Source organism: Streptomyces sp. NPDC020965, from assembly GCF_044333555.1.
Taxonomy (GTDB): Bacteria; Actinomycetota; Actinomycetes; order Streptomycetales; family Streptomycetaceae; genus Streptomyces.
Genome location: NZ_JBIRRE010000020.1, coordinates 1 through 57671, shown reverse-complemented (window position 1 = coordinate 57671; position 57671 = coordinate 1). Strand labels below are relative to the sequence as shown.

The following is a 57671-nucleotide window of genomic DNA, read 5'->3' as shown; positions in this document are numbered from 1 at the left end:
GGCACCCCGACACCGGTCGGCGGCTGCCAGTTCCGGCTGAACGCCGGCGACCAGGTCGCGTTCACCTGGACCGCGTTCTAGACCTCGCCCCCTGGGAACGGCCCGGCGCGGGTCCCGGCTCCCCGGCAAGGGACGCCGGGACCCGCGCCGGGGTGGTTCAGCTACCCCAGCGCAGCGCGACGGTGTCGCCGAGGTTGATCACCTTGCCGCGGGTGGCCGCGGTGAAGGCGGCGCCGTCCACGCTGGCCTTCCAGGTCGAAGAGCCGCTGTTGGCCTTGCCGTTCACGGCCGTGATGGTGCCGGTGCCGTACGACGGGGTGACGGCCGTGACACAGCCGGCCGGGGTGGCCGCGGTCGTGGCGGCGGCGAGCACCTCGCCCAGGGTGGTCGTGGTGCCGGTCGGGGTGAAGGCCACCGAGCAGACCTTCAGGTTCCCCGCGCCGTCGTCGACCGTCAGCGCCAGCCGGGTGGCCGTACCCGCGGTGAAGGCGGCCTGGGCGACCCACTGGGGCGCGCCCACCGTGGTCGGCACCGGAGGAGTCGCGGTGAACCCGGCCCCGGCGACGGCGCGCAGACCGTCGGCGGAGGCGTACGTGGACGGCGTGGTCTGGCTGGGCAGGTACTTGAAGCCGCCACCGGGGTTGAACTGCTGGGCGATGAGGAAGTCCACCGGGGTCTTGCCCAGCGGGGTGAGGAAGTCACCGGTCTGCGGGTTGATGCCACAGGCGTTGAGACCGGAGACGGCCCAGCCGTTGGAGTTGGTGTTCACCCCGTACATGGCGTTGAACGCACCGGAGTTGCTGATGATCTTGCTCTTGAGGAACGCCTTGGCCTGGGTGATGTCCGGGTCGGTGTTCGGCACGCCCGAGGCGCAGAGGGCGGCCATGGAGGCACCGGTCATATCGATGTCGCCCGGCTTGGCCAGCTCGGTCGGGCTGCCCTCGGCCTTGCTGTAGTTCCAGCCGCCGTCGTTGTGCTGGTTGGCCCGGATCCGGTTGACCATCGAGGTCAGCAGCGACTGCGGCACCCGCTGCGCGCCCGCCTGCGTCTTGGCCCCGGCGAGGGCGAGCGCGGCGAAGACCGTGCCGTTGTAGTTGGCGGAGGGACCGAAGTAACCGGTCTCCGCGGTCTGCCAGTAGCCGTAGATGTCGGCGATGAGGTTGCGGGAGGCAGAGACGCGCGCCGGGTCGATGCCCGCCGCGTACGCATTGAGGGTGGCGCGCTGGTAGTCGGTGACCACCGGGGTCGCGGAGGGCCAGCCGGAGGTGGCGAGCAGGTCTCGGTAGACCTTGCGGGCGTTCTTGGTGGCGTCGCCGCCGGGCGTGACGTCCACGGCCGCCGTGCCGGCCGCGGCCAGCGCGCTCAGCGCCCACTCGTTGGACAGGCCGGAGCCCGCGTACGAACCATCGGCGGCCTGGAGGGACTTGAGGTAGGCGACGCCGTTGGTCTTCGAGGTGGCGATCTGCGCCGGGGAGGTGGTCGCGGCGGCGGGCAGCACCGTCAGGGCGAAGGCACCGAGAACGGCGGGCACCGTCAGAGCGATGCGGCGGGAGGTACGAGAACGGGACATGGCCTGCTCCTGTGATGAGGGACGCCGGCCGGACACACCTACTCCGCGACCGAGGCGCGGGGGTCGGGCGGCCGCCGTCCAAACGCGTGGGTACGGCTTCCTGTTGGAAAGCTGCCGGATGGGCATTCGGGCTCGGGACGGCCCCCTGCCGTCCCACACCGCTGCGCGTCAGCCCCGGATTCGCACCAGGTTCCCCCATGTGGCAGCCCTGGACGCTACCTGAGGGATCATGCCTCCGCCAGCCTCGGCCGACACCGACGGGGCGGCGACCGGGCGATGAGATTCAGGCCACCTTGACGCTGTCTTCGGCCGCGTGTTCCAATCCGCCTGATAAGCACTCAACCCCAGGGGAAGCCGGTCTGAATCCGGCGCTGACCCGCAACCGTAGGTCCGCAACACGCGGACGAGCCGGACTGCCTGGGGCCAGTCGCAGAGCGAGAAGCGCCGTCGCGGACTACGGCGTGGTACCGGATCGGCTTCCCCGCGAACAGGGGGAACATCGCCGACTCCACGGCCACGCGCGTACCGCCCGGCTGATTCGAGGGGCCGTGGTGGGGACCGCACAGCAAGCAGGCCGGCGCGGACGGACGGGGTTCGTGGCCTTGGTGTTGGCGGTGTTCCTCACCGTCGGCGCGGGAGTCGCCCTCGTCACCGGAACACCCGTCGCGGCGGACCCGGTCGAGAAGTGCACCGCCACCAAGGGCGCGCTCGTGGTCGTCGACTTCGGCCCCTTCGGCGGCACGATCGAGAAGGGCTGCGACACCACTCCCGGCACGGGCTTCGAACTGCTCGAAGAGGGCGGATTCGACACCACCGGCACCGAGCACGACGGCCCCGGCTTCATCTGCCGGATCGGCCACGGCGCCTTCAACTCCGGTACCCCGTACCCCACGCCGGAGAAGGAGGACTGCGTGCTGACCCCGCAGGCCACCGCCTACTGGTCGTACTGGATCGCCTCCCCGGGCGATGAGAAGTGGACCTACAGCCCGTTGGGCGCCATGGAACGGCAGCCCAAGGCCGGTGACGTCGACGCCTGGGTGTTCGGGGGGACCAGCGTCACGGGCAGCACCGGCCGGCCGACCTTCACGCCCGCCGATGTACGACCCGGCGGCGACGGTTCGCCCGATCCCGGCGACCCGCCGACGCCCCCGCCCGGCGAGGTCGCCGTCCCGGTCGCCGCCCGGTGGGTGACGAGCCGGCTGACCGACGGCGAGCGCGTCGTGGACGAGGGCGCCGAGACGCCCAACCACCTGCTGACCACCGAGGCCGCCTACGCCCTGGCCGCCGCCGACGGCAAGAGCAAGACGCTCGACAAGGTCACGGACTTCGCCGCCGCGTCGGCCACCGCGTACGCCTATCCGACGGGCAAGGACGCGGCGCCCGACCCGAACGCCGCCGCCCGTCTTGCGCTGCTCGCCACGATCACCGAGCGGGACCCGCGCGCCTTCGGCGGCCACGACCTCCTCGGCGACCTCAGGAAGAACGTCTGCACGACCGCCCCCGGCCCCGGCTGCACGGCCAAGGGCGACTTCCTGAACGCCGGTTACGGCGACGCCCAGGCGCTGGCGGTGCTGGCCCTGCTGCGTGGCGGGGTCACTCCCCCGGCCGACTCGGTGACCCGGCTGACCGGACTCCAGTGCCAGGACGGCGGGTTCACGAGCATCCTGATCGGGCCCGACGAGCACTGCGAGGCGGACCCGGCGACCACCGGCCTCATCACCCTCGTCCTCAAGAAGGCCGGCGGCCACGACGCCGCCGTCGCCAGGGCGCGCACCTATCTGAAGAAGGTCCAGCTCCGCGACGGCTCCTTCCTCGGCTCCGCGCACGCCACCGTCAGCAGTGTGATGGCCACCGCGTTCGGCTCCCAGGCACTGCGCGCGCTGGGCGACCGGGCCCACGCCGACGCGGCCGTCTTCTGGCTCTCCCACCAGCAGCTCGAAGGCGGCGGCTTCGGCTTCGAGGAGGGGGCCACGGACCCGGCCCTCTACGCGACCTCGCCCGCCGTGCTCGCCGCCCAGGACACCAGTCTGGTCACGCTGACCACGAAGAAGCCCAACCCCAAGCCCACGCATCCCCCCACCAAGCCCACCGACCCGCCGACCGGCCCGCCCGGCGACGGCCCCGACCTGCGCAAGGGCGTCACCTTCCTGACCCGCCAGGACCGGCTGGTGCAGGGTCACTACTACGGAGCCGGGGGCGGCACGGGCCGGGCCGACTACGGCCTCACCATCGACGGCGCCTACGCCCTCGCGGCGACGGGTCTCGACAACAACGCCCTGCGCGGCATCGTCGACTTCCTCGACGGCGGGGGCCAGGACGCCAGCGGTCGCACCCTGCACCACTGGACCGGCGTGGGCACCAAGCACGCGGGAGGCGGCTCCATGGGCAAGGCCGCACTCCTCGCCCAGGCGGTCGGCCGCGATCCGCGCGCCTTCGGCGGCCAGGATCTGATCGCCGGGATCGGCAAGGCGGTCTGCCGGGCGCCCAGCAAGGCGCCGGACCGCAGTTGCGCGGCCACCGGCGCCTACACCTACGCACCGTCCGTCTTCGCCCACTCCCTCGCGGTCATCGCCCAGGTACGGGCCGGGGAGAAGACGGCGGCGACGGGCCCCGTCAACTACCTCAAGAGCCTGCAACACACCAAGAGCGACCAGCAGAAGAAGGAAGCCGGTGCCTGGCCGAGCCTGGTGCCGCCCACCGGCGACTCCGATGTGGACTCCACCGCGATGGCGGCGATGACCCTGGACTTCGCGGCGGGCGCGGAGTCAGCGGGCGCCGTGGACAAGGCGCTCGCCTGGATCGCCTCGAAGCAGTTGCCCGACGGCGGCTTCCCGGGCGCGTCGGGCAATTCGGTGAACTCCGCCGCCCTCGCCGTCCAGAGCCTCTCGCTGGACTCGGTGAAGTACCGCGCGCAGATCGTCAAGGCCCGTAAGTTCCTCGCTTCCCAGCAGAACGCGGACGGCGGCTTCAATGTCACCAAGGGGGGCCAGCCCGGTTCCGACGTACGCGCCTCCACCCAGGCCATCGGCGGCTCCACCGGTATCTCGTTCGCCCTCCTCACCCGTGATCTGAAGGGCACCACCCCGCAGCCGCCCGGTCCGGGCCCGGTCACACCCCCGCCCGTCATCGTCACACCCGGCGACCCCTCCGGAGGAATAGTCGGGAACCCCGGAACCGCCGGTACCGCGGGCACGGGTGGCACGGCCGGCTCAGCCGATGGCGGCCGGCTGGCGTCGACCGGCGTCCAGGTGGGCGCGCTCGCCGCTGCCGCCGCAGTGCTGGGGCTGGCGGGCTGGGGCACCGTCGTCGTGGCCCGCAACCGCCGTGCGGGGATCGGCGGTACCCGATGAACCGCCGCCACCCGCGCGCTGTCGCGCACCCACCCCGTACCGTCGTCCGGTTCGTCACCGCCCTCGGACTCACGGCGGCGGCGCTCGGCGCGACCACCGGGCCGGCCGCCGCCGCACCGCAGCCGATCGGCCGGTGCACCACCTCCTCCGGAGTGGTCCTGGCGGTGGACTTCAGCCGCTGGGGCGGCCCGGTCTACCGCTCCTGCGGTACGACGCCGACCACCGGCTACGAGCTCCTCAACCAGGGCGGCTGGCGCACCACCGGCACCGGTCATGACGGCCCGGCCTTCATCTGCCGGATCGGCTACAGCGGGCATCAGGGCGGCAAGCAGTATCCGCCGCCGCAGCAGGAGGACTGCGTGCTGACGCCACCGGCCTCCGCCTACTGGTCGTACTGGCACGCCGATCCGGGCGCGAACACCTGGCAGTACAGCCAGCTCGGGGCCATGACCTACAAGCCGAAGCCCGGCAGCGTCGATCTGTGGATCTTCGGTGGCACCGATATCGAAGGCACCAAGGGCCGGCCGACCATCACCCCGGACCAGCTCCGGGCCCGCAACACCCGGCCCGTCGGCGGGGGGTCCACGACCCGGCCCACACCCGACCGGCCGACCGCGCGGCCGGAGACACCGCGCACTCCCGTGCCGCCGCCGAGGTCGCAGGCGCCCACGGCCGCCGCGCCACCCGGTGCCACCCCGAGCCCGTCCGCCAGCGCCCCAGCGTCCGCACCGGCGTCGCCCTCGCCGTCACCGTCAGCCCCGTCGTCGGCTCCGGCCGCCGCCGTGGCGGCGCCGAGTGCCGCCGCCAAGGTGGTCGACGCGGCGCCGGCCGCCGACGCCGAGCACGACTCCGGCTCCGTCCTGCCCGTCGCGGCCACCGCCGCTCTGGTGCTGCTCATCGGCGGCGCGGCGGTGTTCGCCGCGAAACGCCGCCGACGTGCGGAGTAGCGCCGTGCCGAACGACCCGGCGCCCGTGCCGCGCACCGCGGCCGGGCGGCGCGGCCCCCTGCCCGGCGCCCCGAGGGGTACGGGCTCCGGGCGCCGCGTCGGCGCTCCCGCCCCGGATTCCGGCGGCCGCCGACTGCCGCGCACCCTGCACCCGGTGGCCTGGTGGATCTGGGCGCTCGCCCTGGCCACCGCCGTCAGCCGCACCAACAATCCACTCCTGCTCTTCCTCGTCCTCGCGGTGCTCGGATACGTCATCACCATGCGGCGCACCGAGGCCCCGTGGGCCCGGGGGTTCAAGTACTACCTGTATCTGGCGCTCACCGTGGTCGCCATCCGCGTGGTCTTCCGCGCGGTCTTCGCCACCGGTATCACCCCGCACGACCACTTCCTCTTCTCACTGCCGCGCATTCCGACGCCGGACTGGTACGCCGGTATCCAGATCGGCGGGCCGGTCTCCCTCGAAGCCCTGCTCTCGGCCGCCACCGACGGGCTCCGGCTGGCCTGCATGCTCTGCTGCATCGGTGCCGCCAACACCCTCGCCAACCCGAAGCGGGCGCTGCGGATCCTGCCGGGCGCGCTGTACGAACTGGGCGTCGCGGTCACCGTCTCCATCAGCGTCGCGCCGCAACTGGTGCAGAGCGTGCAGCGGGTCGCGCGGGCGCGGCGGCTGCGGGCCGGGCGCAACAAGGGGATGCGCGCGCTGCGCGGCATCGTGGTCCCCGTCCTGGAGGACGCCCTGGAGCGCTCCCTGCGGCTCGCCGCCGCCATGGACTCGCGCGGCTACGGCCGCGCGGGCTCGGCGACCCCCCGCTCCCGCCGGCTCACCGGTACGTTCATGCTGCTGGGCATGTGCGGGCTGTGCGCCGGGGCCTACGGGCTCCTCGACGCCACCGCGCCGAAACTGCTCGGACTGCCCGCGCTGGCGGCCGGTTCGCTGCTGTGTGTCGCGGGACTTCGCCTCGGCGGTCGGCGGATCACCCGGACGACCTACCGGCCCGACCCCTGGCGCTTCGCCGAATGGGCCGTGGCCGGCTGCGGTGTGCTGTCCGCCGTGCTGTTGTTCAGCAATGTCGGCTACCACCCCGCCGAGCTGAACCCCTCCATCTATCCGCTCAGTTGGCCGACGCTGCCGCTGGTCCCGGCGGCCGCGATCCTGCTGGCCGGCGCCGCGGGATTTCTCGCCCCGCCCCCGAGCCCGCCCACGCCACGCGTTCAGCCGCAGCGCACCGAGGAAGCCAAGTGATCATCTTCGACCAGGTCAGCGTCGTCTACGACGACGCCGCCGAACCGGTGCTCCGCGAGGTGGACCTGGCCGTCGACGAGGGCGAACTCTGCCTCGTCGTCGGCCACACCGGCGTAGGCAAGTCCACCCTGCTGGGCGCCGTCAACGGACTCGTACCGCATTTCACCGGCGGCACCCTCTACGGCAGGGTCACCGTCGACGGCCGGAACACCGCCGACCATCCGCCCCGCGAACTCGCCGACGTCGTCGGCGTGGTGGGACAGGACCCGCTGGACGGTTTCGTCACCGACACCGTCGAGGAGGAGCTCGCCTATGCGATGGAGCAGTTGGCCATCGCGCCGACCGTGATGCGCAAGCGGGTGGAAGAGACGCTCGATCTGCTGGGCCTGGCCGATCTGCGCCACCGCGCTCTGCATGAGCTGTCCGGCGGCCAGCAGCAGCGGGTCGCCATCGGGTCCGTCCTCACCGCGCACCCCCGGGTGCTGGTGTTGGACGAGCCGACCTCCGCACTCGACCCGACCGCGGCCGAGGAGGTGCTGGCCGCCGTGACCCGGCTGGTCCATGACCTCGGGGTGACCGTGCTCCTCGCCGAGCACCGGCTGGAGCGCGTCGTCCAGTACGCCGACCGGGTCATCCATCTGCCGGGCGACGGCCGGGTGGTGTCCGGTCCGCTGACGGAGATCTTCCGTACGTCGTCCATCGCGCCGCCCATCGTGGAACTCGGCAGGACGGCGGGGTGGGATCCGCTGCCGCTCTCCGTCCGGGACGCCCGGCGGGCGGCGGCGCCGCTGCGCGCCCGGCTGGCCGACACTCCACCGCCGCCCGTCCGCCCCGTCCCGGGGGCCGGCCGGGCCGGACTCCTCACGGCGCGCGGCATCACGGTCGCGTACCACGGTGTCCCGGCGGTGCGGGAGGTCGACCTCGAACTCGGCGGCGGCGAGATCACGGCCCTGATGGGCCGCAACGGCTCGGGGAAGTCCTCCCTGCTGTGGGCGCTCCAGGGGTCCGGGCCGCGCAAGGCCGGCACCGTACGCGTCGACACGGGTGCCGGCGAGCGGTCCAGGGATCCGCGCGACCTGTCCGCCGCCGATGCGCGGCGGCTCGTCGGGCTCGTCCCGCAGACCCCCACCGACCTGCTCTATCTGGAGAGTGTGCGGCAGGAGTTGGACCAGGCCGATCTGGAGTCGGCGGGCGGCGGAGGCGGTCCGTCCGCCCGGGAACTGCTCGACCGGCTGGCGCCCGGGATCGACGACAGGACCCATCCGCGCGATCTGTCGGAGGGGCAGAAGCTGGCGCTGGTCCTCGCCATCCAACTGACCGCCGCCCCCGAGGTGATGCTGTTGGACGAGCCGACCCGGGGGCTCGACTACCGGGCCAAGACCCAGTTGATCGGGATCGTCGGCGGCCTCGCGGCCGAGGGGCGGGCCGTGGTGATCTCGACGCATGATGTCGAGTTCGTCGCCCGCGCCGCCGACCGGGTGGTCGTCATGGCCGAGGGGGACATCGTCGCCGACGGGCCGACCACCGAGGTCATCGTCGCCTCACCGGTCTTCGCCCCGCAGGCCGCGAAGATCCTCGCCCCACTGCCGTACCTCACCGTCGACCAGGTGACCACCGCGCTCGCCCCCGACGAGCGGGGAGAGCACGGCGGGCACGGCGGAGACGGCGCGGGTGACGGACACCGTACGCGCGACGGGCACAGGGGGTACGGCGGGCACAGGGGGTACGGCGGGCCGAGCGGGCACGGCGAACGCGACGGAGCGGGCTCATGATCGAGCGTGGCGCCACCGCCATCGGGGTCAGCCGGCGCGCCGGACTGGTCATCGCCATGGCGGCCTTCATCGGACTGGTCGCCTTCTTCTGGCCGTTCGTGGTCGCGCCCGGGAAGTTCGGCTCGAACTACGCGCCGCCGCTGATCTTCGGAGTGCTTCTCGTTCTCGTCCTGTGCGTGGTGATGTCGGAGATCGCCGAAGGGGGCATCAACTCCAAGGCGCTGGCGATGCTCGGCGTCCTCTCCGCCGTCAACGCGGCCCTGCGCCCGCTCGGCGCGGGCACCGCGGGCATCGAGACCGTCTTCTTCATCCTGGTGCTGGCCGGCCGGGTGTACGGGGCCGGTTTCGGCTTCACCCTCGGCTGCACATCGCTGTTCGCCTCGGCGCTGATCACCGGCGGGGTGGGGCCCTGGATGCCGTACCAGATGTTCGGCTGCGCCTTCGTCGGTATGCTCGCCGGTCTCCTCCCGAAGGCGACCGGCCGCCGCGAGGTCCTGATGCTCGCGGTCTACGGTTCGGTCTCCGGCTACGTCTTCGGGTTCCTCCTCAATCTGTCGTTCTGGCCGTTCTCGCTCGATCCGGGCAGTTCCATCGCCTACCTCCCGGGGCTGCCCTTCACCGAGCAGTGGCAGCGCTATCTCGCCTTCGACATCGCCACCTCGCTGGGCTGGGACACCGGCCGCGCGGTCACGAACTTCGTCTGTATCTCCCTGGCCGGGCCGGCGGTGCTGACGACCTTCCGCCGGGCCGCCCGCAAGGCACGGTTCCAGGCACCGGTCCGCTTCACGGCACCCGGGGTGCCGCCCTCCGCCGTGCCGAAGGCGTCCGGGCGTGAGGCTGGTCCATCCGCCCCCGCCGCGCCCACCACCCCTGCCACGCCCACCACCAAGAAGCCTGACCAGCCGCACGGTTGAGGGCCGGGACGGTGACCCCGGCCGAATGTCAGTGGGGTGGTGCAGGATGGTGTGCACGGCTCTTCGACGGCGAGAGGGGATCGGGATGCCGATCGACAATCAGCGGGTGACCGAGTACCCGTTCCTGCACGGCCTCTACGCCGACGAATACTTCCCCGATCATGTGGTCGACAAGGGGCGGGCGATCCTGCTGCGGCTCTGCGAGCGGATCGAGGCCGAGCGGCCGCCGGACGTGACCGCGCTGTACGCACTCACGGCGGCGGCGACGGAGGAGTTCAATGCCCTGGAGGCGGAGTTCGACGCGGCCGGCAGCGAGATCGAGACCGTCGCCCGTGAAGAGATAGGCGAGGACTTCTGGTTCGTGGCCCAGGCGTACGGCTTCCCGGAAGCGGACGCGGAGAAGCTGATCGCCGCTCGGGACTGGTGATGTCCGGTATCCATATGAACCCATTCCCGACGGGAAAGGCGCGCGCGGTAACAGAATGCGCGCGCCGGATTCCGGTTCCGCTTCCATGACTGCCACAGTCAGGATTCCGTCTGCCGGCACCCCGGTGCTCCGCAGGCCCTGATCGCCTTTCCCGCTCCGCGCAGCGGGGACGATTCCCGCCATCGGGCCAGCGACCGTTCCCCGGATGCACCCGGACCGTCGCCGGGAGCCGTGCCCGCTGGCCCGCAGCGGGCGGCGGGCGGCGAGCGGCGAGCGACACATCAACGCAGTGGCCCACGGTTCGAACGGGCCGCCGTGTAGCGTGCGTTCGATGGATGCACACGAACTCCTGGGCAGCCGTCGAACGCTGTCGGACATTGATTTCAGTGATATGGATCTGGGCCGCCTGCTGCGCGCGGATGACGAACCGTACACATTTCAGCGGTGCACCTTCGACGGGTCGGATCTCAGCGGTGCCGATCTGCGCGGCGCCTCCTTCATCGGTTGTTCCCTGAATCACAGCGTCATACGGCGGGCCGATTTGGAGCGGACCATCTGGCGCGGCGGGACCGCGCCGTTCTGCGACTTCACCGACGCCGACGTCACGGATGCGGAATTCGACGGAATGGACCTGTCGAACACCTGTTGGCGCGGCACACTGCTCGCCGCGACCGTCTTCACCGGGTGCCGTCTGGTCGGAGCCAGGCTCCAGCACTCGCGGGGCGTCGGATACGGGTTCTCACGCTGCAATCTGATGCTCGCCGATCTCTCCGGCCTCTCCCTGCGGCGGCGGGAGTTGGTGGGCCTCCGGATGACCGAGGCGAACCTGGCCGGTGTCGACTTCACGGAAGCCACCTTCACGGAGTGCCAGTTGCTCGGCGCGGAGCTGCGGGCGGCCACGTTCACCGACGCCGATCTACGCGGCGCGGATCTCGGGAAGCTGTCGCTGCGCGAGTGCGTGAACCTCAGGGGCGCGTTCATCTCGGTGGACCAGGCGAGCGGACTGCTGGCGGGGCTCGGCCTCCGGATCATGGACGGCTGAGGTCGTCACGGACCCCGGGCCCCGGGGCGGGGGCCGAGGGCGGAGTTCCGGGGCGGCGGACACCGAGACCTCAGCCGCGCGTACCGTGCTCGCGCACCACTCGGCCCCACGCCCTGGACGCCTCGGACCAGACCGCGCGCAGCGCCGGCTCCGCGGCGCGGACCGCGGCGACGGCCGCGTCGGGATCGCCCCCGGCCCCGGCGACCGCCGGCCCGTCCGAGCGGGACCAGTCGGCCACCGCGTCGCCCAGCACCTCGGGGTGGAACTGCACCCCCCACGCGCGCTCCCCGACCCGGAACGCCTGGTACCGGCAGTCGTCCCCGGTCAGCAACGGGACCGCGTGCGGGGGCAGTTCGGCTATCTCGTCCCAGTGCCACTGGGCGCCGGGCGCGCCGTCCGGCACCGCGCCGAAGACGGGGTCGCCGTCCGCCCCGGGCAGCCGCCGCAGCGGGACGGCGCCCACCTCCGGGCCCTGGGTGCGGGCGGCGACGGAACCGCCCAGCGCGGAGGCGATGATCTGGCCGCCCAGACATATGCCCAGGAGGGGGAGGCCCGTGTCGACGGCCTCCCGGACGAGGGCCCGCACGGCCGGCAGCCAAGGGGCCGCCGCGTCGTCGTCGCAGTTGGGCGCGCCTCCCAGGACGAGCAGCCCGGCGCAGCCCCGCAGCGAGTCGGGTATCCGGTCGCCGTTCCAGGGGTGGACCACCCGGAGGCTCAGTCCGGACCGGATGAGCTCGTCGCCCACCAGTCCGGGACCAGTGCCATCCTCGTGCTGCACCACGAGGATCCGCCGTACCGCTTCCGTGTCAGACGCCGTCACGGCCGTCCCGCCTCTCTCTGCCCGGGGGCGCTGTGGCACTCCCCCGCCGTGGGCCCACCGGGGATCCGATGGGCGTTCTTGGCGGAATACTGCCTGGTCCGTGCGGAGTACCGGTCAGCCGCCTCCCCATCCGCCAGTCGCACGGCCCCCGGCCCGGCCCGCGCCCAGGACGCCGTCGCACGGCCCGGCCGGAAGCGCGTCAGCCGATCGGTCGACCCGTGGGTCCCCCGTCCCGCTCGCGGACACCGACCGGTGCGGCTACGGAGCGCCCTGGGCGGCGGTGGAGGATGGAGGGGCACATTCCGCACCGTCTCCGAGTCCCCAGGGAGTGCCCGTGAAGGCCATGGACCGCAGGTTGCTGGAGGCCGCCCGGCGCGGGCGGGCCGCCGAGGTGAGCGCGGCGCTGGACGCCGGCGCGCGGGTCGAGGCCCGCGACGAGGATCTCCGCACGGCGCTACTGCTGGCGGCGCTGGGCGACCATGTCGAAGCCGCCGCTGTGCTCGTCGCGGCGGGCGCCGACCCCAACGCCCAGGACAGTCGGCAGGACAGTGCCTGGCTGGTCACGGGGGTGACCGGCAGTGTGGCGATGATGCGTGTCCTGCTGCCGGCCGGGCCCGATATGACACTGCGGAATCGTTTCGGCGGTATCTCGCTGATCCCGGCGAGCGAGCGGGGCCATGTCGCCTACGTCCGGGCCGTGCTGCGGGAGACCGATAGCGATGTCGACCACATCAACGATCTGGGCTGGACGGCGCTGCTGGAAGCGGTGATCCTCGGCGACGGCGGCCGGCGCCACGAGGAGACCGTGGAACTACTGCTGGCGGCGGGAGCCGGGCCCGACATCGGCGACGCGGACGGGGTCACCCCGCTCCAGCACGCCGAGCGCCGCGGCTTCCAGCGGATCGCCGACCTGCTGCGCGCCGCCCGATGACGGCCACGGAGCGGGAGACCGCCACACCGCACCCCCGTCATCGCCGGACCAGCGATGCGACCCCGACCGACGGCAGGGCGCGGCTCCGGCGCCCCCGCGCCCTCCTGACCCCCGTACTCGCCTCCGTGCTCGCCGGGGTGCTGGCCGGCTGCGCCCCGGGGGACGGTGCCGGTGGCGCCGCCGCGGATGGCGGAGGGCCGTCGGCCGCCCCGTCCCGTACCGCGGGCGCGGCCCCGCCCGCCACGACGCCCGCGGACCGCTCCCCGGGCACCACCACACCGGAGGGGACGCTGCTGGTCGCCGATTTCGGCGGTGACACCGTCACCTTCCTGCACCCCGAGCGCGGCCCGTTCGCCTCCGTGCGGGTCGGCACCGCCCCGTACGGTCTGGTCGTCGGCGCCGACGGCCGCGCGTGGATCGCCACGGCCGAGGGGGTGGCGATCGTCGACACCCACACCCGTAAGAGCCTCGGCCGGGTCCCGTACCGCACCGGAACGGGACCCGTGACCGACGGCGAGTACCGCGGCGGCGGTATGGGTATCGCCCTCGCGCCCGACGGCCGTCGCCTCTACGTCGGTGTCAATGTGCCCGACGGACCCGGGGCGCTGGAGGTGGTGGACACCGCCACCCGCGCGGTCACCGATGTCGTGCCGGTCGGCCGGCGCCCGTTCGACGTCGATGTGTCCCCCGACGGCGCCGAGGTGTACGCCACCAACCACGACTCCTTCGACGTCACGGCGGTACGGGCGGACACGCTCGCCACCCGGCGCTTCGAGGTCGCCCCGTACGGAACCGAGGGCGGTCTCGGCTCCTGGCTGAAACCGCACTATGCCGCGGTACGCCCTGACGGGCGGCTGCTGCTGCCGTTCGAGGGCGAGCGGCTGGCCGTGCTCGACCCCCGTACCGGCCGGGTCACCATTGAGCGGATGACCGCCAACACCCATCAGCACGGCACCACCCTCACCCCCGACGGCACCCTGCTCGCCGTCGGCACCGGACCGATCGGCTCCGGCGACCGCGAGGCTTCGCTCACCATCCGGGCCGAGGACGGCACGGAACGCGTCGTCCCGCTCGACGGACCGCACGAGGACGTCGCCGTGTCGGCGGACGGCCGTACGGCCTATGTGACCGGAGGTTTCACCCGGGAGGGTCACTGGGACGGCGTCACCGTCGTGGACCTCGGCGAGGGGACCACCCGCCGGCTGCCGGGCGGGGAGCGCCCGCTGGGCATCGCGGTGCTGTGACCGGCCACCCGCCGGGGGGCCGCCATCGGACCCCTCTGGGTGGGCCATTGGTACAGTCGATACACAGATAGCCCGACCAGTTCGACCAGTTCGACCAGTTCGACCAGTTCGACCGACCCGACCGGTGAAAGGGATTCCCCATGGCGGTGGACGGGCTCGACACCCGCATCCTGCGGCTGATGATCGAAGAGCCGCGCACCAGCGTGCGGGAGTACGCCCGGATGCTCGGCGTCGCGCGCGGCACCCTCCAGGCCAGGATCGACCGTCTGGAGCGGACCGGCGTGATCACCGGGACGGGCCCGCGGCTCTCCCCCGCGGCCCTCGGTCACCCCGTGCTCGCCTTCGTCCACATCGAGGTCACCCAGGGGTATCTCGACGAGGTCGGCGACGAACTCGCGGCCGTGCCGGAGATCGTCGAGGCGTTCTCGATCACGGGCGGCGGGGATCTGCTCGCCCGGGTGGTCGCCCGGGACAACGGTCATCTGGAAGACGTGGTCCAGCGGTTGATCCGGCTGCCCGGCGTGGTGCGCACCCGGACCGAGATGGTGCTGCGGGAGCGGGTGCCGCACCGGCTGCTGCCGCTGGTGGAGTCGGTGGGCCGATCAGTGGGTGTACCACGCTGAGCAATGGCTTGACATGCTGTGTACATGAGCATTTCGCGGAGCACTTCGGTCATCTTCGATCTCGACGGCACGCTCGTGGACAGTGAACCGAATTACTACCAGGCCGGACGCAGAGTGCTGGCCGAGCACGGCGTGATGGATTTCAGCTGGGAGCGCCACACCGACTTCATCGGCATCGGAACCCGCGAGACCCTCGCGGCGCTCCGCGCGGAGCACGGCATCGAGGCTCCGGTGGACGAGTTGCTGGCGGCCAAGAACAGGCACTATCTGGAGCTGGCGGGGACCTCGACCGAGGTGTTCCCGGAGATGCGCGCCTTCGTGGAACTGCTCCACGAAGGCGGCGTGCCCATGGCCGTGGCCTCCGGCTCCTCCCTCGCCTCGATCAAGGCGGTGCTGACGGTCACGGGCCTGGACGCCTTCATCCCGACGACCGTCTCGGCCGAAGAGGTCGACCGGGGCAAGCCGGAGCCTGACGTCTTCCTGGAGACCGCCCGCCGACTCGGGGTGTCCCCCGCCGACTGCGTGGTCCTGGAGGACGCACCGCCCGGTGCGGCGGCGGCACACGCGGCCGGGATGCGGTGCATCGCGATCCCTTACGTCCCCTCGACCGCCACCGATCCGTCGTTCGAGACGGCGGATCTGCTGTTCAAGGGCGGTCAGAGCGAGTTCTCGGCGCGGGCGGCGTACGACTGGATCGGGACGCTGGAGGGGCGGCGTTAGCCGGTATGCGTGAGAGGGGCGCCACCGCCGTTCCCTCGGCGGTGGCGCCCCTTTGCCGGGGACGTCTCAGGGGTGGAGTTGGGCCGACGCCTGCGAACCGCGGAAGACCACCGGCCCGTAGCCCTTCGACTGGGCGAGCGCGCTGATGGCCTGGGCGATTTCGAGCTGCGACACCTTCGGCGCCGGGTTCTCGCCCGTCGTGGTGTTGCGGATGGAGAACTCGACCTCGAAGAATCCCCGGTCGCCGGTGGTGCTGGGGAAGTCCGCGATCGCGCGGAATGTCGTTCCTTCGTCGAACACTGCCATGTGCGGCTACCTCCGAAGACTGCGTGCGGATGGAGCGGACGTTCTTCCGGGGAGCCCGTATCGAATCAAGCGGGGCCCGTCGCGACAAGGCATCGATCTTGTGGGAACCGTCACCGATCACGTGCCCCGAATAGCTGGGCATCCTGCCCCGCGTCCGCTACGCGCGCGGCCGGCACGTCCGGCTGGGCCGGGCAGGGGGCCGCCCGGCCCGGTCAGCGCCTTCTGTATCGTCGGGCGCGGAGGCCGGAGAGTGGTGAGCGTGGACCAGCGGAGTCGAGCAGTCAGCATCTGGGGGCAACTCCTGCTGGTTGTGCTCGCGCTGGGCGTCTTTGCGATGCATACGACGGGTCACCAGGACCACGGCTCCGCCACCACGACGCGGCCCGCCACGGCGACAGCCGCCTCGGCACCGGTCACCACGGTGGGCCCGACCGTCCCCGCCCCGGAGACACGGGACGGCGCGGACGACGGGGGCGCGGCACACGGCACGGGCCTGGCGATGGATCTGGCCTCCCTCTGTGTGGCGGTGCTCGCCGGCTGGGTGCTGCTCGCCCTGCCGGGCACGGCGCTCGGCCGCCGGACCGGCCGGCCCGGATCCCCGCGTGCCGCGGCCCCGCCCCGGCTCCGCACCCGTCCCCCGCCCCGCGCCCCCGACCTCGCCGAACTGTCGATCCTGCGGATCTAGGACCCGGTAGGGAAGGAACGCTCGCGCCGCCCGCGCGCCCGTTCCCCTGCCTTTCGCTCCCCATCCCTTACGGGGATCGCCCCGCGCGGCGCACCGGACATCGGCTGTCCCTCGCCGCGCCGGCATCCGCGTTCCGCAGCTCTGAACAGCATGAGGTCTCGACATGCCCAGCACCACGACAACACTCCGCTGCCGGTCGGCCCGCCGCCGTACCGCCGTGGCCGCCGCCGTGATCACCACCGGCCTGCTCCTCACCGCCTGCTCCGGCGACGACGGTGACGACAGCGGCCGGGACGGCTCGGACGCCTCGTCGGGCACCACGATCAGTCATATCCACGGCGTCGACATCGGCCCCTCCGACGGCCTTCTCTACGTCGCGACGCATGACGGGATCTACACCCCGGGCCCGAAGGGCGAGCCCCGGCTCGTCGGCGACCGCAAGGACGACTTCATGGGCTTCACCATCGCCGCGAACGGCACGTTCCTGGCCAGTGGGCATCCGGCCCCCGGCCGTGACGCGCCCGCCAACCTCGGTCTGATCGAGAGCACCGACGCCGGCAAGACCTGGAAGGACAAGTCGCTCACCGGCGAGGTCGACTTCCACTCCCTCGACCACGCGCACGACAAGGTCTACGGGTACGACAGCACCAACGGCCTGCTGCGGGTCAGCGGGGACGGTGTGACCTGGGAGAAGCGCGGTCCGCTGAAGGCGCTCGACATCGCGGTCAGCCCCGCGGACCCCGATACGGTCCTCGCCACGACCGAGTCCGGTCTGACCCGCAGCACCGACGGCGGCCGGACCTTCGGCGGCGGCGACGCGAAGCCGCTCATGGCCTTCCTCGACTGGACCGGGCCGAACGCCCTCTACGGCATCGACCCCTCCGGGGCGGTGAGCCTCAGCGCGGACGGCGGCAAGAGCTGGCGGAAGACGGGCACCGTGCCCGGGGGCGGTCCCCAGGCCCTGACGGCGGTCGACGCCCGACGACTCGTCGCGGCGACACAGGACGGCGTCTACGAGTCGACGGACGGGGGCCGCACGTTCACCAAGCGGCTCGCCGTCACCTCCGGCGGCGATCACTGACCGACTCCGTCGGCGGGGGGAGCCACGGGCGGGGATCCGACGGTGCGGGCACTCAGTGGGTCATCGAGCCATGCCCCGGCACGGGGACTCCCCAGCCCTCTCCTGATCGGTCCTGGTGGTCCGCCGACGCGGTGATCGGCGGACCACCAGGGCCCCACCGATGTCTCCCGATGGGAGGCCCACCTCCACCTTGGTCCAGACCTATTGACGGATGGTCTGGACCAACTTACGGTGTGGCGCGTCACACCACGTACGCCTCCGGGGCCCCCACAGCCCGGGAGGCGAGCGTGCTGTCCGGAGCCTCCCCCCACCCATCGGCCCCCGGCTCACGGCCGCACCGCTCCGCCGCGTCCCCAACGCGTCCGGGCGGCATCCACGGCACGGCGACTCCGCTTCAACCACCCCACCCAGAGTCATGCCTCCATGGGCCTCGCGCCGACCCCGGTGCCGGCCGCCCAGGGCGGGCACGAAGGGAGTACAGCATGATCGGTCGGACGTTACGTCTGCTGGGCGTCGGCCTGGTGATGGCCCTCGCCGTACAGGTCCCGGTCTCCGCCGCGTCGAACCCGTCCCAGGCCGCGCCGCCGGAATCGCCGCGTGCGGAAACGGTGAGCACCAGGACGGGCACGGCCGCCGGGCCCCTCGTCGAGACCTGTGCGGTCAAGTCGAGGCCGGCCGGCAAGGTGCTGCACGGCTACTGGGAGAACTGGGACGGCGCGGTGAACGGCGTCCATCCCCCGCTCGGCTGGATCCCGATCACCGACCCCCGGATCCGCGCCAACGGCTACAACGTGATCAACGCGGCCTTCCCGGTGATCCGGTCGGACGGCACGGTCCTGTGGGAGAACGGGATGGACTCGACCGTGAAGGTCGCGACCCCGGCCGAGATGTGCCAGGCCAAGCAGGACGGCCTCACGATCCTGATGTCGATCGGCGGTGCGGCGGCCGGCATCGACCTCAGCTCCAGCGCGGTCGCCGACCGGTTCATCGCGACGGTGGTGCCGATCCTCAAGAAGTACAACTTCGACGGCATCGACATCGACATCGAGACCGGTCTCGTCGGCAGCGGCAACATCAACCAGCTCTCGGCCTCACAGTCCAACCTCATCCGCATCATCGACGGCGTGCTCGCACAGATGCCGTCGAACTTCGGTCTGACGATGGCGCCCGAGACGGCGTACGTCACCGGGGGCAGCGTGGTCTACGGCTCGATCTGGGGCGCCTACCTCCCCATCGTGAAGAAGTACGCGGACAACGGCCGGCTCTGGTGGCTGAACATGCAGTACTACAACGGCAGCATGTTCGGGTGCTCCGGGGACTCCTACTCGGCGGGCACGGTCGCCGGGTTCCGGGCGCAGACGGACTGCCTCAACCGGGGTCTCGTCATCCAGGGCACCACCATCAAGGTCCCCTACGACAAGCAGGTTCCGGGACTGCCGGCACAGCCGGGGGCCGGGGGCGGTCATATGCCGCCGAGCCTGGTGTCGCAGGCGTGGAACGGCTACAGCGGTGCGCTGAAGGGCCTGATGACCTGGTCGATCAACTGGGACGGTTCGCGCGGGTGGACCTTCGGCAACAACGTCAAGGCGCTCCAGGGGCGCTGACCAGCTTGACGCCGGTACCGGTATCGGTATCGGTTCTCCCGGGCCACTGACGCCCGGGGGGGGACGGGAGCCCGCGCGGTCGGCGCGGGCTCCCGGATGTACGGCCCGCGCTGGGGCGCGCACGACCCGGCGTGGGCCGTACGCGTTCCCGCGCCCGAACCCCCGCCACCCCCGCCACCCCTCCGAACGAGCCGAACAAGCCCCCGCGTCCCACCTAGCCCTGCCCAGCCCCACCAGCCGAACGACACCGCACCGGGCAGCGCCTTCGGTGTGGCCAGCGGCCTCCCCACGGCCGGGGTGCGGCGTACGCCGCGGTGAATCCGAAGGCCGTACCGCGTTTCCGAGTAGGGGTCGCGGGCCGCGAGACTGGGGTGTTCCCCCAGTTGTCGAGTGGCACAAGAGGTGGATAGGGTTTCAACCACTGTTGACACCGAGGCATGTCCTCCGGTGAAAGCTGATGGTTTGTGGGTCGGTTGAGGAGGAAGAAAATGGCACAGGGAATTGTCGTCCGGTTCGACGACACCAAGGGGTACGGATTCATCGCACCCGACGACGGGGGCGATGATGTCTTCGTCCACGCCAATGAACTGTCCGAGGCGAGCAGGACGATCGCCTGTGGTACCCGGGTGGAGTTCGGTGTCCTCGACGGTGGGCGCGGTCTCAAGGCATACGGGGTCCAGATCGTCGGCCAGGCTCCAGCGGCCGCCGTGTCCACCGATGCGGCCGGCGCGACGGTCGGCGGTCCGCTGCCGAGCGGCGCGCTGGACAGGACGCGGTCCGTGGCCGTCCCCGCCGAGCCCGTCCCGGGCCGGAGCGAGGGTAAGGGCGAGACCAAGAGCGAGGGCCGGAGCGAAGGTCTGACGGACGGGACCTGCGAGGTGTTCTCGGAGACCGAGTTCACCCGGCTCGCGACCGAGTTGCTGCTGGCCAGCGGCCCGGACCTCACCGTACGCCAGGTGCTGGAGCTCCGTAAGGCACTCGTGGACTTCGCCTCCGAGCACGGCTGGGTCGACTGATACTCACGACAGTCCCGAGGACGGTCCCTAGGAGTGTCCCCAAAACAGTGCGGTGGGGGCCGGCGATCGAATCGCCGGCCCCCACCGCGCTGTCCGGGGTCGGGGGGTCAGCCCGTTCCGGCGAGCGTCAGCCGATAGCCGGCTCCCTCCACGGCTTCGAGCTGGTGCGGGGCGCCCAGCCGCTGGCGCAGCGAGGCGATGTAGCGGTGGATCGACTCCTGTACCGTCATGCGCTTGGTCCGCAGGATCTCATCGGCCAGTTGCTCGAAGTCCAGGGTCTCTCCGGGTCGTCGGGCGAGCGCCGCCAGGATGCTGAATTCCTCATCGGAGAGTTCGGCCGGAAATCCGTTGATCAGGACGACCCGCTCCCAGAGATCGATGCGGACCGGACCGGCCAGGATGAGGTCCCCGGGCGCCACGCCGCCGGCCACCGGTTCGGGTGGCTGGCGGCGTCTCATCACTGCCCGGACCCGGGCCAGCAGCTCGGCCAGATTGTACGGTTTGACGAGATAGTCATCGGCTCCCAGATCCAGTCCCCGGACGCGAGACGCGTGGTCGGAGCGCGCCGTCGTCACCAGAATGGGTACCGAACTGCTCGCCCTCATCACACTGCAGAGGGTGAAGCCGTCACAGTCCGGCAGGTCGATATCGAGGAGTACGGCGTCCGGGTTGGTGTCCAGCAGCTCGATCGCGGCCTTGCCGGTCGCGGCACAGACCGCTTCCAGGCCCTGAGCGTTCAGTGCGGCCGTGAGGGCAGCGGACACCCGTGCGTTGTCTTCCACTACCAGGAATTTCACCGTGTCAGCCCCCTGTCGGTCGTGTGGTACTTCCCCCTGCGGGACCGCCTTCGGAGCACCCGGTCTAGCGTGTCGACCGACGCTGGTCAGCGTCTGCGGTCGTCGTGCGTCTCCACGCGGGCACCACCACGCGCTCGGTCGGAGCCACCGCGATCGGAGCGGATGTAGTCGGGGAGTACCTGGGGCGGCCAGCAGCCGATGCTGAACATACCCATCGAGTACGCCTTCGCCGCAAGGGCTGTTCTGTTGGGCACCTTGAACTGGCGCAAAAGTATGCTCACGTGGTACTCGATGCCCTGTCGGCTCAGGAAGAGCTTGGCCGCCAGCCGTACCGTCGGATCTCCGGCCGCCACCCCCTCCAGCACCTTGGCGGTGAGCGCCGTCAGCTTCCGCTGCGAGCCGATGAGCGCCTGCTGGTCGTCGGACTTCTCGGGCGTGAACTGAACCATGATCATTTTGACTCGGCCGCCGTCGCCGTCGACCGGGAAGGCACTCAGCTTCCCCGCGACCGTGGTGTCGTTGAACCACATGGCGATGGACTGTCCGACAAGGCGTGCGCGGTGTCCCTGCACCAGTCTGCCGAACTGCCGCATCAGATGCTGGCGCACGCTCGGGTGCAGGAATTCGGCGAAGCTGCGCTCACAGATGTCATCACGGCGCCGCCCGCACTGGGCTCTGAACGCACCGTTGACGGCGCGGACCCGCAGGGTCGGGTCCAGGATGGCCAGGCCGACCCCGGACAGTTCGAACGAGGACAGCACCAGATCGCCGTATTCGTCACTCCGGATCTCCGCGTCACGCAGAGGGGAATCCTCCGTGCGCGAGTCGTCGATGCCAATTCCCGCTGGCCGATGAATCGGGGCCAGGTCGGTTGTCAGTTGCGCTTGAGCGGCTCGATGGGCACTCATACTGGGATCCGATTTCCATCCGACCGCGTATGGAGTTTTTGGACTTGCGTCGCCTTTGGTAAAGGTCATCTACGCCGAACCCTCCCCGTTGCGTTTATCGCCGGGCGTCGGGAGCGTAATCAGGCGCGGGACGGCGGGTCAATGCGATCCCCTGTCAATGCTATTAACACTGTGGTCGGGGTCGAACGGTTCGGAGACACGGCACCGGGCGGGGGCACCAGCCGCCCCGAGGGGGCGACCGTCCACCATGCGGGCACCCATAGCAGACATAAGGGGTCTGGCGCTCGGCTTCGGCCCAACCGGCGCCGTGGGGGAGAACCGAAGGTTCCACTCCAGATACCTGGTTGGTGCACCGATCGGCTACCGAAGCTCGGGCCGGGAGAGGAGGTGCGGAGGGGGCTCTTGTCAGCCGGTGATGACCCGGAGGTTACTCGCGCGTCCGTGCTGGCGGCCCCTGAGCGGACAGGCCCGAACCCACCACAGGCACTCAGCGGCAGCAGCGGTCCGGGGTCGGTCGGAAGCACCGATCGGCGCACCGGGGACGCACCACACGGCGCACTACAGGCTCTCGGGCACTCCCCAGCGAAACGCGTTCGCACCCGCTATCCGGCGTACGACGGGTATCAGTTCGGCCCGGCTGGAAACACCCAGCCGTCGATAGAGCCTCGTCAGACACTTCTCCACCGCACGCCGTGTGACGTCGAGTTCCTCCGCCACCTCCTGGTTGGTGCGGCCGAGTGCGACCAGCCCCGCGACCCGGCGTTCGGTGACGCTGAGCCGTTCGGTGCCGAGGAGGCCGGCTCGGCGTGTCTCGCCACGTCCCGGCTCCGCCCAGTACCGTAGCAACGACTCCCCCATCGCGTCGGCGATCCGCTCAGCCTCGGCGAGGAGTTCGGTGGCGCCCGCGCGTCCGGCGCCACGCAGACGCATCGCGTACGCCATCAGCGCCCGCGCCAGCTCCAGCTCGTTGGGGCTCTCCCGCAGCACGGCGACCGACTCGGCCAGCAGGGAGAGGGCGTACCGCCCGGGGACCAGCGTCCCCCAGACGCGCAGGGTCCGGCCGAGTGTCGAGGGGGAACCCCAGGTGCGGGCCCGGTCGCACTCGTGGGCGATGAGTTCGAGCGCGGTCTCGTTGTCGCCGAGCCGGAGCAGCGCGGGCGTGGACCAGTAGGCCAGGGGGAACAGCGAGGGGTTGTGCCAGCCCGATGCGCCCGCCCGGCGCACCGCCGCCACCAGCTCCTTGGTCAGGGCGGGCAGTTGCGGCATCCGGGTCGTGGCGGCCCGCAACGCCAGCAGGCCGACCCGGAGGATCGGCACTCCGGCACCCCGCTGGTCCGCACAGAGGGCCTGGGCGCGTTCGGAGAGCCAGGGATCGCGCAGTTCGACCGCCACCGACAGCAGGCCCAGCGCGGAGAGCCAGTCGCTCTCGCCGAGCGCGCCGGTCGTCTCGTCGCAGGCGTCCCGCGCGTCCGCCCAGGCGTCCGCGAGCCTGCCGCCCTGCTGGGCCGCCATCGCCCGGCCGCAGAGCATCCGTATCCGCTGCCGCTCGTCACCGCGCCGGTGGGCCGCCTCCACGGCCATGTCCAACCAGCTCCGTACGGGATCGTGGGCCTCGGCGGCCGTACCGGACGCGATCATGAGCGAGGCGGCGGCATAGCCGGACGGGGCCGAGGCGGGCTCCCGTTCCAGCATCCGGCGGGCCAGCGCACCCGCCTCTTCGGCGGACAGTCGGCAGCCGATGGTCCCGGCGAAGGTGAGCACGGCGGCCCGCTCGCGCCGGGCCGCCGAGCACAGGTCGAGTTCGGGTCCCAGCTCGCGCAGGCGGGCGACCGCGTCGAGCGGGGCCGTTGGACTCCCGAGCTCGGAGAGGCGGGCACGGGCCTCCAGGCGGGCGGTCAATTCCCGAGCGGCGGAGTCGGGGCCCTCGTCGGACGTGAGGGTCGCGCGGGCGGAGGCGATCAGCTCGTACGCGACGGGGGATGCGGAGAGCGAGAGCGTCAGCGGCACCCCCGCGACGACCGCCGCGCGCTCCTCGGCGGAGGGCAGCAGGGCGACCGCCTGCGCGATGTGGCGCAGCAGGGCGGAGGGGTCGACGTCCTGCTCGGCGTCGGCGAGTGCGGCGAGGAATCGGCCGCGCTCGGGGCTGCCCGGCGGGAATTCGCGCAGGGCCCGGCGCAGATAGCGGATGGCGAGATGCCGATCGCCGCGGCGGCGCGCGTCGTCGGCCGCCTCGCGCAGCACGTCGGCGGCCTGGGTGTGGCCGCCGGGGCCGACCTCCAGGAGGTGGGTCGCCACCCGTTCCAGGGGGTAGCCGGATTCGTGGAGCAGGGTCGCGGAGCGCCGGTGCAGATCGCCCCAGCCCTCGGGGCCGTAGCTGTCCTCCGCTATCTCGCGCACACAGTCCCAGAGCACCGGCGGCTCGCACCGGTCGGGTGCCCAGCCCAGCCGGCGCAGGGCCCAGGCGGCGGCGGCCCGGTCGGCCGGGTCCACGCCCGCGAGCCGGGCGATGAGTCGGTCTTCGGCCGCCCCGCCGAGGATCGCCGCGCAGTACGCGAAGCGGCGTACCGGCTCCGGGTGGCTGCTCAGGGTCGCGGCCACCCGGCCGCGCAGGTTCCAGGGCGCGGGGAGGGCACGCGCCGCGTCGAGGAGTCGGGAGGGGGCCGCGCCTGGCGATCCGCCGAGGCGGTCGAAGAGGGAGTTGACCAGGGTGGGGTTGCCGCCGGTGGCCCGCGCCCAGGCTCGGCCGCCCTCGCCGGGGAGGGTGACGGCGCGTTCCCGGAGCAGGGCACGGACCCCTTCCGCGGTGAGGGGGCGGAGCGGGACGATGTCGTCGGCGATGGCCACGAGGTCCTGTACGACGGGGAGTTCGGCGGCGGGGTCGCCGTCCCGGACGGCGGCCACCAGTAGCAGCGGGGTGGGGCCGTGGTCCCGGAGCAGTCCGGCGAGCCACTCCAGGGAGGGCTGGTCGGCCCACTGCGCGTCATCCATGACGATCGCGACCGGCCCGTGGGCGGCGGCCCGGCCCGATACGTTCAGCGCGTCCGTGAAGAGCGTGCCCGGCTCGTCCGTGGCCAGCTCCTCGTCGGTGGGCGGCTCCTGGGCGGGCCCGAAGGCATGATCGCGGGCGCCCGCGTCGGCCGCCCGCGCGAGGATCTGCCGGACGACGGCGTACGGAAGGGTGTGATCCAGTCTGCTGCCGCCGCCGCGCAGGACGACGAAGCCCCCCTCGGCGATGAGTTCGGCGGTCGCGTCGAGGAACGCGGAGCGACCCACGCCCGGCGTCCCGGTGACGACCACCAGCCTGCGGGGGCCCGCCAGGGCCCGCGCCGTCGCCGCGGTGACGGCGGCGAGTTCCTCGGCCCGGTCATGGAGCGACGCGGGTACCGGTGATGAGTGCACTGGCCTCCTCTGCCCTGGTGAGCGGCGTAAGCTGACGAACATTCAGGCGTCCTTCCCAAAGAGTACGGATGCTTGAGCGAGTGGGGGTGGGATCGTTGCCCTCAGGCTCAAACTCCGCAAGCTCCCGGCTGAAACATCTTAAAAGTCCGAGTAAAACACCCAACTCCCGGGCCAATGAACGCAGTTGAGCGGAAGAGCTTTATCGCCGGGCGCACTGTTCGCCCTCGACGCCACCGGAGTTCCCCAGCACCTGTCACCACCTGACCCATTCACTTCACCGCGAGTTCACAGATCCGCCGTACTGTAAAGGGTTATGAACTCGACCTGGACCGAGCACGACCTCGCGTGGACAACGCTGTCAGCCTCCCCGTTACCAGGCTTCCCGGACTTATCGGGCTTTCCAGATACCAACGGTTTCGAAAGATCACCCTGGACGAGCCACTGGAACGGCGGGATGCCCGCACCCCCCGCCGCCGCCCGCTGTCTCGTCGTCCTCGGCTCCACCGCCCCGATGCCCATGGACAGAATCGTCCGGCGCGTCACCGCTCCGTACGGCGAGCGGGCCGCCGTACGGAGCACCGCCTGCCGCCGGGGCGACGGCGCCACCGAACACGAGGTGCTCAGGCGCCTGTTCGGCGCATCCGACGGCGGGTACGACGGAACACACCCGGCCGGCCCCGACCTGGCACACACCGCCGGCGAGCGCGCCGACGCCCTGTTGGCCACCGCGCCCCTCGTCCTCGCCCTGGTCGACGCCCACTGGTGCGACGACGGCACCCTCCGTTGGATCGACCGCCTGCTGCGCCGCACCTCCGGTGGGCCACTGACGGTACTGATGACCTCCTCCCACCGCGCGTTGGCCGCCGGCCGGCCCACCTTCCACGAGATCGTGGCCCAGGAGTACTCCACGGTCACCGACGCCGCCGGCCTGCTCGCCCCCGACACCGACCCGTCGGACGGCTCCGACCTCGACGACCTGCTGGCGCACGAGCCGTATCTGATCCGCGTCGCACGCGCCGCGTCGGCGCTGCGCAGCACGGACGCCGAACTCGTCGGAGCGCTCGCCCGGCTCCCGGCCCGCCAGGTCACCAAAGCGCTCAAGACCGCCCGCGCGGCCGGAGTGATCCCCGACCCGATGCCGCCGATGGGCGTACCGCACCCCGTGGACGCCCTGCTCGCCGAGCTGACCCCGGCCGAGCGCGAGCGGATGTACGCCCAGGCCGCCGAGATCCTCAACGACACCGCCCGGCCCGCCGAAGAGGTGGCGGATCTCCTGCTGGCCCACTCCCGGCTGGACAGACCCTGGATGATCTCCCTTCTCAAGGAGGCCGCCGCCGACGCGCAGCACCACAACCCGGCCGCCGCGGTGCGGTATCTGTCCCGGCTCAACCGCGTCGACCCGGACGACCTCGGCACCAGCGTCGACCTCGCGATGGCCCTGCTCGACATCGACCCAGTGACGGCCAGGGGGCATCTGGAGTGGGCCCTGCTGCGCACCAGTGATCCGCTCGCCACCGCCCGCTGGGTGATGCCGCTCCGGCTCACCGCGCTCATGACGCACGAGGAACCCGACACCCCGGGCCCGCTCGGCGATGTGCTGCGCGACCTCCGAGACGACGACCGGGCGGGCGTTGGAGCACCCGGCGGGCCGGAACCGTCACCGCACGGCCGGGTCCCGCCCGTACCCCCGACGCGGTTGAACCGCCCCGCCGCCACCGGACCGCAGCCGGCGCTGTCCCGGGCCGGCAGCGCGGTGGGACAACTCGCCCTGGCCACCCGCGCGATCCGTACGGCGCTGACCGGCACCGCCATGCGGGAGGCCGTCGGCGACGCCCACCAGGTCCTCCAGGCGGAGCGACCCGGCAGCGCCTGGGCCACGGTGGCCGCGGCGCAGGTCCTGGGCCTCGCGGACCAGACCGAGCCCGCCCTCGGCCATTTGACCCGGACCATAGCCGACAGTCAGCGGCGCGAGGAGGTGTGGGCCGAGTGCCACGCCCGGTCGAGCCAGGCGTGGCTCCTCCTCCAGACCGGCGAGGTGGCCGAGTCGACCGCCCAGGCGCGGGCCGCGTCCCGGATCGCGCACCGGCACGGCTGGGAGGCGCAGACACAGCTCCCGCTGATCACCCTGGCCCTGTCGATGATCACGCAGGCCAAGCTGGACCGGGCCGAGTGCGCGCTGCGGCGGCTCGACGGCCGCCGGTTCGACGACTCGGTCTGGGAGTTCCACCACCATCTGATGGCCCAGGCGCTGCTGCACCGAATGCGCGGCCGGACGGAACAGGCGCTGGACCTGATGGACGCCTGCGGCACGAGCCTGGCGTCGGCGGGCGTCGACAATCCGGTCTTCTCGACCTGGTGGGTCGTCAGTACGGATCTGCTGATGCAGCTCGGCCGGGTCACCGCGGCCGTCGACCGGGCCGAACTCGGCGCACAACTGGCCAAGCGGTGGCCGACGCAGCGCAGTACCGGCCTCGGCCTGCTGGCCAAAGGCATGGCGGCCCAGCAGTATGACCGTGTGCAGCTCCTCACCGAGAGCGTACGCGTGCTGGCGAACTGCCCGGACCGGCCGTATCACACGCTCGCCGAACTGCGCCTGGGGCAGGCGCTGCTGGAACACGACGACAAGAAGGCCGCACGTGCCCATCTGCACACGGCCCGGACCCTCGCCACCCAGCACGGTTTCCTGGTCATGGCGCACCGTGCCCGGGTAGCCCTGGCGACGGCGGGTGGCCGTGCGCCGTCCGCCGACCACCGCACCGGCGACACCCTCACCTCGGCCGAGCGGCCGGTGGCGGCGCTCGCGGCGTCCGGGACGACCAACCGGGACATAGCCGCCGCGCTCTTCCTCTCCCTGCGGACCGTCGAGTTCCATCTCACCAACGTCTACCGCAAGCTCGGGGTGACCGGGCGCGCCGAGTTGGCGGAGCGACTCGACCCGGAGAGCGCGCCGACCCCGTGGCGACCGTCCGGCGAACCACGGTGAGTCCCCGATCGCCGACGCCGGACCGGGACGCGGGCCCCGCTCCCGGTCGGGCCGGACTCCCGGAGCGCGCGCCGGAGTCGGCCCGGCTGCGGGACACCGCGCGGGAGGTCGCCGACGGGGCGTCGGCGACGGTCGTGGTGCACGGGCGCCGCGGGACCGGCCGGAGCACCGTGCTCGCCGAGGCCGCGGCGGCGGCCCGGGAGGCGGGACTGCACGTCGTGGCCCTGCGCTGCCGGCCCGGTGACCGGGACCGCCGGCACGGCGTGGCCCGTGACGCGCTCACCGCGGCGGCCGGTGCGGCGCCCGGGGTGCCGCTGGCGATCCTCGTCGACGACGCCCCCTGGGCCGACCCGCGCTCGGTCCGGGCCGCCGCCGCGCTCGCCCGTCGTTCGGCGCCCCGCCCGCTGCTGCTGATCGTCGCCGGCCACGATCCGTCGGTGCTCCCCCAGGGCCCGTCCCGGCGCGACGACGTCGCGCTCCGGCCGCTGAGCCGCGACGGGGTGCGCGAACTGCTGGCCGAGGCGTACGGGGAACACTCCTGCGGACCGCTCGTGCCGGTCGCGGTCGCGGCCACCGGAGGTAGCCCGGCCCTGCTGAGGTCGACGATCCGCCGCTGTCCCGCCCCGGCGCCGTCCCCCGACGAACTGGAGGCGGTGGCCGAGCAGGTGGGCCGGGAGCAGACCCGCCGTGCGCTCGCGCCGCTGTCCGAGACCGTGTTGGCGCTGGTCCGGGCGAGCGCGGTGGGGCGGGGCGACCTCTCCTGGGAGCAGGTGTACGAGCTGGCGGTGCCGCCCAAGGAGGAGACGGAGGACCACCCCCTCCACCGCACCGGTGGGATCGGCGGCCCGCCCGGAGTCGACGCGCGTCATGGTGCGGACTTCGGGGAACGGCCGGCGGGAGCGCTGGCGGAGAGCGACCCGCCCCGTACCCATCGTGCTGCACCCCCGGCCGGGGGAGGGCGCGCGGACGGGGTGTACGGCGGCCCCCTGTATCCGGGGGGCGCACTACGGCGGTGTGCCGATGAGCCACCCGGGCGGCGGCCGGACGGGGTCCCCGGGCAGCCCCGGACGGTGGAGAGCGGCACCCCCGTCCCCGTACCCACGACCCATCTCCATGGCCGAACTCCGGAGGTACCTGGGGCGCCCGGGGCACCGGCCGACGGTCCGCAACCCACGCGCGACCGGTCCGGGCGCTCAGTGCCGTGGGCAACCGCGGCAGCCCGCGCTCCGGAGCCGGACGGCCCGCCGCCGCGATGGACCCGGCGGCCGCGCCACGACCGGCCGGGGGATCCCGAAACCCCGCGGCACGAACGAGCGGAACCCCCCTGCGCCGAGCCGCCGGGCCGACCGCACACCGACCCGCCCGAGGAGACGCTCCCCCACCAGCCGGCGCCCACCGTGCCGCCAGGGAACCCCGCGCCCGACCGGGCATCACCGCCGGTGCACAGCCGGCCCCCGGACCGGCTCCCCGCCGAGCCGTCCCGGGAGGACGCCCTCCGCGACCGGGAACGCTCCCCCGCGCGCGCCCGCGCCGAACTGGCCCGCGCGGAGCTGACCGGGACCGGACTGCTTGACGATCTGGAACACCCCAGGCCGTACGACGCCCTGGTGGCGGATCGGGTGCTCGCGCTGATGGAGCCGGGCCGCCGCCGTGAGCTGTACACCCGCGCCGTACGGGTCGGCTGGCGCGACGGCCTCGGCACCTCGGCCCTCGCCCGACTCGTGTCCCACACCGAACTGACCGAACCGTGGGTGCCCCAGGTCCTGCGCACGGCCGGCCGGCACGCCCGGTGCTCCGGTGACCAGGCACGCGCCATCGTCTTCCTGGAACGGGCCCTGGACCGTGGCGCGACCGGCGCGCTCCGGGTCGAGATCCTGCTCGAACTCGCCCTGGCCCAGATGTACGTACGACCGGAGGCCGCCGACCGTCGGCTGCGGCAGGTGCTGGCAGAGACCGCTGATCCGGGGCTCTCCGGCGCGCGGCTCTTCGCCGCCGATCTCCTCGCCCTGCGCGGTGGCGGGCGGGCGGCGGCGCAGGCCCTCGCCGACGCGGACGGGCGGGAGTCGGCGCCCCCCGGCGAGCGGCTGACCCTGCGCGCCCTGGGCAATCTGCTGACCCACGACCCCTCCACCGTCGACGACACCACCGACCCCGGACCCTCGGCCGACCCCGCGCGCGCCGCGGCGGCAGCCTGGCGGCTCTGCGCCGCCGGCCGGGAGATCCAGGAGGCACGCCACCTCGCGTCCGCGGCGCTCGCCCCCGGCGGGCTCTTCGCACCCCGGCTGACGGCCGTACGCGTCCTCGCGGTCGTCGAGGACCTGGACGCGGCCAACGACGGACTGGACCGGATCGAGGCCGATGCGCGGCTGCGCGGGGTGCGGCCGGCGCTCGGCCTCGCGCTGTTGACCCGCGCCGAGCTGGCGCTGCGGAGCGGTGAGCTTCCGCAGGCCAGGGCGTGGCTGACCGAGACCCTGGCGGAGGTGCCGCGCAGGCACTGGCATCCACGCACCCTGCAACGGCTGACCGCCGTGGCGATGCTCATCCATCTGGAGTCGGGCATGGTGGGCCGGGCCGCCGCCGTTCTCGCGACGGCCGCGGCGGACCGGCACGAATACGGACTCGGCCACGCCGAGCTGCTCTTCGCGCGGGGCGCGCTGGATCTGCACACCGGGCGGCACGGCGACGCGACCGCGCATCTACGGGAGTGCGGGCGGCTGCTGACCAGCGCAGGCTGCCTCAATCCGGCCATCGTCCCCTGGCGCGCCCATCTCGGGATGGCGCAGGCGGCCCAGTGCCCCGAGGCCGCGGCCGAGCTGCTCGCGGACGATCTGGCGGCCGCGCGGGCCTGGGGGGCGCCGGGCGCGGTCGGCGCGGTCCATCTGTGCGCCGGGCTCACGCTGACGGGGCCGACGGCGCTCCGGCATCTGCGCAGTGCGGTACGGGTGCTGGCCAACTCATCGGCCCGGTCCCGGTATGCGCGGGCGATGGTGGAACTGGCGGCCACGCTGCTGGCGGAGGGGCGCCCGGGGGACGGCGACAGGCTGCTGGGCGAGGCCCTGGAGACGATGCGGGCCGACGGCGGGCGGCCGACCCCGCGCGCGGAGGATGTCGCCCGCCGGTACGCGGAGCTGGCCCGGTACGCCGAGTCCCGGCTGACGACGGCCCAGCTCCGGGTGGCCCGGTTGGCCGCCGATGGGCACGCGAACCAGGCCATCGCACAGACCCTGTCGATCTCCCGGCGTACGGTCGAACTGCATCTCACCAAGAGCTACCGGGCGTTGGGCATCAGCGGTCGCGCGGACCTGCCGGCCGCGCTCGGCCACGGCGGACACCGACCGGCCGGCTCCGACTGACCCCCTGTGGCGGGGGACGGGCGCTTCCCACGCGGCGTGGGAACGCCCCCGTACCCGCCCAGAGGTCTCCTGGACGGGTACGGGGGGGGAGCGGGTCAGACGGTGGGGAAGTTGTCCGGCGTCCTGATCTTGTCGCGGATCCAGATACCGGCCTCCTTGAGCGAGCTGGTGCCGGCCACGGGGCCGCCCGCGGCGCAGGTGCCGGTCTTGAAGGCGGCGCCGCTGCGGTGGTCGTCGGAGTAGTTCCAGTTGACCCAGCTGATCTTCTTGGTGGCCATCAGATTGAGGTAGCTCTGGGTCATGGGGAAGTTGTTGCTGCCTTCACCCAGGTGGTTCTGGGTGCCGAACTCGGAGACGAAGACGGGGATCCTGTCGGCGGCGCGGGAGAGGGCGTCCAGGTAGTTCTGGCCGTGCGAGGCGGCGTAGAAGTGGAAGGTGTACATGATGTTCGGGATCTGGAGGGGGTTGTTCGCGACTTCGGTCTCGTTGAACTGGCCGGAGGAGCTGGAGACACCGAAGGAGGCCCAGTCGGGGGTGCCGACGAGCACGGGCGCGTCCGCGTCGAACTGCCGGATGTACGGGATGAGGTCCTCGGCGTAGGACTTGATCGTCCACCAGTCCACCCGCTGGCCCTGCCAGTTGGTGCCGTTGGGCTCATTGGCGATCTCGTAGATCACGTTGTTCTTGTTCTTGTGCCGCTCGGCTATGTCCTTGAAGAACCGCTTGGCGGAGGCGATATGGGTCCAGGGGTCGCTGTCGCCATAGGTCGCGGGGTTTCCGTCGCCCAGCAGGTGCCAGTCGACGATCACGTACATGCCGCGTGCCGACGCCTTCTCGATGAGGTCGTGGACCTGATTGGTGTAGGCGACCGGGTCCCGCAGATAGCCGTAGTTGGCCGACTCGATGTAGAGGGAGACGCGGAGTACGTCGGCCTTCCAGTCGTTGGCCAGGACATTGAGGGAGCCGTTGGTGTAACAGTTGGGGAACCACCCGATGCCGTGGGTGGACATACCGCGCAACTGGATCGGCTTGCCGTACTGGTTACAGAGCTTGGTGCCGCAGACCGTGAGCTGTCCGTTGATCGCGACGGGCGATCCGGCCGGGGCCTGCGCCGCCTGGGGCCCGGTCTTCGCCGCGGGGGCCGCGGGCTTGGCCGCCTGGGGCGCGGCCGGGGCGGCCGGCGCGGCGGTGAGACCGAGCGCCAGAGTGGCGGCGATCGTGCCCGCTCCCGCGAGCGAGCGGAGTCGGTTGCGCGAGATGTCCATGAATCTCCCCTGTCTGACTGGCGGGTGACTACGACTGATAGGAAGCGTTCCTGACAATAAAGGACCGCATCGATCCGTCACACCGATCCTGCCCGAGACGACGACCGCCCACCATCGTGGAAATCCACGATCTTCCCCACATCCGGCGCATCTCGCGCTCCGTGCGGAACGGGCCGGTCCGGACCCCGGCCGGGGTCCGGGTGGAGCGAGATGGTTGTCAGTCCGGCGTCGGGGGGCCGACGATGCCGCGCAGGCCCGCGTCCGTCCGGACCAGCCCCTCCCGCAACGCGACCGCGACGGCCTGTGTCCGGTTGGGGCTGTTCAGCTTCGACAGCACGATGGCGACCAGTCGCTTGGCACTGTGTTCCGACAGCGCGAGCGCCTGGCCGATCTGTTTGTTGCTGAGCCCTTCGACCAGCAGCTCCAACACCTGGCTCTCGCGCGCGGTGAGCAGTACCGCGGGCTGGCGGGGTGGGAGCGCGGTGACCCCGGGACCGCGGCGGGGCGTCACCCGGGCGACCGGCTCCATCACGAACTTCTCGCCGCTGGCGAGTCTGTGCAGCACATCGCCCAGCACCGTGGTGGTCAGCGTGTCCTGGTCCAGGACGCCGTGACACGGTACGGCGGGTCCGGTCGCGGCCCGCGCCAACTCGGCGCCGGGGAGGACCAGCAGTACCAGAATGCCGTTCTCACGTGCGATGGAGGCGAGTTCGGCGGCCCATGCGCCCTCACCGACCCCTGTGCTGTTGACCGTCCACAGCACCAGCACGTCGCACGACAGGATGAGTAACTGGATGGTGTCCTCGGACGCCTCGGCCGCGAACTCGTCCGGTGCGAAGACCGCGTAGCCCTCGACACCGGTGGTCTGGTCGAGCATCTGGGCGAATCCGCCGCGGATCACCTCGCCGGCGGCCACGACGGCAACTCTCACGCCACCTGGGTCCTTCATCTCATGCTCCCCCGAACATCGCTCGTCCCACTGCCCACTTGGTGACCTGAAACACCCGTGGACCACGATCCCGCAGAGTAGACGATCATGGATCGTGAGACGGCGAGCACCACCCTTTCACACCGCTGTTCGCGAACACCACCGCCCTGACGTCGTCGTCGACGGCGGCGACGGCGTGCCCGCGCCGGGCGCGCCGGGTGAAGAGGGCGCGGACAACGCCGGGGGGAGGGCGGGTCCGACGCCCTGGGGCCGCTCGTCCGGGCCTTGCTGGGCTCCAGCCTGACCCGAAGGAGACCCTAGCCCTTGGCCCGTTCTTCGATGCGGTCCGCCGCCAGTGACGGGCCGTCGTCGGCGCGCATCTGGTCACGGAGCGCCCGGACCCTGGCGCGGGTCGCGTCGTCGGCGGCCAGTTCCGTCACGGCCGACCGCAGCCGGTCGGCCGTCAGCTCGTCCGGCGACAGCCTTACGGCCAGGCCCAGTTCGGCCAGCCGGGCGGCGACGATCCGCTGCTCGGGCATCTGGGGTACGGCGACCACGGGGGTGCCGAAGTACAGGGACTCCACCACGCTGTTGGTGCCCGCGTGGCTCACGAAGACGTCCGCCCGGTCGAGTACGGCCAGTTGGGGCACCCACTCCATGATCTGGATGTTGTCCGGTACGGGGCCGACGGCGTCCAGGTCGACCAGTTCGCCCGCCGACATGACCACGTGCCACGGGGTGTCGGCGAACGCCTCCACACAGGTGCGTACGTACCCTTCCGGGTGGTCGTAGCTGAAGCTGCCGCGGGTCATCAGTACGAGTGGCTCGTCCGGCTCCGGCGGCTGCCAGGGTGGCTGGTCGGCGCGGCCGGTGTCGAGGCTGGCGCCGACGAAGGCGAACCGGTCGTCGAAGGTCTCGTGCGCGGGCTGGAGCGCCTTGGGCACGAACACCAGGTTCGACTCTTCGGACGGGGCGTTGAACTCTTCCAGCGTCAGACCGTCAAGGCCGTGTTGGCTCAGCAGCCGCCCCTGCTTGACGAAGAAGTCGATGAGCGCCGGGTGCTCACGGTCTATTTGACCCGCGTAGAGTTCGCCGATCCGCTGGGTGAGCGAGTAGTGCTCGTTGGACGCGAACGTCCCGTACATCTGGATGGCGGGCCGCCCCCACTTGCGGGCCAGCACCCGGCCGGCCGCGAAGGTGGCGACGTCGTACAGGAGGACGTCCGGCAGATCGTCACCGAACCCGGCCTCGTAGAGCGGGACGGTGGCGATGGCCTCGTCGATGGAGCGTACGGGTTCGTGCGCCAGATACTCGGCGTCCACCCGTTCGGGTATCTTGCGCGACGCGAGCCACGACTCGTACCGGAGTACGCGCGCGCCGGCGCGTTCCGCCAGCGGCGCGTACTTCTCCGTCGTCGCGAAGGTGACCCGGTGACCGCGTCGGACCAGTTCCTCGACCACGGGTAGCACCGTGGTGATGTGTCCGAACGCGGGAAGCGGGAGGAACGCCACGTGATAGCTGGACATGCCAGCAGCATGTCACCCGAACGAGGGGCCCTCTGTGGGTGTGCGCCGAAGTGTGGGGAAGTCCCTAGCGCCCTACTGGACGCCCCGGTCCGCGATGGTTTCGAGCCGTTCGGCCACGCCGACGGCACCGGGTGCGCGCCGGGTGGAGCGGCGCATCTCCTCGACCCGGCGGCGGGTCGGCACATCGGCGGCGACCGCGTCGACCGCGACGCGCAGGGACTCGGCGTCGAGGTCGGCGGGCGGGATCGCCCGGCCCAGACCGAGGTCGACGACGTGCTGGGCCGTCGCGTGGGCGTCCCACTGCTGCGGGACGACCACGGCGGGCACACCCTGGTGGAACGCCTCCATCAGACTCCCGGTGCCGCCCTGGCAGACGAACGCGGTGGCGTGCTCCAGGACCACCGGGTGCTGGATCCACGGATGGGCCTCGACATTGGGCGGCAGTGGCCCCAGCGACGCCGGATCGACCCCGGTGCCAAGGGTCATCACCACGTGCCAGGGCGTTTCGGCGAAGGTCTCGGCGCAGCCGCGGAAGAAGTCCGGACGGCGGTTGGTGCTGGTGCCCAGGGAGACGAGGAGCACCGGCGCGGCACTCTCCGGGGGCTTCCAGGAGCCGGCGTAGTCCGCGGGCCGCGGACACGGTCCGGCGAAGAGGTAGTCGTCGCCGAAGGTTTCGCCCCTGATCTGGAACTCCCTGGTGACGAAGGAGACGTTGAGCGCCGCGTCGTCGCCGCTGGCCATGCCGTCGGCGAGCAGGTCCGCCACGCCCGCCGCCTCGATCCGGGCGGTGAGCCGGGCCCCGAGCTCTCGCAACCGGGGGTCGGTCGGATCGGCGGGCACCTGGTCGGGCTGGTTCTCGGTGCCGTTCAGCGGTACCTGATCATTGGTGCCGAAACCGGCGTAGGTACGGACGGTGGGCACACCGTGCCTGCGGCCCACCGCCACGGCCGTGTCCGAGGCGAGCGCATCGTGCACGATCACATCGGGCCGATCTGCCGCCGCGCACTCCAGGGCGGTCTCCAGCGGGGCGAAGCTCTCTTCCACGAACCCCATCAGCATGGTCGTCGCGAGGTCGACACCGCCCGTCGTGGTGATCGACTCCGGGAACGGCGAGGAGTACGGCACCACGCGCGCGCCGGTCTCGGCGACGCGGGCGGCGAGCCGGTCGGCGACCACATAGGTGACCCGGTGCCCGCGGCCGATCAGTTCCTCCACCACGCCGAGCGTGGGCTTGATGTGGCCGTACGCCGGAAAGCCGAACCAGAGGACGTGCAGCCCCGGGGTGCCGGCGGCCGGTCCGTCGCCCGGGCGGGCCGTACGGCTATGCGGTGACATGGGGGCTCCTCGATAGCTGGTCCGGGCACGGGCCTTCGCCCTCTTCGGCGTCGCTCCGCCGCGCGATCGACTCCAGCAGCGCGGCCTGGCGGACGGCGTCGTCGCCGAACCGCTCGTGGGCCGCCGGTTCGGCGCACGCCTCGGCGAACGTGGTGAGCATCCCGAGGAACTGGTCGGACGCCGGCAGGACGCGTTCCTCCCGGGAGTCGGCGTGGTGCAGTCGGATCAGGGGGCGGGTCTCCGGGGGCGGGGTGAAGGCCCAGTCCACCTCGATACGGCCCTCGCTGCCCCAGATCGCGTAGGTGTTCCGATAGGAGTGGGTGAGGCCGAAGTCGCAGTGCGCGGTGACGCCCGCGCCGTCGCTGAGCAGGGCCGAACCCGCGACATCGACGCCGTCGGCGGGCTCGTGCCGCAGCCGGGAACCCACCACCCGGATGTCGTCGCCGAGGAAGAGCTGGGCGGCCCGGACGGGGTAGCAGCCGATCTCCCGCAGCGCGCCGCCCGCCAGCTCCCTGCTGTAGCGGATGAGGGTGGGGGCGGTCCGCGGGATGCCGAAGGAGCTGCTGAAGGAGAGCGGGGTCCCGATCGCGCCGTCGGCGACCAGTGCCCGGACCCTGTCGTGCTGGGTGTGGTGGAGGAAGGCGAAGTTCTCCATGAAGGCGAGCGAACTTCGCCGGGCGGTCGCCACCAGCTCCTCGGCGGCGGTGGCGCTGACGGTCAGGGACTTCTCCACCAGGACGTGCTTGCCCGCTCGCAGGGCGGCGTCCGCCCACTCCTCGTGCAGCGCGTTCGGCAGCGGCACATAGACGGCCTGGACATCGTCGCGTTCCAGCAGCCGCTCGTAGCCGGCGACGGCCGCGCAGCCGAACCTGTCGGCGAAGGGTTCCGCCTTGTCCAGGGTGCGGCTGGCCACGGCCACCAGCCGCAGTTGTTCGCAGCGTTCGATGGCCGGGATGCTACGGCGCCAGGCGATGTCGGCGGCGCCGAGCACTCCGATCCCGATCGGCTCAGCGTCAGACATACGGTTCCTCCCGAACTGAATTCCCCCACAACGGAATGTCGGTACACCGACCACGACGAGTCCGGACAGCGGGCAGTCATTCTTCCGCCGACCCGGTGCCCGGGCTCTGTGCGGCCGGACACTCTGCGACTTTCCCCAGAAACGGCTCAGGGTCGCTTGGCGACGAATTCACGAATGGAGGAGATCATGTAGTCGATCATTTCCGTGGTGATTCCCGGATAGACTCCGATCCAGAATGTGCGTTCGGTGATGATGTCGCTGTTCGTCAGGTCTCCGCTGACCCGGTAGGTCTCGGTCCGGTAGGCGGGATGCCGGGTCAGGTTCCCGGCGAACAGCAGCCGGGTGCCGATCTTCCGCGACTGGAGGAACTCCACCATTTCGGGTCGGCCGAACGGCGCGTCGTCGGTCAAGGTGATGACGAAGCCGAACCAGCTCGGATCGCTGCCCGGGGTGGCCTCCGGCAGCAGGAGGCCCGGCAGCCCGTCCAGGCCCTCGCGGAGCCGCCGCCAGTTGCGCTTGCGGGCCGCGACGAAGTCGGGGAGCTTCACCAGTTGGGTCAGGCCCAGCGCCGCCTGGATGTCGGTCGCCTTCAGGTTGTAACCGACGTGCGAGAAGATGTACTTGTGGTCGTAGCCGCGCGGCAGATCACCCATCTGGTACTGGAACCGCTTGAGGCACTTGTTGTCCTCACCCGGCTCGCACCAGCAGTCGCGTCCCCAGTCCCGCATGGACTCGGTGATCCGCGCCAGCTCCAGCGTATTGGTGAGCACACAGCCGCCCTCCCCCATGGTGAGGTGATGGGCCGGATAGAAGCTCACCGTGGAGTAGTCGCCGAAGGTGCCGGTGTTGCGTCCCTGATAGGTCGAGCACACCGCGTCGCAGTTGTCCTCCACGAAGAAGAGGTCGCGGTCCCGGGCCAGTTCGGCGATCTCCGCGACCTGGAACGGATTGCCCAGGGTGTGCGCCAGCATGATCGCCTTGGTGCGCGGGCCGATTGCCGCCTCGATCCGCTCGAAGGTGGCGTTGTAGGTGCCGAGTTCCACATCGACGAAGACCGGCACCAGCCCGCACTGGAGGATCGGGTTGACCGTGGTGGGGAAGCCCGCCGCCACGGTGATCACCTCGTCACCCGGCCGGAGCCGGCGATCCTCCAGTTCCGGCACGGTCAGTGAAGCGAGGGCGAGGAGGTTGGCGGACGATCCAGAGTTGGTCAGATGCGCTTTGCGGACACCGATCGCCTTGGCGAACAGCCGCTCGAAGCGGAGCGCGGAAGCGCCCGAGGCGATCTTCATCTCCAGGGCGTGGGAGACGAGGGCCGCGCGGTCGTCCTCGTCGAGGACGGCGCCCGACGGCAGGATCGGGGTGATCCCTGGGACGAATCCCCTATCGGACGCCGCCCGGTCGCGATGAAGTTTCCGCGTCAGCTCCAGAATGGACTCCACGTCCGTGTCGGCCATGAATGCTCTCTCCGTCCACTGCGATGGTCGAATGGTTTGCGTCGAGATCGCCGGCGTGGGCGGACGCCTCGGTCCGGGTGCCTGGTCGGTGATCGGCGGGTGGGGGGAGCGGGGCCGCCCCGAGTCTGTCGGCCGGGGGTCCCGGTGTCCGCTTCGGTGCCGCCCGGCCGGGATCCCGGGGTCCGGGGCCGCAGTGCTGCTGGGGCTTCACGGGTGTCTCAGGCTTCTCAGGTCGAGCGGGTTCTTCGGGTCTGTCGGTCCATCGGGTCGAGACGGTCGGGATGGTCGGGATGGTCGGGACGGTTGCTCGGGGCTGTTCGGCGAGGTGGGCCTAGTGCGTCTCGGCGGGGCGCGGAATGCTGTCCCAGAGGGCGATCAGCGAATCGGACAGGGTGTGGACCGGGGACCAGCCCAACTCCTTCCGCGCCAGCTCGATATCGAGTGGCTGTGCACCCACCCCCCGGTCGCGGCGCACCGCGGGCACCGGCCCGCGGACGATGGTGGCGGTCGATCCGGCGATCCGCATCAGCGTGTCCACGCCGTCGGTCAACCGGACCCCGGCCCCCGCGCCTATGTTGATCACCGGCGGAAGCTTGTCCGCTCTTACCGCGCAGAGCACCGCATCGGAGACGTCGCGGACATCGACGATGTCCCGCTCACCGTCTATCGGTGGCAGCTCCAACACGGGAGGCCCCGCCGCCAGTTGGTGGGCGAGGCCGCCGAGCAGGCTCTGTGACGACGCGTACGGGCCGACGCAGAGCGAGATCCGCAGCACGACCGCGTCGATCCGCCCGGCCGTGACGGCCTCCCCGATGAGCGTGGTTCCGGCGAGCTTGGACTGCGCGTACCGGCCGACCGGACGACACTCCAGTGTCTCCGCGAGCCGTTCCTCGCCGGGGTGGTTGCCGTACTCGTAGGCCGATCCGATGTGCACCAGCCGGACCGGGTCCGGCAGGGTCGCCACCGCGTCGACGAGCCGGGCGACCAGCGCCACATTGCCCTCGGTCAACTGCTCGTCCGTGACGGCCCACGGAGTACCCGCCGCGTTGACCACCAGGGCGGGTCGCTCGGCCGTGAGCATGGCGGTGAGCGTCTCGGTGTCCGCCCGGCCCGCGTCCAGCCGTATGGTCCGGACCCCCGCCGGAAGGTCCGCGGCGCGGCGGACGACGGCGGCCACCGACCAGCCTTCGGCCGACAGCGTGGCGCACACATTGCGGCCGATGAAACCGGACGCTCCGAGGACCACAGCGGTCGGCTCGACCCGGTCCGTGGAACTGACTGCACGCATGGCGCGCCCTCCTGGATGGTCTGGCCGAGGGGGCCGTCCTGGAGCGGCCGCACCTGCGGCCACTATGGGGGCGGTGGGCGCCGAAGGGCCCGTACGCAGGGGCAACTCTGGGTGTTTCCCCCGACTCGCGCGGTAGCGCCTCCCACCGGCCCCGCCGGCGGACGAACCTGGACGCATCACCGGACCACCCGTCCACTGAGGAGTCCCCTGTGCGCGTGCTGTTCGCGACCATTCCCGAGAAATCGCATCTGTACTGCATGACACCGATCGCCTGGGCCATGCGGGCCGCCGGTCATGAGGTCCGTGTCGCCAGTACCGTGCAGTTCGTCGATTCCATCGCCCAGACCGGTATGCCCGCGGTGGCGGTGGGAAGCAACGACGCCATCAGCGCCGGGATGAGCGCGAACCGTGACTCGCAGGAGTGGGAGTCGCTCAACTGGAACGAACTGGACCCGGCGAAGCTGACCTATGAGGCCGAGGTCGAGCGGGCGCAGCTCTTCGCCTTCGGCTGCGCGATGTACAACGAGCCGATGATGAACGACCTGGTGGAGTTCGCCCGGTCCTGGAAGCCCGACCTCGTGGTCTGGGACCCCCTGACCTACTCCGGGCCGATCGCCGCCGGCGTGGTCGGCGCGGCACATGTGCGGTCGCTGTGCTTCTCCGACGTCTGGGTGCTGAAGCGCCAGTACTTCCGGAAGCTGTACGACGAGGCCCCGGCCGACGTCCGGCGCGACCCGCTCGGGGACTACCTGACTGGTCGCACCGCCGACCACGGGGGCACCTTCACCGATGAGTCCGTCACCGGGCAGCTCACCCTGGACCCGCTGCCGACGTCCCTCGGTGTGCCGACCAACGCACCGCGCACCCCGATCCGCTTCGTCCCCCACAACGGCCCTGGCGCGCTCCCCGACTGGCTGAACACTCCTCCGGAGCGCCCGCGGGTCTGTATGAGCCTCGGCGCGTCGAACTTCGAGCGGTACGGCGGCGACTACGTCTCCAAGACGGATCTGCTCGAAGCGCTGGCGGAGTTGGACGTCGAGGTCGTCGCCGCCCTGTTGCCGGCGCAGGTGGCGGAGTTGGGTACGGTGCCATCGAATGTGCGGGTCGCCCAGTCGGTGCCGTTGAACGCGATCCTGCCGACCTGTTCTGCGCTGGTGCACCACGGCGGCTTCGGCAGCTCCGCGACCGCGATGGTGCACGGTGTCCCGCAACTGGTGGTGTCCACGTTGGTGGCCGACCAGTTCTCCCGGGCGCAGCGGGTGGAGAGCCAGGGCGCGGGCATCGCGCTGGAGAGCAGCAAGGCGACGGCGGACCAGGTGCGGGACGGCGTCGCGCGGATGCTCGGGGAGGGTTCGTTCCAGAAGAACGCGGACCGGCTGCGCGACGAGGCGGTGGCGCACCCCTCCCCCGCCGAGATGGTGCCGACGCTGGAGCGGCTCGCGGTCGAGCGGCGCACCACGCCCTGGAAGGTCTGAGCCAGGCCGCTGGGGAGGCCCCCGGCCCGGGGCCTCCGCAGCCGTTCCGTCCCCCCGGCCGGCCGGGGGGGACGGTCAGAGTTCGACCAGTCCGGCGTCGTAGGCGATCAGTCCGGCCTGGGTGCGGTTGCCGCATCCCAGCTTCTCCAGCATCCGGGACACATAGCCCTTGATGGTGGCCTCGGACAGAAACAGCCGCTCCGCGATCTGTGCGTTCGGCAGGCCCTCGCCGAGACAGGCCAGCACTTCGACCTCCCGCTCCGTCAACGACTCCACGAGCTTGCGCGCGCGGTCGCGGGCGGAGAGGCGGTCGGTCGACGCCGCGACGAGCCGGCGCGCGGCGGCGGCCGACATCACGGTGTGCCCCTCGGCGGCGACCCGGACCAGCCCGATCAGGTCCTCCGGGGGCGTGGACTTGACGAGGAATCCGGACGCCCCGGCGCGCAACGCGCGCAGCACATACTGGTCGGCGTCGAAGGTGGTCAGGACCACGATGGCGGGCGGGTCGGCGAACTCGGCGATCCGCTCGATCGCGGTGAGGCCGTCCACCCCCGGCATCCGCAGGTCCATGAGGACCACGTCCGGCCTGCTGCGCAGCACCGCCTCGACACCCGCGGCGCCGTCGTGGGCCTCGTCCACGACCTCGATGTCATCGGCGGAACCGAGGATGGTCCGCAGGAAGACACAGACCATCGGTTCGTCGTCCACGACCACGACACGCACCATGGCTCACACCGCCGATTCGGCGGTCGGGATGTACGCGGGCAGGGTGGCCTCCACATTGAACCCGCCGTCCGGCGAGCGGCCGGCGCGCAGGGTGCCGTGCACCAGCTCGATGCGCTGCCGCAGGTGGGCGATGCCGAGCCCAGAACCGGTGCCGACGAGCGACCTGCTGGGCCGGGCGGTCGGCGGTGTATTGCGGATCGAGAGCCGGACCTGGGCCTCCTCGTACGCGACCCGTACGGTCACCCGGGCGCCGGGGGCGTGTTTGCGCACATTGGTGAGCGCCTCCCGGACGATGCGGTAGGCCGTGCGTCCGACGACGGGCGATGCGAGTGCCCGGTCCCCCTCCTCGACCAGTTCGGCGGGGGTGCCCACCGCGGTCGACTCGGCGACCAGCGCGGCGAACCCCGCCACCGACGGCGTCTGGTCCTCGCCCGGCTCGGTGCGCAGGATGCCGACCAAGTCGCGTAGTTCGTCGAGGGCCTGGCAGCCGGCCGCCCGGAGCTCCTCGGCGGCCTGGCGGGTCGCCTCGTCCTTCGCGGTCATCCGTAACGCCCCGGCCTGGAGCACCATCAGACTCACCCGGTGGGTCACGACGTCATGCATCTCGCCCGCCAGCCGAACGCGTTCCTCGGCGCGGGCCTGTTCGGCGAGGAGGTGACGCTCCCGCTCGGCCCGCTCGGCGCGCTCGGTCAGCGCCAGGACGAGCCGTCTGCGGGTGTCGACGTACAGCGCCAGCAGGGGTCCCACGGTGGTGCGGAGCAGCCCCACGGTGATGATCGTGGGCGATAGCTCCCACACGCGCGCGACGATGACGGTGAAGACGGCGAGCGGCAGATACTCGGTCCACCGGTTCTCTCCGTTCGGACGGTGAATCGGGCCGTGGGAGCCCTGGAAGAGCGAGAGGCCCGATGGGCGGACCCGCAGTCGCTGGGGGTACGGGCGGCGGGCCGCGAGGCCCTGGCCCTGGGGGTACGGGAGCCCCTGGGCGTGCGGCCGGCGCTGTGGGTAGGGGGCGCGCTGGGGATACGGAGCGCGCTGGGGGTACGGGGGGCGTTTGCGGATCTCGCGGTTCTCGCGGTAGAAGATCGGCCCGTAGGCCGCAAGCACCGTTGCGTAGGGCGCCCAGAGGTTTCCCTCGGTGGCCGGGGTCAAGGCGTCACACGGCGAGATGAGCAGGGTCACCGCGAGGGTGAACGCGCCGAGGACGGCGAGCACGGTCAACGGGGCGCGTCGGCGGACTGCCAGGGAGAAGCAGGCAATGGCCTGCGCGCCGAGCATGAACCAGGCGAAAGCCCCCGGCTCCTCCGGCCACCAACTGGCGCCCAACAGGGTCAATCCGGTGTCCAGCCCCATGAAGAAGACCGCGATGGCCACATCCACGGCCGACCTGTGCCGGCGGTGCCACGGTCCGTCAGTCATGCGGACACGTTAGGCCACTGGCGCGCCCGCTGAACACGAGGCAGTCCTTCGTCCTGGGCGGAACCCTACGAAAGTCGTATTCCCATCCGTACGACCAGCACTTCGTCGTATCGAGAGTCGACTCCTCGCTCTGCCGCGCGCCTCCCCGCCTGGAGTGGAATGGGGCCATGGACGCGAGATGGGATCACGTGACAGCGACTCCCCAGTTGGGTCGCTACGAGATCGACACCGACAGCTCGACCATCGCCTTCACGACCCGGCACTTCTTCGGGTTGCTGGCGGCGCATGGCGAGTTCGCGATCCGGACCGGAACCATCGACATAGCGGAGCCACTCACGGATTCAAGCCTCAGTGTGGAGATAGAGACGGCGAGTCTGCGTACGGGAAACACCCGCCGGGACCGTGCTGTACGGTCGGCGCGCTTCCTGGACGCGGACCGGTATCCGCTCATCGCCTTCGCCTCCGAACAGGTGGACCGCCGCGCGGTGCACGGCACGCTCACGGTGTGCGGTGTCGCCCGGCCGGCCAGCCTGCTGATCGAGGAATCCGCCGTCGCGGCGGGGATGTTCACCATCCACGCCTCGACATCCGTCGACCGGACCGAGTTCGGCGTGACGGCGTCCCCCCGGCTGGTCGGGCGTCGACTCGACATCTCGCTCCATCTCACTTGCGTACATCTGTAGACGCGAGAGCGTCACCGGCCGAACAGGCCCCCCAGAACGGCCGTCCCACACGGCCGAAGAGAGCCGTGCCCCTGCAACATCCCCCGCGCAGGGGCACGGCTCGCCTCATGCACACGGCTCGTCCGGGAAACGGCGCCGCCTCCGACTCCTGCAAGGGGTCGGGTGTCCGGCTCGCCCCGTCACCCGTATCGGCTCGCTCTCCTCCGGGAGGGCGAGCCGATCGTCGTAGGGGCCCATCGACCAACCCCCGTCTGAAGGTACGGGCACTCGCCAGATACGGGCCGCACCCCCGCGCGCGTCAGGGGCGCGGGGGTGCGGGTGTTGCGGGGCGCGGGGGTCACTCCGCCCGGCCGCGCAGCCAGTCGTCCACCACCCGGGCGGTCGACCCCGCCAGGTCCTCCATCATGGTGAAGTGGTTGCCGGCCACATCCACGGTCTCGTCCGCCGCGCTCCATCCGGTCTGCCAGCGCTCCGGCGGCAGCCCCTCCCCACCGGCCATCGGCTCCCCCGCCCGCACCAGCAGCACCGGTGCCGCGAGCTTCTCCGGTGCCCAGCCGCCCAGCAGGTTGAAGTACCAGCTCATCGCCGACAGCCGGGCCGCGTCCATCCGGGCGAAGCTGGCCTCCCGCTCGAACATCCCGCCGAGCAGTTGGTCCTCGAACTGGCCGAGTGAGTCGTCGCCCGGCACATAGGTGTCGAGCAGCACCACACCGGACGGCGCGTGACCCTCCTCTTCCAGCCGGGCGGCGGTCGCATAGGCGAGGACACCGCCCGACGACGAGCCGAGCAGGGCGAACGGTCCGTCCTGGGCCTGTTCCCGCACCATCCGCGCCAACAGACCGACCAGGGCGTCCTGGGTCGCGGGCAGCGGCTCACCGCTGGCGAACCCGGGCACCGCCAGGGCGATCACATCCCGGATGTCACGGAACGCGGAGGCGAACCGTGCGTACTGGTGCACTCCGGCCAGCGCCACCTGTGAGCTGAAGCAGATCAGCCGGACCGGTTCCGGGCCCTTGGCCAGCCGGACCGAGGTCGGCGACTGGCTCACCTCGGCTGCGTCGGCGAAGGTCGGGCGGAGCTGGGCCACGCTGTTCAGCAGTTCGAAGCCCTCGCGGAGCCGGCCGCTCTCGCACGCCTGGCGGAAGAGCGCGCCGACGGTGTCATTGAAGGCGGCGGCCCCGGTGCCCCTCGTGGGCGCGGTCGGTGTCCCGTCCGGCACGGCGGTCGCCGCCGGGGCCAGTTCGGTGTGCAGATGATCGGCGAGGGCGAGCGGCGAGGCATGGTCGAAGGTCACGGTGGCCGGGAGCCGGAGGCCGGTCGCGGTGTTCAGCGCGTTGCGCAGTTCCACGGCGGTCAGCGAGTCGAGCCCGAGTTCGAGGAACGGCTGCTCGGGCAGGACCTCGTCGGCCGACGCGTGCCCCAGGACCGCCGCCGTGACGCCCCGTACGAGATCGAGCACCGCCGCTTGCCGGCCCGGCTCGTCCAGCGCGGCCAGTCGGCGTGCCAGGGAGTCCCCGGCATCGGCGACGGCGGCGACCCGCCGACCGGTGGACCGGACCAGGCCGCGCAGCAGCGGGGCCGTCTCCGGGGTGAGCGCGGCCGTGTCGAGACGGACGGGTACGACCGCGGCGGCGTCCAGGCGCAGGGCCGCATCGAAGAGTTCAAGTCCCTGCCGGTCGCTGAGGGCGAGGACACCGCCCCGGGCCATTCTGCCCCGGTCCACGCCGTCGAGCCGGGCGGCCATACCCGTCTCCCAGGCGCCCCAGGCGAGTGAGACGGCGGGCAGTCCGTCGGCGTGCCGACGCTCCGCCAGGGCGTCGAGGAAGGCGTTCGCGGCGGCGTAGTTGGCCTGTCCCGGGGTGCCGAACGTGGCCGCCGACGACGAGAAGAGGATGAAGTCGGCGAGGGGTGTGTCCGCCGTCAGCTCGTGCAGATGGAGGGCGGCGTCCACCTTGGCGCGGAACACGGTGTCGAACCGTTCCGGGGTGAGCGCGGTGATCACCCCGTCGTCGAGGACACCGGCGAGGTGGATCACCGCGGTGAGCGGGTGCTCCCGGGGAATCGCCGCCAGGGTGGCCGCCAGGGCCTCGCGGTCCGCGGCGTCGCAGGCGACCAGGTCGACCTCGGCGCCGAGGCCGGAGAGTTCGTCGCGGAGCGCAGCGCCACCTGGGGACGCGGAGCCGCCGCGGCTGAGGAGGAGCAGTCGGCGCACACCGCGCCCGGTGACGAGATGGCGGGCGAGCAGTCCGCCGAGGGAACCGGTGGCGCCGGTGAGCAGGACGGTGCCGTCGGGGTCCCAGGGACGAGCGCGGGAGGGGACGGGGGCGGGGGCGGCGGTACGGGATGCGGGGGAAGCGGCGGGTGTACCGGTTCGAGACGCTTCCGTGGCGGAAGCTGCCGATTCGTACGCTTCCGCGGCTGACGCTTCCGCGGCGGGTGCTTCCGTGGTGGGTGGGGAGAGGTCGGGTGTCGTGGGCGGGGGCGCCGTGACGCGTACCAGCCGGCCGGCGCAGGGACGGCCCGCGCGGACGGTGAGCTGGGGTTCACCGGTTTCGAGCGCCGCCGGGAGCGCGAGCACCGACTCCGGGTGTCCGTCGAGGTCCACCAGGACGAACCGGCCGGGATTCTCCGACTGCGCGGTCCGCACCAGACCCCAGAGCGGTGCACAGGCGAGATCGTCGGGGCGCCCTTGGCCGCCGGCCAGCGCGGCCCGGGTGACGAAGGCCAGCCGGGAGTCGGCGAACCGCTCGTCGGCGACCCAGGCCCGGACCGTCTCCAGGGCCGCCGCGGTCAGCTCCCGTACGCCGTCGACCAGTTCGAGTCCGGAGTCGGCGGCACTGCCGTCGAAGGTGACCAGCACCGTCTCCGGGAGGGTCATCCCGGTCGACACGGCGCCGCCGAGTGCGGTCAGATCCGCGAAGGACTCCACCACGACGCCCGCTTCGGCGAGCGGAGCAGCGATCCCCAAGGCGTCCGAGCCGACGAGTACATGCCGGTGCGCGGAGATCGTCGGGTCGCTCGTCGGCAGGGGTGTCCACGCCACCCGGAACAGCGAGTCGGTGTACGGGGTGGCGGCCGGGGCGCCTCCCGCCTGGATCTCGGCCAGCGGGCGCAGCGTCAGCGAGCCGACCTCGGCCACGGCCCCGCCGGTCGGGTCGACGGCGCTGATCGCCACCTGTTCGGAGGAGGTCGCGGTCAGCCGTACGCGGAGGGCGGTGGCGCCCTGGGCGTTCAGGTCGAAGCCGTTCCAGGAGAAGGGCACCAGCCGACCGGCGGCGTCCGGCAGCAGATGGGCCAGTCCGTGGAGGGCGGCGTCGAGAAGGGCCGGGTGCAGACCGTACCGGCCGGCGTCGGAGGCCACGGAATCGGGCAGGGCCACCTCGGCGTACAGCTCCGTATCGCGGCGCCAGGCGGCCCGCAGGCCCTGGAAGGCCGGCCCGTATGCGACGCCCGGCGCGTCGGGCAGGGGGGTGGCGTCGGGCAGGGCGGGGCGCGGGGCGGAGGCGTCGGAGGACGAGGCGGACGAGGCGGGAGCGTCGGGGGGCGGGGCGGGGGTGTCGTAGAACCCGTCGAGTGGGATGGCGAGGGCACCCGCTGGCGGCCACACCGATCCATCGAACGGCTCGGCGCCGGGGTTGGTGCTCGGCGCCGGTCGGGACGCGGTCAGGACGCCGCTCGCGTGCTGGGTCCACGGCTCGTCGGCGGATGCGTCGGCGAACCGGGAGAGCACGCGGACGATCCGGTCGCCCCGTTCGTCCGCCGCGCCGGTGACGAGCCGGAGCTGCCGTTCGTGCGGGGAGTCGAGTGGCAGGGGGGCCGCCAGCACCAGTTCGTCCACCAGGCCGCAGCCGCCGTGGTCCCCTGCGTGCACGGCGAGTTCGAGCAGCGCCGTGCCGGGGACGACCGCGCGGCCGGCGACCCGGTGGTCGGCGAGCCAGGCATGGGTGGCGGACGAGAGCCGCCCGGTGCAGACGAACCCGCCGTCGGGCAGCGGCAGACATGCGCCGAGCAGGGGGTGATCGGCACCGGCCAGCCCCGCCGCCGCGAGATCGGCGGGCCCGGCGGTGGCGTCGGCCCAATAGCGCTGTCGTTGGAACGCGTAGGTCGGAAGGTCGACGCGGCGCGCGCCGCTGTCGGCATACCACGCGGAGTGGTCGGTACGGGTGCCGTGGGCGAGCAACCCGCCCAGCGCCGTACCGAACGTCCGGAGCTCGGGCCGCCCCCGGCGCAGGACCGGGGCGGTGAGCGGCGGCTCCCCGTCGACCGGTCCGGACTCCTGGACGGCGGTGACGAGTACCGGGTCGGGGCCGAGTTCGACGAAGTGGGTGACGCCGGCCGCCCGCAGCCGGGTGATCGCGTCATGGAACCGTACGGCGTGCCGGACCTGACGTACCCAGTAGTCGGCGCGGCACATCCGGTCGCTGTCCCCTGGGTCCGTGCCCGTGTCGGTGTGGTCCCCGAGAGCGGCGCCCGTACCGTCGCCGGGCTCGTTGCCCAGTGTCGGTACGACCGGGATCCGGGCCGGGTGGTACGTCACCGAATCGGCGACGGCACGGAACTCGGCCAGCATCGGTTCCATCCTGGCCGAGTGGAAGGCGTGGCTCACCCGCAGCCGCTTGCTGGGCCGGTCGGCGAACCGTTCGGCGAGCGCGAGCACGGGGCCCTCCTCGCCGGAGAGGACGACAGCGTCCGGCCCGTTGACCGCGGCGATGCCCACCCCCTCCCCAAGCAGGGGAAGGATCTCGGCCTCGGTCGCCCGCAGCGCCACCATCGCACCGCCGGGCGGCAGCGCCTGCATCAGCCGCCCGCGCGCCGCGACCAGCCGACAGGCGTCCTCCAACGAGAAAACCCCGGCGACATGGGCGGCGGCGAGCTCGCCGATCGAGTGGCCCACCAGTTGGTCGGGGACCGCGCCACAGGACTCCAGCAACCGGTAGAGCGCAACCTCCAGCGCGAAGAGCGCGGGCTGGGCGTACCCCGTGGTGTCCAGCGGACGGTGCTCGGCGGTCGCGGCGGGCTCGTCCCAGAGCACCTCACGCAGCGGACGGTCGAGTTCCGGATCGAGCAGGGCGCAGACGGCGTCCAGCGCCTCCGCGAACACCGGTGACGTCTCGTACAACTCCCGTCCCATACCGGCCCGCTGGCTGCCCTGGCCGGTGAAGAGGAACGCGACCCGGCGTTCGGCGGACCGGCCGCGCACCACCGACGGCGCGGTCCCACCGGCCGCGACGGTGTCCAGCGCGGACAGCAGGGTGTCCCGGTCGGCGCCGATCGCGAGCGCGCGGTGGTCGAAGACGGTCCGGGTGGTGGCGAGCGAGAAACCGGCGTCGAGGGGGGTGATCTCGGGACGGTTCGTCAGATGCCCCCGGAGCGTCGCGGCCTGCGCCCGTAGGGCGTCCTCGGTCCGACCGGAGAGCAGCAGCGGAACCAGCGGCGGGGTGCGCGGCGCTTCCCCCGCGGCCGGGGCTGGAGCCGGTTCGGGGGCCGGCGCCTCCAGGATGACGTGCGCGTTCGTACCGCTGATGCCGAAGGAGGAGACCCCGGCGCGCCGGGGACGCCCGGCCGGGTGCCACGGCACCGCCTCGGTGAGCAGTTCTACCTGTCCGGCCGACCAGTCGACCTGCGCGGTCGGCTCGTCCACGTGCAGGGTCGGCGGCAGTACGCCGTGTCGCATCGCCTGCACCATCTTGATGATTCCGCCGACTCCGGCCGCCGCCTGGGCGTGCCCGATGTTGGACTTGATGGAGCCGAGCCGGAGCGGTTCGCCGTCGGGGCGGTCCTGGCCGTAGGTGGCGAGCAGCGCCTGTGCCTCGATCGGGTCGCCGAGTACCGTGCCGGTGCCGTGCCCCTCGACCGCGTCCACCTCGGACGGCCGCAGTCCGGCGCGGTCCAGCGCCTGCCGGATCACCCGCTGCTGGGCCGGGCCGTTGGGCGCGGTCAGTCCGTTGGACGCGCCGTCCTGGTTGACGGCCGAGCCACGGACGACGGCGAGGACCCGGTGTCCGTTGCGGCGGGCCTCGGAGAGCCGCTCCAGGAGCACCATGCCGACGCCCTCGGCCCAGCCGGTGCCATCGGCGGCGGACGCGAACGACTTGCAGCGGCCGTCGGCGGCGAGCCCCCGCTGGCGGCTGAAGTCGATGAAGGTGCCGGGGGTCGCCATCACGGTCACCCCACCGGCTAGTGCCATCGCGCACTCGCCCTCGCGCAGTGCCTGCGCCGCCAGGTGGAGCGCCACCAGGGAGGAGGAGCATGCGGTGTCGATGGTCACCGCGGGCCCTTCGAGCCCGAGGAGGTAGGCGACCCGGCCGGTGACCACACTGCCCGCCGAACCGGTGCCGAGGAAGCCCTCCGCGCCCTTGGGGACGGTCCGCAGCCGGGCGAGGTAGTCGTGGTACATCACCCCGGCGAACACACCGGTCCGCTGGCCCCGCAGGGTGGCGGGGGCGATGCCCGCCGACTCGATCGCCTCCCACGCCGACTCCAGGAGCAGCCGCTGCTGCGGGTCCATGACCAGCGCCTCACGGGGTGAGATCCCGAAGAAGGCGGCGTCGAAGTCGGCTGCCTCATGCAGGAATCCGCCCTGCCGTACGTAGCTGGCGCCGTCGGCGTCCGGGTCGGCGTCGTACAGCCGCTCCAGATCCCAGCCGCGGTCGGTGGGGAACGGCGTGACACCGTCGGAGCCGGACGAGACCAGCTCCCACAGATCGTCGGGCGACCGCACACCACCGGGGAACCGGCAGCTCATCCCGACGATGACGATCGGGTCCTCGGTGCGCCGCGCGAGCCGGGGCTCGGAGCGGGCCGGGGGCTCCGCGCCGAGTAGCCGTTCCAACAGGTGCTCACTGACGGCCGCCGCGGTCGGATGGTCGAACACCAGGGTCGCGGAGAGCCGCAGCCCGGTCGCGGCGTTGAGGTGGTTGCGCAGTTCGACTGCGGTGAGGGAGTCGAAGCCGAGATCGCGGAACGGCTGGTCGACGGCGATGTCTTCCGCCCGGTCATGGCCGAGTACGGTGGCCGCCCGCTCCCGTACCAATTCGCGCATGGCCGCGCGGCGTTCATCGTCGGCGAGGGCGGTGAGCCGGTCGACCAGCGAGGCGGAGAGCGCGGAGCCCGCCTCCGCCGCGCGCCGCCTCGGTCGCCGGACCAGGGCGCGGAACATCGGCGGAACATGCTCTCCGGCGTCCCGCAGGGCGGCGAGGTCGAGCCGCATGGGGAGGACTGCCGCGTGCTCGGCCGAGGCCGCCAGATCGAAGAGGGCGACGCCTTCGGACGCGGAGAGCGGCACGACACCGCCGCGCGCGATACGCCGCACATCGGACTTGCCAAGCCCTCCGGTGATCGTGCTCGTCCGGTCCCACAGGCCCCAGCCGAGGGAGAGTCCGGCGAGACCTTCGGACCGACGGCGTTCGGCGAGTGCGTCGAGGAACGCGTTGGCGGCGGCGTAGTTGCCCTGCCCCGGGGCGCCGAGGGCGGCCGAGACGGAGGAGAAGAGGACGAACGCCGAGAGGGGGCGGTCGCGGGTCAGCTCATGGAGATGGAGGGCGGCGTCCACCTTGGGGCGCAGCACGCTCCCTACCCGGTCGGCATCGAGGGAGGTCACCGTGGCATCGGCGATCACGCCGGCGGTGTGGACGACCCCGGTCAGCGGCCGGTCGGCGGGGACGGCGTCCAGTACCGCCGCGAGCGCGTCGCGGTCGGCCGCATCACAGGCGACGGTGGTGACGAGCGCGCCGAGCTCGGTCAGTTCGGCGGTGAGCTCGGGCGCGCCCGGGGCATCGGGGCCGCGTCGGCTGAGCAGCAGGAGGTTCCGTACCCCGTGTTCGGTGACGAGGTGCCGGCAGATCACCCCGCCGAGGTCCCCGGTCGCGCCGGTGACCAGCACCGTGCCCGTGGCGTCCCAGCCGGGTGACGCCGCTTCGGTACGGGTGGGGGCCGAGGGGGCGGTGGCGATGGCTGGCACCAGTCGGCAGGCCAGCAGCCCGTCGTCCCGCACCGCGATCTGCGGTTCCTCCGATGCGATCGCCGGGGCGGGCGAGGTGGCCGCGTCCACGAGCTGGAACCGTCCGGGGTGTTCGGACTGCGCCGACCGTACGAGACCCCAGACGGCGGCACCGGACAGATCGCGGACCGTGTCGCTGGGACCGGTGGCCACCGCACCGTCCGAGACGAAGACGAGCCGGGAGGCGTCGAACCGCTCGTCGGAGAGCCACTCCTGGATCAGGGCGAGCGCGCTCAGCACGGCGTCGTGGGTGGCCCGGGGGTCGAGGTCGGGGGCGCTGCCCGCACCTGCGTCGGGGGATGCGGTACGGGGTCGTCCCGCGCTGGTTACGACGGTGTCCGGCACGGGTGAACCGGCGTCGAGCGCCGCGCGCAGGGCCGCGAGGTCCGGATGCCTGGTGCCTGGCCCGAAGACGCCGTCGTCCGTGCCGATGACCGCCCAGCCAGCCGGGTCGGTGCCCGGCGTGGTGTCGGTGACCGGTGTCCAGTCGAGACGGTAGAGGGCGTCATGGGGGGTGGCGTCCGCCTGGCGGCCTGCGGCGATGGCGTCCACCGCCATGGGCCGGAGCGTCAGGGCCGCGATATCGGCCACCGGACGCCCGGCGGCGTCGGCGACATGGAGCGCGACGCTCTCCGGTCCGGTGACCGTCAGCCGTGCCCGCAGGGCGGTGGCCTCCACGGCGTGCAGTGTCACACCGCTCCAGGAGAACGGCAGCCGGCCGGGCTGATCGTCGGCCCCGGCCCCGGCGACCGGGTCTCCCCCGGCGGAGAGGGCGAGGGAGTGCAGCACGGAGTCAAGGACTGCCGGGTGCAGGGCGAACGGCTCCGCCTCCCGCTGGGGCGAGGCGGGGAGCAGGGCCTCGACGAAGAGTTCCGCACCGCGCCGCCATGCGTGCCGCAGCCCACGGAAGACCGGTCCGTACTGGAGGCCCAGCGCGGCCAGGTCCTGGTAGAGACCGTCCGAATCCAGCTCTTGGGCGTCCGTCGGCGGCCACTCGGACGGCTCGGACGGGTCAGACGGCGCGGACGGCTCATCGGCGGGCGCGGGAGCGAGCGTCCCGCTGGCGTGGTGGGTCCAGCGGTCGGATGGCTCGCCGTCGAGTCGGGAGGAGATCCGCAGCGACCGGCAGCCCGTGCTGTCCGGGGTGCCGACCAGCAACTGGAGGTGCACGATTTCCGTCGAGGGAATCACCAGCGGTGTGGTGATGGTGAGTTCCTCGATCTGCTCGCATCCGACGCGGTCCCCGGCGCAGAGGGCGAGTTCAAGGAATCCGGTCCCGGGGAACACGATGCGACCGGCCACCTGGTGATCGGCCACCCAGGGTTGGGTATGCGCCGACAGCCCGCCGAGGAGCAGTACCTCGTCGGAGCCCGCGAGGGTGATCACCGCGTTCAGCAGCGGGTGTCCCGCGCGAGTGGAACCGAGCGGCTGCGGCCCCGCCGACAGCCGTGCGGTCGGCCAGTAGCGCTGGTGTTGGAAGGCGTAGGTGGGGAGGTCGATGACTCGTGCGCCGGTCGGCGTGTAGAACGCCGTCCAGTCGATGGAGGCGCCGGTGGTCCAGAGGCGGGCCAGGGCGGTAATCGTGCTGGCCGGTTCGGGGCGGTCACGACGGAGCAGGGAGACCGCTGTGCTGTCGCAGGTGTCCGCGATGGCACCGACGAGCGTCGCGTCGGGGCCCAGCTCGATGAAGCGGGTGACACCGAGGGTGGTCAGGGCCTCGATGGCGTCGGCGAACCGGACCGTGCCTCGGACCTGGTCCGTCCAGTAGTCGGCGGTGAAGTCGGTGACCGCCTCGCCGGTGAGGGTGGAGACGATCGGGATACGGGGGTGCTGGTGCTCGATCCCGGCCGCTTCGGTGTGGAAGGCGTCCAGCATCGGGTCCATGAGGTGGGAGTGGAAGGCGTGGCTGACATCGAGCCAGCGGCCCTTACGGTCCGGGAGTGCGGCGGCGACCTGCTCCACGGCCGCACGGGAGCCGGAAAGGACTGTCTGTCCGGGGGCGTTGATAGCGGCGACCGATACACCGTCGATCAGGTGGGGGGTGACCTCATCCGCGGAAGCCCGTACCGCCCACATCGCACCACCGGCAGGAAGGGCATCCATCAACCGCGCACGCGCCGCCACCAGACGGCAGGCATCGTCCAAGGACAGCACACCCGACACATGCGCGGCAGCCAGCTCACCGACCGAATGACCCACCAGATAGTCAGGCGTCAGGCCCCAGGACTCCACCAATCGGAAGAGGGCCACCTCGATGGCGAACAGCGCGGGCTGAGCCCACCCCGTACCGCTAAGAAGTCCCTCAGGGTTCTCGAACATCACCTCACGCAACGAACGATCCAGCAGCGGATCGAAGTGCGCACAGACATCATTCAACGCCGCATCGAACACCGGGAAGACCTCGGCCAGCTCACGACCCATACCGGACCGCTGACCACCCTGACCCGAGAACACGAAACCAGTCAGACCACCATTGACCACACCCAGAACAGCACTCGCCGACGTCTCACCGGCAGCCACTGCCTCCAGCCCCGCCCGTAACCGCCCAAGGTCGGCGCCGAGCACCACCGCGCGATGCTCCAGAGCCGCCCGTGTGGTGGCCAGCGAGCGCCCGATCTCTGCGGGCTCCGCGTCCGGGGCAGTTAGCAGCCGGGCCGCCTGAGCTGCGACCGCATCGGCTGATTTGCCGGAGATCACCCAGGGCACCAGAGGGACTTCGACGCCGGGTGTGCGCTCCGGGGCCGACTCCTCGGGGGCCTCCTCGGGAGCCTCCTCAATGATCACGTGGGCGTTGGTGCCGCTGATGCCGAACGAGGAAACCCCCGCCCGGCGTGGCCGATCCGTCCTGGGCCACGGCCGTGACTCCGCCAGCAGCTCCACCGCACCGGCCGACCAGTCCACATGCGACGAGGGTGTACCCACATGGAGCGACTTCGGGAGTTCCTGGTGTTGAAGGGCGAGAATCATCTTCATCAGGCCGGCGACGCCGGCCGCCGCCTGGGTGTGGCCGATATTGGACTTGATCGAGCCCAGCCACAGCGGATCGGTCCGGTCCTGGCCATAGGTGGCGAGGAGGGCCTGCGCCTCGATCGGGTCGCCGAGGGTCGTCCCCGTACCGTGCGCCTCCACCGCGTCCACATCCGCGGGCGTGAGGGCGGCGTTGACCAATGCCTCCCGGATCACGCGCTGTTGGGAGGGGCCGTTCGGCGCGGTGAGGCCGTTCGAGGCGCCGTCCTGGTTCACCGCCGAGCCACGGACCACAGCCAGGACGCGACGTCCGTTGCGGCGGGCGTCCGACAAGCGCTCCAGAACGAGGACACCGACGCCCTCGCCCCAACTCGTACCGTCCGCGTCGTCCGAGAACGCCTTGCACCGGCCGTCCTCGGCGAGCCCGCCCTGGCGAGCGAACTCGATGAACGCGCCGGGCGTCGACATGACCGTCACACCACCGGCCAGGGCGAGTGTGGATTCGCCGGACATCAGTGACTGGGCGGCCAGGTGCAGGGCCACGAGAGAAGAAGAACATGCGGTGTCGATGGTGACGGCGGGACCCTCCAGGCCCAGTGTGTAGGCGATCCGGCCGGACAGGACACTGCCGGAACTGCCCGTACCGCCGTACCCGTCGGCCGACTCTCCGGCCAGCGCCAACGCCGTCGGGTAGTCCTGGCCATTGGTGCCCGCAAAGACCCCTACCGGTGCACCGCGCAAGGAGAGGGGGCCGATACCCGCGCGTTCCAGGGATTCCCAGACGACTTCAAGCAGCAGCCGCTGCTGGGGATCCATCGCCAACGCCTCACGCGGCGAGATCCCGAACAGACCCGCATCGAAATCGGCTACCCCCGTGACGAACCCGCCCACCGGGGCGAAATCGTCGCCCGTGTCCCAGCCCCGGTCGGCGGGGAATCCGTCCATCGTGTCGACGCCACCGTCGACCAGGTCCCACAGGCCCTCCGGCGAGTCCACGTCCCCCGGGAAGCGGCACCCCATCCCCACCACGACCACCGGATCGTCCCCGGTCGACTCCAGATCGCGGAGCCGCTGCTTGGTCTCGTGCAGTTCGAGCGTGACCTTCTTCAAATATTCGAGAAACTTGTCCTCGTTGGCCATCAGGCTCACCGCGTCCCGATCTCGTTGTCAATAAGGTCGAAGATGTCATCGGATGTGGCGGCTTCGATCTTCGCCGAGATCTGACCGGTGCCGCTGTCGTCGGCCGCGGCTTCCAGTCGTTTCATTAGCTGTTGCAGTCGGGTCGCCACGCGCATCCTGGTGACCTCGTGCGACGGCAGCGCGAGCAGGGTTGCTTCGAGCCGGTCCAGTTCGGTGCCGGCGTCCCGGTCGCCGTCGGCGGCTCCGTCCGCCAGCTCGCCCAGCAGATATTCGGCCAGGACGACGGTCGTCGGGTAGTCGAAGACGAGCGTCGACGGGAGCCTGAGGCCGGCCTCCGCCGCGAGGGCGTTGCGGAGTTCGACGGCGGTGAGCGAATCGAATCCGAGGTCACGGAAGGCCGTGCCGGCCTCAATGACCGTCGGGTCGCTGAAGCCGAGTACGCCGGCGACCTGCCTCCGTACGACGTCGATCACCGCTGTGCGTCGTACGCCTACCGGCATCTCGGCCAGTCGTTGGCGGAGTCCGCCGCTGGGGGAAGCACCGGCGGCGGCGATCACCCCTGGCGGGACTATCTCATTCCACAGCGGGCTCGGGCGTACGGCCGTCACCGCGGGGACGAAACGCGACCAGTCGATATCCACCACCGTCACACACCCGGACACCGACTCCAACACACCCACCGCCACCTCAGGATCCAACGGCCGCAC

The 57671-nt window shown here is 71.9% G+C and carries 37 protein-coding genes and 2 riboswitches (1 of these 39 running past the window's edge); of the genes, 20 read left to right on the top strand and 17 right to left on the bottom strand.

Annotated features, from left to right (window positions below):
* Positions 1-81, top strand: the end of a protein-coding gene (locus tag ACH4S7_RS35780; RefSeq protein ID WP_398525599.1) for a DUF4430 domain-containing protein. Its footprint begins 411 nt before the window's first position; 81 of the gene's 492 nt are visible here — the last part of the coding sequence; the start codon falls outside the window, past its left edge; its stop codon occupies positions 79-81.
* A 76-nt stretch (positions 82-157) separates the two neighbouring features.
* Here the strand turns inward: ACH4S7_RS35780 and ACH4S7_RS35775 are convergent, their stop codons facing one another.
* Complete coding sequence (locus tag ACH4S7_RS35775) at positions 158-1570, bottom strand: hypothetical protein (protein WP_398525598.1); 1413 nt, start codon at positions 1568-1570, stop codon at positions 158-160.
* 99 nt (positions 1571-1669) lie between these two features.
* A riboswitch (cobalamin riboswitch) is annotated at positions 1670-1808 on the bottom strand.
* A 110-nt stretch (positions 1809-1918) separates the two neighbouring features.
* Positions 1919-1988, top strand: a riboswitch (cobalamin riboswitch).
* Between the two features lie 178 nt (positions 1989-2166).
* On the opposite strand from ACH4S7_RS35775, the gene ACH4S7_RS35770 reads away from it, so the two are divergent.
* From ACH4S7_RS35770 to ACH4S7_RS35740, 7 genes are all read left to right on the top strand, one after another.
* Entirely contained in the window at positions 2167-4920 is a 2754-nt protein-coding gene (locus ACH4S7_RS35770) for a prenyltransferase/squalene oxidase repeat-containing protein (protein WP_398525597.1), read from the top strand.
* The gene (locus ACH4S7_RS35765; RefSeq protein WP_398525596.1) at positions 4917-5867 is read left to right on the top strand and encodes a hypothetical protein; all 951 of its coding nucleotides are present in this window, start codon (positions 4917-4919) and stop codon (positions 5865-5867) included. Before ACH4S7_RS35770 ends, ACH4S7_RS35765 begins: the two co-directional genes overlap by 4 nt.
* A 58-nt stretch (positions 5868-5925) precedes the next feature.
* Positions 5926-7110: an energy-coupling factor transporter transmembrane component T gene (locus ACH4S7_RS35760; RefSeq protein ID WP_398525627.1), complete on the top strand. Its 1185-nt coding sequence runs from the start codon at positions 5926-5928 to the stop codon at positions 7108-7110.
* Positions 7107-8882, top strand: coding sequence for an ABC transporter ATP-binding protein (locus ACH4S7_RS35755; RefSeq protein ID WP_398525595.1), 1776 nt, complete (start codon positions 7107-7109; stop codon positions 8880-8882). The genes ACH4S7_RS35760 and ACH4S7_RS35755 overlap by 4 nt, the downstream gene beginning before the upstream one ends.
* A complete protein-coding gene (locus ACH4S7_RS35750; RefSeq protein WP_398525594.1) occupies positions 8879-9796 on the top strand; it encodes an ECF transporter S component in 918 nt (305 codons plus the stop codon). Before ACH4S7_RS35755 ends, ACH4S7_RS35750 begins: the two co-directional genes overlap by 4 nt.
* Before the next feature lie 85 nt (positions 9797-9881).
* Entirely contained in the window at positions 9882-10223 is a 342-nt protein-coding gene (locus tag ACH4S7_RS35745) for a DUF5713 family protein (protein ID WP_398525593.1), read from the top strand.
* A 331-nt stretch (positions 10224-10554) separates the two neighbouring features.
* Positions 10555-11265 carry a pentapeptide repeat-containing protein gene (locus tag ACH4S7_RS35740; protein ID WP_398525592.1) on the top strand — a complete coding sequence of 237 codons (711 nt, stop codon included), beginning with the start codon at positions 10555-10557 and terminating at the stop codon, positions 11263-11265.
* Positions 11266-11335: 70 nt separating this feature from the next.
* Here ACH4S7_RS35740 and ACH4S7_RS35735 read toward each other — a convergent pair whose 3' ends face one another.
* Complete coding sequence (locus ACH4S7_RS35735) at positions 11336-12085, bottom strand: type 1 glutamine amidotransferase (RefSeq protein WP_398525591.1); 750 nt, start codon at positions 12083-12085, stop codon at positions 11336-11338.
* 343 nt (positions 12086-12428) lie between these two features.
* On the opposite strand from ACH4S7_RS35735, the gene ACH4S7_RS35730 reads away from it, so the two are divergent.
* From ACH4S7_RS35730 to ACH4S7_RS35715, 4 genes are all read left to right on the top strand, one after another.
* Entirely contained in the window at positions 12429-13016 is a 588-nt protein-coding gene (locus tag ACH4S7_RS35730; RefSeq protein WP_398525626.1) for an ankyrin repeat domain-containing protein, read from the top strand.
* Complete coding sequence (locus tag ACH4S7_RS35725) at positions 13013-14260, top strand: YncE family protein (RefSeq protein WP_398525590.1); 1248 nt, start codon at positions 13013-13015, stop codon at positions 14258-14260. The genes ACH4S7_RS35730 and ACH4S7_RS35725 overlap by 4 nt, the downstream gene beginning before the upstream one ends.
* A gap of 140 nt (positions 14261-14400) precedes the next feature.
* On the top strand, positions 14401-14883 hold the full coding sequence (locus ACH4S7_RS35720) for an Lrp/AsnC family transcriptional regulator (protein WP_398525589.1): 483 nt from the start codon (positions 14401-14403) through the stop codon (positions 14881-14883).
* A 24-nt stretch (positions 14884-14907) separates the two neighbouring features.
* The gene (locus tag ACH4S7_RS35715; protein WP_398525588.1) at positions 14908-15603 is read left to right on the top strand and encodes an HAD family hydrolase; all 696 of its coding nucleotides are present in this window, start codon (positions 14908-14910) and stop codon (positions 15601-15603) included.
* 66 nt (positions 15604-15669) lie between these two features.
* Here the strand turns inward: ACH4S7_RS35715 and ACH4S7_RS35710 are convergent, their stop codons facing one another.
* Positions 15670-15909, bottom strand: coding sequence for a hypothetical protein (locus ACH4S7_RS35710; RefSeq protein ID WP_398525587.1), 240 nt, complete (start codon positions 15907-15909; stop codon positions 15670-15672).
* Between the two features lie 259 nt (positions 15910-16168).
* Here ACH4S7_RS35710 and ACH4S7_RS35705 point away from each other — a divergent pair, with 259 nt between their 5' ends.
* From ACH4S7_RS35705 to ACH4S7_RS35690, 4 genes are all read left to right on the top strand, one after another.
* The gene (locus ACH4S7_RS35705) at positions 16169-16594 is read left to right on the top strand and encodes a DUF6153 family protein (RefSeq protein WP_398525586.1); all 426 of its coding nucleotides are present in this window, start codon (positions 16169-16171) and stop codon (positions 16592-16594) included.
* A 163-nt stretch (positions 16595-16757) separates the two neighbouring features.
* On the top strand, positions 16758-17675 hold the full coding sequence (locus ACH4S7_RS35700) for a F510_1955 family glycosylhydrolase (protein ID WP_398525585.1): 918 nt from the start codon (positions 16758-16760) through the stop codon (positions 17673-17675).
* 485 nt (positions 17676-18160) lie between these two features.
* Entirely contained in the window at positions 18161-19279 is a 1119-nt protein-coding gene (locus tag ACH4S7_RS35695; RefSeq protein WP_398525625.1) for a chitinase, read from the top strand.
* 488 nt (positions 19280-19767) lie between these two features.
* Positions 19768-20295: a cold-shock protein gene (locus ACH4S7_RS35690; protein ID WP_398525584.1), complete on the top strand. Its 528-nt coding sequence runs from the start codon at positions 19768-19770 to the stop codon at positions 20293-20295.
* Positions 20296-20402: 107 nt separating this feature from the next.
* Here ACH4S7_RS35690 and ACH4S7_RS35685 read toward each other — a convergent pair whose 3' ends face one another.
* The 3 genes from ACH4S7_RS35685 to ACH4S7_RS35675 all read right to left on the bottom strand — a co-directional run bounded on the left by ACH4S7_RS35685 (position 20403) and on the right by ACH4S7_RS35675 (position 25399).
* A complete protein-coding gene (locus ACH4S7_RS35685) occupies positions 20403-21077 on the bottom strand; it encodes a response regulator transcription factor (RefSeq protein ID WP_398525583.1) in 675 nt (224 codons plus the stop codon).
* A gap of 101 nt (positions 21078-21178) precedes the next feature.
* The gene (locus ACH4S7_RS35680) at positions 21179-22069 is read right to left on the bottom strand and encodes a PAS domain-containing protein (RefSeq protein WP_398525582.1); all 891 of its coding nucleotides are present in this window, start codon (positions 22067-22069) and stop codon (positions 21179-21181) included.
* Between the two features lie 489 nt (positions 22070-22558).
* The gene (locus ACH4S7_RS35675) at positions 22559-25399 is read right to left on the bottom strand and encodes an AAA family ATPase (protein ID WP_398525581.1); all 2841 of its coding nucleotides are present in this window, start codon (positions 25397-25399) and stop codon (positions 22559-22561) included.
* 454 nt (positions 25400-25853) lie between these two features.
* Here ACH4S7_RS35675 and ACH4S7_RS35670 point away from each other — a divergent pair, with 454 nt between their 5' ends.
* Together ACH4S7_RS35670 and ACH4S7_RS35665 are read left to right on the top strand one after the other, a co-directional pair.
* Positions 25854-28382, top strand: a complete 2529-nt coding sequence (locus ACH4S7_RS35670) for a LuxR C-terminal-related transcriptional regulator (protein ID WP_398525580.1) — start codon at positions 25854-25856, stop codon at positions 28380-28382.
* Positions 28379-31735 carry a LuxR C-terminal-related transcriptional regulator gene (locus ACH4S7_RS35665; protein ID WP_398525579.1) on the top strand — a complete coding sequence of 1119 codons (3357 nt, stop codon included), beginning with the start codon at positions 28379-28381 and terminating at the stop codon, positions 31733-31735. The genes ACH4S7_RS35670 and ACH4S7_RS35665 overlap by 4 nt, the downstream gene beginning before the upstream one ends.
* 95 nt (positions 31736-31830) lie before the next feature.
* Here ACH4S7_RS35665 and ACH4S7_RS35660 read toward each other — a convergent pair whose 3' ends face one another.
* The 7 genes from ACH4S7_RS35660 to ACH4S7_RS35630 all read right to left on the bottom strand — a co-directional run bounded on the left by ACH4S7_RS35660 (position 31831) and on the right by ACH4S7_RS35630 (position 40555).
* Positions 31831-33000, bottom strand: a complete 1170-nt coding sequence (locus ACH4S7_RS35660) for a glycoside hydrolase family 5 protein (RefSeq protein ID WP_398525578.1) — start codon at positions 32998-33000, stop codon at positions 31831-31833.
* Between the two features lie 217 nt (positions 33001-33217).
* Positions 33218-33931, bottom strand: a complete 714-nt coding sequence (locus tag ACH4S7_RS35655; protein WP_398525577.1) for a response regulator transcription factor — start codon at positions 33929-33931, stop codon at positions 33218-33220.
* Positions 33932-34245: 314 nt separating this feature from the next.
* Positions 34246-35454, bottom strand: a complete 1209-nt coding sequence (locus ACH4S7_RS35650; protein WP_398525576.1) for a macrolide family glycosyltransferase — start codon at positions 35452-35454, stop codon at positions 34246-34248.
* Between the two features lie 72 nt (positions 35455-35526).
* Positions 35527-36789, bottom strand: coding sequence for a macrolide family glycosyltransferase (locus ACH4S7_RS35645; protein ID WP_398525575.1), 1263 nt, complete (start codon positions 36787-36789; stop codon positions 35527-35529).
* The gene (locus ACH4S7_RS35640; protein ID WP_398525574.1) at positions 36776-37810 is read right to left on the bottom strand and encodes a Gfo/Idh/MocA family protein; all 1035 of its coding nucleotides are present in this window, start codon (positions 37808-37810) and stop codon (positions 36776-36778) included. The genes ACH4S7_RS35645 and ACH4S7_RS35640 overlap by 14 nt, the downstream gene beginning before the upstream one ends.
* Positions 37811-37956: 146 nt before the next feature.
* Positions 37957-39267, bottom strand: coding sequence for a lipopolysaccharide biosynthesis protein RfbH (gene rfbH / locus ACH4S7_RS35635; RefSeq protein ID WP_398525573.1), 1311 nt, complete (start codon positions 39265-39267; stop codon positions 37957-37959).
* A gap of 331 nt (positions 39268-39598) precedes the next feature.
* Complete coding sequence (locus tag ACH4S7_RS35630; protein ID WP_398525572.1) at positions 39599-40555, bottom strand: NAD-dependent epimerase/dehydratase family protein; 957 nt, start codon at positions 40553-40555, stop codon at positions 39599-39601.
* A 209-nt stretch (positions 40556-40764) separates the two neighbouring features.
* Here ACH4S7_RS35630 and ACH4S7_RS35625 point away from each other — a divergent pair, with 209 nt between their 5' ends.
* Positions 40765-42030: an activator-dependent family glycosyltransferase gene (locus ACH4S7_RS35625; RefSeq protein WP_398525571.1), complete on the top strand. Its 1266-nt coding sequence runs from the start codon at positions 40765-40767 to the stop codon at positions 42028-42030.
* Between the two features lie 75 nt (positions 42031-42105).
* Here the strand turns inward: ACH4S7_RS35625 and ACH4S7_RS35620 are convergent, their stop codons facing one another.
* Both ACH4S7_RS35620 and ACH4S7_RS35615 read right to left on the bottom strand, forming a co-directional pair.
* Positions 42106-42756, bottom strand: a complete 651-nt coding sequence (locus tag ACH4S7_RS35620) for a response regulator (RefSeq protein WP_398525570.1) — start codon at positions 42754-42756, stop codon at positions 42106-42108.
* A gap of 3 nt (positions 42757-42759) precedes the next feature.
* On the bottom strand, positions 42760-44175 hold the full coding sequence (locus tag ACH4S7_RS35615) for a sensor histidine kinase (RefSeq protein WP_398525569.1): 1416 nt from the start codon (positions 44173-44175) through the stop codon (positions 42760-42762).
* Positions 44176-44363: 188 nt separating this feature from the next.
* Between ACH4S7_RS35615 and ACH4S7_RS35610 the strand changes: the two genes are divergently transcribed.
* A complete protein-coding gene (locus ACH4S7_RS35610) occupies positions 44364-44858 on the top strand; it encodes a YceI family protein (RefSeq protein ID WP_398525568.1) in 495 nt (164 codons plus the stop codon).
* 337 nt (positions 44859-45195) lie between these two features.
* Here ACH4S7_RS35610 and ACH4S7_RS35605 read toward each other — a convergent pair whose 3' ends face one another.
* Complete coding sequence (locus tag ACH4S7_RS35605; protein ID WP_398525567.1) at positions 45196-56964, bottom strand: type I polyketide synthase; 11769 nt, start codon at positions 56962-56964, stop codon at positions 45196-45198.
* Between the two features lie 5 nt (positions 56965-56969).
* Positions 56970-57671, bottom strand: a 702-nt coding sequence (locus tag ACH4S7_RS35600) for a phosphopantetheine-binding protein (RefSeq protein ID WP_398525566.1), incomplete at its 5' end; no start/stop codon positions are given.

Coding starts and splice junctions, on each gene's coding strand:
- ACH4S7_RS35775 (WP_398525598.1), bottom strand. CDS start 1,570: ATGTCCCGTTCTCGTACCTCCCGCCGCATCGCTCTGACGGTGCCCGCC.
- ACH4S7_RS35765 (WP_398525596.1), top strand. CDS start 4,917: ATGAACCGCCGCCACCCGCGCGCTGTCGCGCACCCACCCCGTACCGTC.
- ACH4S7_RS35750 (WP_398525594.1), top strand. CDS start 8,879: ATGATCGAGCGTGGCGCCACCGCCATCGGGGTCAGCCGGCGCGCCGGA.
- ACH4S7_RS35745 (WP_398525593.1), top strand. CDS start 9,882: ATGCCGATCGACAATCAGCGGGTGACCGAGTACCCGTTCCTGCACGGC.
- ACH4S7_RS35740 (WP_398525592.1), top strand. CDS start 10,555: ATGGATGCACACGAACTCCTGGGCAGCCGTCGAACGCTGTCGGACATT.
- ACH4S7_RS35730 (WP_398525626.1), top strand. CDS start 12,429: ATGGACCGCAGGTTGCTGGAGGCCGCCCGGCGCGGGCGGGCCGCCGAG.
- ACH4S7_RS35725 (WP_398525590.1), top strand. CDS start 13,013: ATGACGGCCACGGAGCGGGAGACCGCCACACCGCACCCCCGTCATCGC.
- ACH4S7_RS35720 (WP_398525589.1), top strand. CDS start 14,401: ATGGCGGTGGACGGGCTCGACACCCGCATCCTGCGGCTGATGATCGAA.
- ACH4S7_RS35715 (WP_398525588.1), top strand. CDS start 14,908: ATGAGCATTTCGCGGAGCACTTCGGTCATCTTCGATCTCGACGGCACG.
- ACH4S7_RS35710 (WP_398525587.1), bottom strand. CDS start 15,909: ATGGCAGTGTTCGACGAAGGAACGACATTCCGCGCGATCGCGGACTTC.
- ACH4S7_RS35700 (WP_398525585.1), top strand. CDS start 16,758: ATGCCCAGCACCACGACAACACTCCGCTGCCGGTCGGCCCGCCGCCGT.
- ACH4S7_RS35690 (WP_398525584.1), top strand. CDS start 19,768: ATGGCACAGGGAATTGTCGTCCGGTTCGACGACACCAAGGGGTACGGA.
- ACH4S7_RS35680 (WP_398525582.1), bottom strand. CDS start 22,069: ATGACCTTTACCAAAGGCGACGCAAGTCCAAAAACTCCATACGCGGTC.
- ACH4S7_RS35670 (WP_398525580.1), top strand. CDS start 25,854: ATGCCCGCACCCCCCGCCGCCGCCCGCTGTCTCGTCGTCCTCGGCTCC.
- ACH4S7_RS35660 (WP_398525578.1), bottom strand. CDS start 33,000: ATGGACATCTCGCGCAACCGACTCCGCTCGCTCGCGGGAGCGGGCACG.
- ACH4S7_RS35650 (WP_398525576.1), bottom strand. CDS start 35,454: ATGTCCAGCTATCACGTGGCGTTCCTCCCGCTTCCCGCGTTCGGACAC.
- ACH4S7_RS35645 (WP_398525575.1), bottom strand. CDS start 36,789: ATGTCACCGCATAGCCGTACGGCCCGCCCGGGCGACGGACCGGCCGCC.
- ACH4S7_RS35640 (WP_398525574.1), bottom strand. CDS start 37,810: ATGTCTGACGCTGAGCCGATCGGGATCGGAGTGCTCGGCGCCGCCGAC.
- rfbH (WP_398525573.1), bottom strand. CDS start 39,267: ATGGCCGACACGGACGTGGAGTCCATTCTGGAGCTGACGCGGAAACTT.
- ACH4S7_RS35630 (WP_398525572.1), bottom strand. CDS start 40,555: ATGCGTGCAGTCAGTTCCACGGACCGGGTCGAGCCGACCGCTGTGGTC.
- ACH4S7_RS35620 (WP_398525570.1), bottom strand. CDS start 42,756: ATGGTGCGTGTCGTGGTCGTGGACGACGAACCGATGGTCTGTGTCTTC.
- ACH4S7_RS35615 (WP_398525569.1), bottom strand. CDS start 44,175: ATGACTGACGGACCGTGGCACCGCCGGCACAGGTCGGCCGTGGATGTG.
- ACH4S7_RS35605 (WP_398525567.1), bottom strand. CDS start 56,964: ATGGCCAACGAGGACAAGTTTCTCGAATATTTGAAGAAGGTCACGCTC.